At 34.0% G+C, this 57,671-nt stretch carries 54 protein-coding genes, 1 tRNA gene and 9 pseudogenes (1 of these 64 cut by a window edge); 47 read left to right on the top strand and 17 right to left on the bottom strand.

Annotation, left to right across the window (positions count from 1 at the left end; genetic code table 11):
- On the top strand, positions 1-548 hold the 3' portion of the coding sequence (locus tag AAGD29_RS04510) for an HD domain-containing protein (protein ID WP_341758684.1). Its footprint begins 109 nt before the window's first position; 548 of the gene's 657 nt are visible here — the last part of the coding sequence; the start codon falls outside the window, past its left edge; it ends in the stop codon at positions 546-548.
- Between the two features lie 27 nt (positions 549-575).
- On the opposite strand, the pseudogene AAGD29_RS04505 reads toward AAGD29_RS04510, so the two are convergent.
- Positions 576-695, bottom strand: a pseudogene (locus AAGD29_RS04505) (IS5/IS1182 family transposase); the annotation flags it as partial.
- A 265-nt stretch (positions 696-960) separates the two neighbouring features.
- Here AAGD29_RS04505 and AAGD29_RS04500 point away from each other — a divergent pair.
- Positions 961-1,314, top strand: coding sequence for a hypothetical protein (locus AAGD29_RS04500; protein ID WP_341758683.1), 354 nt, complete (start codon positions 961-963; stop codon positions 1,312-1,314).
- Positions 1,315-1,698: 384 nt separating this feature from the next.
- Here the strand turns inward: AAGD29_RS04500 and istB are convergent, their stop codons facing one another.
- Both istB and istA read right to left on the bottom strand, forming a co-directional pair.
- A complete protein-coding gene (istB, locus tag AAGD29_RS04495) occupies positions 1,699-2,409 on the bottom strand; it encodes an IS21-like element helper ATPase IstB (RefSeq protein WP_341758432.1) in 711 nt (236 codons plus the stop codon).
- The gene (gene istA / locus AAGD29_RS04490; protein ID WP_341758682.1) at positions 2,410-3,906 is read right to left on the bottom strand and encodes an IS21 family transposase; all 1,497 of its coding nucleotides are present in this window, start codon (positions 3,904-3,906) and stop codon (positions 2,410-2,412) included.
- 319 nt (positions 3,907-4,225) lie between these two features.
- On the opposite strand from istA, the gene AAGD29_RS04485 reads away from it, so the two are divergent.
- The 4 genes and pseudogenes from AAGD29_RS04485 to AAGD29_RS04470 form a co-directional block, all read left to right on the top strand.
- A complete protein-coding gene (locus tag AAGD29_RS04485) occupies positions 4,226-4,831 on the top strand; it encodes a TraE/TraK family type IV conjugative transfer system protein (RefSeq protein ID WP_341758681.1) in 606 nt (201 codons plus the stop codon).
- Positions 4,832-4,858: 27 nt separating this feature from the next.
- Positions 4,859-5,599: a type-F conjugative transfer system secretin TraK gene (locus AAGD29_RS04480; protein WP_341758680.1), complete on the top strand. Its 741-nt coding sequence runs from the start codon at positions 4,859-4,861 to the stop codon at positions 5,597-5,599.
- Position 5,600: 1 nt separating this feature from the next.
- Positions 5,601-6,944 (top strand): TraB/VirB10 family protein, encoded by a 1,344-nt coding sequence (locus AAGD29_RS04475; RefSeq protein ID WP_341758679.1) that lies wholly within the window; start codon positions 5,601-5,603, stop codon positions 6,942-6,944.
- A gap of 103 nt (positions 6,945-7,047) precedes the next feature.
- Positions 7,048-7,637: pseudogene (locus AAGD29_RS04470) on the top strand (IS5 family transposase); the annotation flags it as partial.
- 5 nt (positions 7,638-7,642) lie between these two features.
- Here AAGD29_RS04470 and AAGD29_RS04465 read toward each other — a convergent pair.
- Positions 7,643-8,683, bottom strand: coding sequence for an IS630 family transposase (locus AAGD29_RS04465; RefSeq protein ID WP_341757979.1), 1,041 nt, complete (start codon positions 8,681-8,683; stop codon positions 7,643-7,645).
- Between the two features lie 66 nt (positions 8,684-8,749).
- Here AAGD29_RS04465 and AAGD29_RS04460 point away from each other — a divergent pair.
- A pseudogene (locus AAGD29_RS04460) lies at positions 8,750-8,854 on the top strand (IS5/IS1182 family transposase); the annotation flags it as partial.
- Positions 8,855-8,864: 10 nt separating this feature from the next.
- Here the strand turns inward: AAGD29_RS04460 and AAGD29_RS04455 are convergent.
- A protein-coding gene (locus tag AAGD29_RS04455) for an IS5 family transposase (protein ID WP_341757859.1) occupies positions 8,865-9,628 on the bottom strand; the annotation gives its coding sequence in 2 pieces (ribosomal slippage) (positions 8,865-9,293 and positions 9,296-9,628; 762 coding nt in all).
- Positions 9,629-9,704: 76 nt separating this feature from the next.
- On the opposite strand from AAGD29_RS04455, the pseudogene AAGD29_RS04450 reads away from it, so the two are divergent.
- The 18 genes and pseudogenes from AAGD29_RS04450 to AAGD29_RS04365 all read left to right on the top strand — a co-directional run.
- Positions 9,705-9,827 (top strand): annotated as a pseudogene (locus tag AAGD29_RS04450) (IS5/IS1182 family transposase); the annotation flags it as partial.
- A gap of 98 nt (positions 9,828-9,925) precedes the next feature.
- The gene (locus AAGD29_RS04445) at positions 9,926-10,135 is read left to right on the top strand and encodes a hypothetical protein (RefSeq protein ID WP_341758678.1); all 210 of its coding nucleotides are present in this window, start codon (positions 9,926-9,928) and stop codon (positions 10,133-10,135) included.
- A 17-nt stretch (positions 10,136-10,152) separates the two neighbouring features.
- Entirely contained in the window at positions 10,153-12,687 is a 2,535-nt protein-coding gene (locus AAGD29_RS04440) for a TraC family protein (RefSeq protein ID WP_341757484.1), read from the top strand.
- Between the two features lie 155 nt (positions 12,688-12,842).
- Positions 12,843-13,052 carry a hypothetical protein gene (locus tag AAGD29_RS04435; protein WP_341757485.1) on the top strand — a complete coding sequence of 70 codons (210 nt, stop codon included), beginning with the start codon at positions 12,843-12,845 and terminating at the stop codon, positions 13,050-13,052.
- Positions 13,053-13,067: 15 nt separating this feature from the next.
- Positions 13,068-13,541 carry a hypothetical protein gene (locus AAGD29_RS04430; protein WP_341758677.1) on the top strand — a complete coding sequence of 158 codons (474 nt, stop codon included), beginning with the start codon at positions 13,068-13,070 and terminating at the stop codon, positions 13,539-13,541.
- A 97-nt stretch (positions 13,542-13,638) separates the two neighbouring features.
- Complete coding sequence (locus tag AAGD29_RS04425; protein ID WP_341758676.1) at positions 13,639-13,857, top strand: conjugal transfer protein TraD; 219 nt, start codon at positions 13,639-13,641, stop codon at positions 13,855-13,857.
- On the top strand, positions 13,858-14,472 hold the full coding sequence (traW, locus tag AAGD29_RS04420) for a type-F conjugative transfer system protein TraW (RefSeq protein WP_341758675.1): 615 nt from the start codon (positions 13,858-13,860) through the stop codon (positions 14,470-14,472).
- Positions 14,473-14,525: 53 nt separating this feature from the next.
- Positions 14,526-14,792, top strand: coding sequence for a type II toxin-antitoxin system prevent-host-death family antitoxin (locus AAGD29_RS04415; RefSeq protein WP_341758674.1), 267 nt, complete (start codon positions 14,526-14,528; stop codon positions 14,790-14,792).
- Positions 14,789-15,205, top strand: a complete 417-nt coding sequence (locus tag AAGD29_RS04410; protein ID WP_341758673.1) for a type II toxin-antitoxin system VapC family toxin — start codon at positions 14,789-14,791, stop codon at positions 15,203-15,205. Before AAGD29_RS04415 ends, AAGD29_RS04410 begins: the two co-directional genes overlap by 4 nt.
- 17 nt (positions 15,206-15,222) lie before the next feature.
- Entirely contained in the window at positions 15,223-16,308 is a 1,086-nt protein-coding gene (gene traU / locus AAGD29_RS04405; protein ID WP_341758672.1) for a conjugal transfer pilus assembly protein TraU, read from the top strand.
- Entirely contained in the window at positions 16,278-16,976 is a 699-nt protein-coding gene (trbC, locus tag AAGD29_RS04400; RefSeq protein WP_341758671.1) for a type-F conjugative transfer system pilin assembly protein TrbC, read from the top strand. Before traU ends, trbC begins: the two co-directional genes overlap by 31 nt.
- A 32-nt stretch (positions 16,977-17,008) precedes the next feature.
- Positions 17,009-17,998: a hypothetical protein gene (locus tag AAGD29_RS04395; RefSeq protein ID WP_341758670.1), complete on the top strand. Its 990-nt coding sequence runs from the start codon at positions 17,009-17,011 to the stop codon at positions 17,996-17,998.
- A gap of 29 nt (positions 17,999-18,027) precedes the next feature.
- Positions 18,028-19,107, top strand: a complete 1,080-nt coding sequence (traN, locus tag AAGD29_RS04390; protein ID WP_341758669.1) for a conjugal transfer protein TraN — start codon at positions 18,028-18,030, stop codon at positions 19,105-19,107.
- 33 nt (positions 19,108-19,140) lie between these two features.
- Complete coding sequence (locus AAGD29_RS04385) at positions 19,141-19,278, top strand: hypothetical protein (protein ID WP_341758668.1); 138 nt, start codon at positions 19,141-19,143, stop codon at positions 19,276-19,278.
- The gene (gene traF / locus AAGD29_RS04380; protein ID WP_341758667.1) at positions 19,278-20,165 is read left to right on the top strand and encodes a conjugal transfer protein TraF; all 888 of its coding nucleotides are present in this window, start codon (positions 19,278-19,280) and stop codon (positions 20,163-20,165) included. The genes AAGD29_RS04385 and traF overlap by 1 nt, the downstream gene beginning before the upstream one ends.
- A 4-nt stretch (positions 20,166-20,169) precedes the next feature.
- A complete protein-coding gene (locus AAGD29_RS04375) occupies positions 20,170-21,123 on the top strand; it encodes a conjugal transfer protein TraH (protein WP_341758666.1) in 954 nt (317 codons plus the stop codon).
- 22 nt (positions 21,124-21,145) lie between these two features.
- Positions 21,146-21,586 carry a hypothetical protein gene (locus tag AAGD29_RS04370; protein ID WP_341758665.1) on the top strand — a complete coding sequence of 147 codons (441 nt, stop codon included), beginning with the start codon at positions 21,146-21,148 and terminating at the stop codon, positions 21,584-21,586.
- A gap of 44 nt (positions 21,587-21,630) precedes the next feature.
- The gene (locus AAGD29_RS04365) at positions 21,631-24,498 is read left to right on the top strand and encodes a conjugal transfer protein TraG N-terminal domain-containing protein (RefSeq protein WP_341758664.1); all 2,868 of its coding nucleotides are present in this window, start codon (positions 21,631-21,633) and stop codon (positions 24,496-24,498) included.
- Positions 24,499-24,502: 4 nt separating this feature from the next.
- On the opposite strand, the gene AAGD29_RS04360 is transcribed toward AAGD29_RS04365, so the two are convergent.
- Positions 24,503-25,081, bottom strand: coding sequence for a hypothetical protein (locus AAGD29_RS04360; protein ID WP_341758663.1), 579 nt, complete (start codon positions 25,079-25,081; stop codon positions 24,503-24,505).
- A 109-nt stretch (positions 25,082-25,190) separates the two neighbouring features.
- Between AAGD29_RS04360 and AAGD29_RS04355 the strand changes: the two genes are divergently transcribed.
- The 4 genes from AAGD29_RS04355 to AAGD29_RS04340 all read left to right on the top strand — a co-directional run bounded on the left by AAGD29_RS04355 (position 25,191) and on the right by AAGD29_RS04340 (position 27,706).
- Complete coding sequence (locus AAGD29_RS04355; protein ID WP_341758662.1) at positions 25,191-25,628, top strand: lytic transglycosylase domain-containing protein; 438 nt, start codon at positions 25,191-25,193, stop codon at positions 25,626-25,628.
- Between the two features lie 176 nt (positions 25,629-25,804).
- The gene (locus tag AAGD29_RS04350) at positions 25,805-26,257 is read left to right on the top strand and encodes a mobile mystery protein A (protein WP_341758661.1); all 453 of its coding nucleotides are present in this window, start codon (positions 25,805-25,807) and stop codon (positions 26,255-26,257) included.
- A complete protein-coding gene (locus AAGD29_RS04345) occupies positions 26,254-26,835 on the top strand; it encodes a mobile mystery protein B (RefSeq protein ID WP_341758660.1) in 582 nt (193 codons plus the stop codon). Before AAGD29_RS04350 ends, AAGD29_RS04345 begins: the two co-directional genes overlap by 4 nt.
- Positions 26,836-26,986: 151 nt before the next feature.
- Positions 26,987-27,706, top strand: coding sequence for a type IV secretion system DNA-binding domain-containing protein (locus AAGD29_RS04340; protein ID WP_341758659.1), 720 nt, complete (start codon positions 26,987-26,989; stop codon positions 27,704-27,706).
- Here the strand turns inward: AAGD29_RS04340 and AAGD29_RS10270 are convergent.
- Positions 27,703-28,695: pseudogene (locus tag AAGD29_RS10270) on the bottom strand (IS5 family transposase). The gene AAGD29_RS04340 and the pseudogene AAGD29_RS10270 sit on opposite strands and share 4 nt — an antisense overlap.
- A gap of 67 nt (positions 28,696-28,762) precedes the next feature.
- On the opposite strand from AAGD29_RS10270, the gene AAGD29_RS04325 reads away from it, so the two are divergent.
- From AAGD29_RS04325 to AAGD29_RS04270, 12 genes and pseudogenes are all read left to right on the top strand, one after another.
- Positions 28,763-28,924: a palindromic element RPE1 domain-containing protein gene (locus tag AAGD29_RS04325; RefSeq protein WP_341758658.1), complete on the top strand. Its 162-nt coding sequence runs from the start codon at positions 28,763-28,765 to the stop codon at positions 28,922-28,924.
- 366 nt (positions 28,925-29,290) lie between these two features.
- Positions 29,291-30,010, top strand: a complete 720-nt coding sequence (gene pyrH / locus AAGD29_RS04320; RefSeq protein WP_341758657.1) for a UMP kinase — start codon at positions 29,291-29,293, stop codon at positions 30,008-30,010.
- 3 nt (positions 30,011-30,013) lie between these two features.
- The gene (frr, locus tag AAGD29_RS04315; RefSeq protein ID WP_341758656.1) at positions 30,014-30,574 is read left to right on the top strand and encodes a ribosome recycling factor; all 561 of its coding nucleotides are present in this window, start codon (positions 30,014-30,016) and stop codon (positions 30,572-30,574) included.
- Positions 30,575-30,709: 135 nt separating this feature from the next.
- On the top strand, positions 30,710-31,012 hold the full coding sequence (gene gatC / locus AAGD29_RS04310; protein ID WP_341758655.1) for an Asp-tRNA(Asn)/Glu-tRNA(Gln) amidotransferase subunit GatC: 303 nt from the start codon (positions 30,710-30,712) through the stop codon (positions 31,010-31,012).
- A gap of 3 nt (positions 31,013-31,015) precedes the next feature.
- Positions 31,016-32,503, top strand: coding sequence for an Asp-tRNA(Asn)/Glu-tRNA(Gln) amidotransferase subunit GatA (gatA, locus tag AAGD29_RS04305; protein ID WP_341758654.1), 1,488 nt, complete (start codon positions 31,016-31,018; stop codon positions 32,501-32,503).
- A 300-nt stretch (positions 32,504-32,803) separates the two neighbouring features.
- Positions 32,804-34,315, top strand: coding sequence for an NADH-quinone oxidoreductase subunit M (locus AAGD29_RS04300; RefSeq protein ID WP_341758653.1), 1,512 nt, complete (start codon positions 32,804-32,806; stop codon positions 34,313-34,315).
- A 109-nt stretch (positions 34,316-34,424) separates the two neighbouring features.
- A protein-coding gene (locus AAGD29_RS04295) for an IS5 family transposase (RefSeq protein ID WP_341757317.1) occupies positions 34,425-35,188 on the top strand; the annotation gives its coding sequence in 2 pieces (ribosomal slippage) (positions 34,425-34,757 and positions 34,760-35,188; 762 coding nt in all).
- Positions 35,189-35,322: 134 nt separating this feature from the next.
- Positions 35,323-35,613 carry a hypothetical protein gene (locus AAGD29_RS04290; protein WP_341753667.1) on the top strand — a complete coding sequence of 97 codons (291 nt, stop codon included), beginning with the start codon at positions 35,323-35,325 and terminating at the stop codon, positions 35,611-35,613.
- 632 nt (positions 35,614-36,245) lie between these two features.
- Positions 36,246-37,593 (top strand): annotated as a pseudogene (locus AAGD29_RS04285) (IS110 family transposase).
- Between the two features lie 210 nt (positions 37,594-37,803).
- A complete protein-coding gene (locus AAGD29_RS04280) occupies positions 37,804-38,127 on the top strand; it encodes a hypothetical protein (protein WP_341758652.1) in 324 nt (107 codons plus the stop codon).
- Between the two features lie 182 nt (positions 38,128-38,309).
- The gene (locus AAGD29_RS04275; protein WP_341758651.1) at positions 38,310-38,555 is read left to right on the top strand and encodes a transposase; all 246 of its coding nucleotides are present in this window, start codon (positions 38,310-38,312) and stop codon (positions 38,553-38,555) included.
- Positions 38,556-38,614: 59 nt separating this feature from the next.
- Positions 38,615-38,728, top strand: a pseudogene (locus tag AAGD29_RS04270) (DDE-type integrase/transposase/recombinase); the annotation flags it as partial.
- Between the two features lie 98 nt (positions 38,729-38,826).
- Here AAGD29_RS04270 and AAGD29_RS04265 read toward each other — a convergent pair.
- The 4 genes and pseudogenes from AAGD29_RS04265 to AAGD29_RS04250 all read right to left on the bottom strand — a co-directional run.
- A pseudogene (locus tag AAGD29_RS04265) lies at positions 38,827-39,240 on the bottom strand (IS982 family transposase); the annotation flags it as partial.
- Between the two features lie 18 nt (positions 39,241-39,258).
- A pseudogene (locus AAGD29_RS04260) lies at positions 39,259-40,003 on the bottom strand (IS110 family transposase); the annotation flags it as partial.
- Positions 40,004-40,798: 795 nt separating this feature from the next.
- Entirely contained in the window at positions 40,799-41,362 is a 564-nt protein-coding gene (locus AAGD29_RS04255) for a NifU family protein (protein ID WP_341758650.1), read from the bottom strand.
- A gap of 43 nt (positions 41,363-41,405) precedes the next feature.
- Positions 41,406-41,491, bottom strand: a tRNA-Leu gene (locus tag AAGD29_RS04250).
- A 504-nt stretch (positions 41,492-41,995) separates the two neighbouring features.
- Between AAGD29_RS04250 and AAGD29_RS04245 the strand changes: the two genes are divergently transcribed.
- The 4 genes from AAGD29_RS04245 (at position 41,996) to AAGD29_RS04230 (ending at position 44,769) form a co-directional block, all read left to right on the top strand.
- Entirely contained in the window at positions 41,996-42,913 is a 918-nt protein-coding gene (locus AAGD29_RS04245) for a hypothetical protein (protein WP_341758649.1), read from the top strand.
- Positions 42,898-43,344 (top strand): hypothetical protein, encoded by a 447-nt coding sequence (locus AAGD29_RS04240; RefSeq protein WP_341758648.1) that lies wholly within the window; start codon positions 42,898-42,900, stop codon positions 43,342-43,344. Before AAGD29_RS04245 ends, AAGD29_RS04240 begins: the two co-directional genes overlap by 16 nt.
- A gap of 252 nt (positions 43,345-43,596) precedes the next feature.
- The gene (locus AAGD29_RS04235) at positions 43,597-43,731 is read left to right on the top strand and encodes a hypothetical protein (RefSeq protein ID WP_341758647.1); all 135 of its coding nucleotides are present in this window, start codon (positions 43,597-43,599) and stop codon (positions 43,729-43,731) included.
- Positions 43,732-43,743: 12 nt separating this feature from the next.
- A complete protein-coding gene (locus tag AAGD29_RS04230; protein ID WP_341758646.1) occupies positions 43,744-44,769 on the top strand; it encodes a glycosyltransferase family 2 protein in 1,026 nt (341 codons plus the stop codon).
- A gap of 236 nt (positions 44,770-45,005) precedes the next feature.
- Here the strand turns inward: AAGD29_RS04230 and nuoH are convergent, their stop codons facing one another.
- The 5 genes from nuoH to AAGD29_RS04205 form a co-directional block, all read right to left on the bottom strand.
- Positions 45,006-46,019, bottom strand: a complete 1,014-nt coding sequence (gene nuoH, locus AAGD29_RS04225; RefSeq protein WP_341758645.1) for an NADH-quinone oxidoreductase subunit NuoH — start codon at positions 46,017-46,019, stop codon at positions 45,006-45,008.
- Positions 46,016-48,076: an NADH-quinone oxidoreductase subunit NuoG gene (nuoG, locus tag AAGD29_RS04220; RefSeq protein ID WP_341758644.1), complete on the bottom strand. Its 2,061-nt coding sequence runs from the start codon at positions 48,074-48,076 to the stop codon at positions 46,016-46,018. Before nuoG ends, nuoH begins: the two co-directional genes overlap by 4 nt.
- Positions 48,077-48,233: 157 nt before the next feature.
- Positions 48,234-48,599: a TrbC/VirB2 family protein gene (locus AAGD29_RS04215; protein ID WP_341758643.1), complete on the bottom strand. Its 366-nt coding sequence runs from the start codon at positions 48,597-48,599 to the stop codon at positions 48,234-48,236.
- A gap of 647 nt (positions 48,600-49,246) precedes the next feature.
- The gene (locus AAGD29_RS04210; protein WP_341758642.1) at positions 49,247-51,313 is read right to left on the bottom strand and encodes a hypothetical protein; all 2,067 of its coding nucleotides are present in this window, start codon (positions 51,311-51,313) and stop codon (positions 49,247-49,249) included.
- Between the two features lie 36 nt (positions 51,314-51,349).
- Positions 51,350-52,072: an alpha/beta hydrolase gene (locus tag AAGD29_RS04205; protein WP_341758641.1), complete on the bottom strand. Its 723-nt coding sequence runs from the start codon at positions 52,070-52,072 to the stop codon at positions 51,350-51,352.
- Positions 52,073-52,319: 247 nt separating this feature from the next.
- Here AAGD29_RS04205 and AAGD29_RS04200 point away from each other — a divergent pair, with 247 nt between their 5' ends.
- Both AAGD29_RS04200 and AAGD29_RS04195 read left to right on the top strand, forming a co-directional pair.
- Positions 52,320-53,909 carry a hypothetical protein gene (locus AAGD29_RS04200; RefSeq protein WP_341758640.1) on the top strand — a complete coding sequence of 530 codons (1,590 nt, stop codon included), beginning with the start codon at positions 52,320-52,322 and terminating at the stop codon, positions 53,907-53,909.
- 319 nt (positions 53,910-54,228) lie between these two features.
- The gene (locus AAGD29_RS04195) at positions 54,229-56,268 is read left to right on the top strand and encodes a hypothetical protein (protein ID WP_341758639.1); all 2,040 of its coding nucleotides are present in this window, start codon (positions 54,229-54,231) and stop codon (positions 56,266-56,268) included.
- 153 nt (positions 56,269-56,421) lie between these two features.
- On the opposite strand, the gene AAGD29_RS04190 is transcribed toward AAGD29_RS04195, so the two are convergent.
- Positions 56,422-57,357 carry an IS110 family transposase gene (locus tag AAGD29_RS04190; protein WP_341757706.1) on the bottom strand — a complete coding sequence of 312 codons (936 nt, stop codon included), beginning with the start codon at positions 57,355-57,357 and terminating at the stop codon, positions 56,422-56,424.
- Between the last annotated feature and the right edge of the window lie 314 nt (positions 57,358-57,671).

The raw sequence follows: 57,671 nt of genomic DNA, 5'->3' as shown, positions 1-57,671 counted from the left end.
GTAAAAGGCACAGTACCATAATAGATGTTCCTGTTGTAAAACTGGCATTAAAATACGTTATCAAACACCAGGCAGATCAGAAACGACACTCTGGCGAGTCATTTTATCATCATCCAATACAGGTTGCATTAATAGCATCCGGAATTTCGTGTAAAACTGAAATAATAGCAGCATCTTTATTACATGATATTGTAAAGGATACAGCACTTACTATTAGTCAGATACGGTTTTCATTTGGCACAAAAATAGCAGAATTAGTTGACAAACTGACGAAGCTTGATGATATTGCAATAAAAAAAGTAAAAATTGAAGGAGAACATGCCTTGCAGAAATTACGTGAGTCAGAAGATATAGATGCATGGTATATCAAGCTTGCTGATAGGTTACATAATATGCAAACTCTTCATTACATTAAGTCAAAAGAAAAACAGAAAAGAATCGCTTTTGATACTTTAAAGAACTTTATACCGTTGGCAAAACTAGCTCGAGTAGAATGGATAGAACAAGAACTATACACATTAGCTATCAAAATATTAGAGGAGAATTAATACAATTTATTTATTTTTTATTAAGAGTTTAGTCAAATTGTCTCTTTGCCTCAAAATATCCACCATCCTTGAGAATGTCACCTTCTTTACTCCTGTTAATCGACGAAACTGTTCATCCTCCAAATCTTTAACCTGATCGAATTTCATTATTACTCCAAATCAGATACTTATAACACCTCTCTTCCTTAAAGTCTAGTTTCGAAAGAGGTCTATTATCTTTAAAAATACGACAACATCAAACACCAATACTTGGCAATTGAAGGGTATTGTTTTCTAAGTATGTAGTCTTCAAAAATAATGGGGGAAAATGCCCCCTATTTATTTTTAAAAGGATCACATAATTTATTACTTAATGTTTAGTTACACCGTTTACTACAGAGAAAGTAACAAAAAATAACAAAAGAGGAAAATTATGGTCGATTCAAAGAAAATACTAGGCACAAGTCAGAAAATAACTAGCAAACAAAATTGTCTAGATGACAACTGGAGTAAGAGTTTCTTATATCTTAGTTATGGAATAATTGGCATTTTACTTACCCTTATTACATCAGAAAGTTTAGCAGTAGATTTAGGTAAATTTGGTAAAGGTGTAACTGAACCACTGGTAAAATTTGCCGCAGATTACTGGGTTTATGGAGCTGGTATTGGTGGTATTACCACAGCCATTATGTCTGAAGGTGATGGTCGTGTTCGGGTATTTCGTGGCGGTACAGTTTTTATAGGTAGCAGTGCTGTTTGTATGGGCATACTTGCTGCTATGGCTTAAATCAAGTGTAAATTGTGACAATATTGTTTTTTACTTGTGAGATTCAATTATGGAAAGAGTACGATTTAATAATTGCTTAAACAAACACGTTAGATTTTGGAACATATCTATTGGGTCAATAGTAGGAGGCATTAGCTTTGGGTTAATCATTTTATGTTTTAAAGGCGTGTTATGGTCTTTTGCTGGTGGTGCTATTGGTTTTGCTGTAAATTGTAACGAACTATTGACCCACTATTGTAATGAACTATTGACCCACCAAACCATACTAAAAAATAAAATGAATTATAGTTTTTTGATCAGATTTTAACCATTATTAAAATTCAGATTCAGATAATATTTAACTATACTCAGTTGATGATTTTTTTATTACAATATTGCTCTTTACTAATTTACATCTTTCCCTCCTCTAAAACTTTTATTACCAGTTTCTATGATTTGACAATGATGTGTTAATCTATCGATAATTACTTTTGTTGCCTTAGCATTACCAAACATATCACCCCATTCTTCAAATCTCAAATGGGTAGTGATGATAAGCGAAGACTGTTCATATAATTTAGCAAACAGCTCAAATAATAAGAATCTAGCCTCGGCTTTTATTGGTACATAGCCCAGTTCATCTATCACAATAACATTGAATCTCTTAACTGAATCGATGAATTTGCTTTCATAATTATGCGTTCTAGCATTGAGTAATTGGCTAGCTAATTCATTTAAAGTGTAGAACCTCACCCTGTAACCCTTTTCAACCGCAGTAAAAGCTAAACCAATTGCTAGATGAGTTTTTGCAGAACCAGAACCACCTATGATCATGATATTCTGATGATTATCAATCACTTTTTGTATATCAATATTCTCAACCAATTTAGCTTGGCATGTATCTGATAGTAACTTTATGGTTGGAAACTTAGCTAACTGCAACCTATAATGCAGAGAACGTGACTTTTTATATTCACACTCTGCTTCAAGCAGTTTCTTTAACACATCATACACACTAGTAGTAGGGGCATCATTTGTTAAATTACTTGACTCAGATAACAGCATCTTCATACCTGCTAAACCTAATTTGTCTAATAACGATATTAAATCTTTCATTTAATTTACCTCCGTTGTTAAATGCAACTTGCTATAGATACTGCAATCAGCATCAGGAGGATTTTTTAGCTGAATAAACTCAGTCTCTTGGATATCTAGTTTCATTGCTGGTTGTAACAAATATTGCTCAACTAATTTAGAGCTACAGCCGCCAGCAACAATTGTTAGGTTACAAGCATTGGTTACCTTTTCTAATCCATACTTATTAACAAGTAGTAGGATATCTATAAATTGTTTATCACCATCCTTGTAAGTCTCTAACTTATTTCGTAATTTGCCAAATATCTCAGGCAACAAACTCATTAACTCTTTGAACGGTCCACCATTACGTAAAGCACCGGGTTTACGTTCTAGAGCTGCTATATAGTGCCATGGATTATAAATCTTCTGATAGCGTTTAAAACTACGTACATGCTCTGCAATAATCTTGCTTTCATGTAAAATTACTATCTGCCAAGCATAGGATTTAATCTGTACACTAAGTCCTACATATTCACATGGGACACTATACATATTGGTGTCGTATTGTATTAAACTCAAAGGTGATACGGTCGTTGGATGTAATCTATAACCCGTAAACTGCCCTCTATATCCTATTAAATATGCCTTCTCTTCCTCATATATTTCTAGAATCGTTCTTTCTGTAAATTCAGGATGTCTTTTAGTTTTAGCCCACTCTATAGACATCTCTCTTAGCTGAATGTTAATAGCTTCATAACTATCTCCTTTCAATATTGGAGTAAAAAAGTTACGTCTAGTGTCTCCTACTTGTTTCTCAACCTGTCCTTTCTCCCATCCCGATGCTGGAGTACAGGCAAGTGGCTCAAATAAATGGTGAAAGGCCATTTGGATAAACTTCTCGTTAAAGATACGATCCTTGCCAATCAATATTTTTTTGACAGCCGTCTTCATATTGTCATAAATACCATTCTTACAACAACCAGCAAAAAACTTGAAAGCTTGATCATGGGCATCCATAACCATTTCCAGCTGCTCATTAGGATAAACCACTACCAAAGAATAACGACTATAGCATAGCTTTATTCTCGCTGCTTTAACTCTAGTAACCTCCCCATTTAAACATATTTCTTCCTCTCCCCAATCAAACTGGAATGCTCCTCCTAGCTCAAAATTTAGTGGTATAAAAACTTGCTTACCTTTTGCTTCATGATCTCTTCGGAATCTTCTAACTATTAGATTCACAGATTCATAACTACCTTGATAACCTGATATCTTCAGCTGCTGATGTAATTTCTTGGCAGTCATTCTACGCCTAACTGGTTCTTTGATATTCTCTGCTAATAGCTGATTTAACATCGCAAGATATTCACCTAAAACTGGCTTAGCTTTACTATATTTAGCTAATTCAAACTTGGTCGCATTACTGCGTATAACCTTTTTAACAGTATTTTTTGATATATTAAGCTCTTTGGCAATTGCTCTAATTGCCTTGCCATCAACATGATACATTTTACGTATCTTTGAAATTGATTCCACGATAAACACTCCCTAAACACTCCTACACATTATTAACAAATTATTAATTTATGTAGCAGCTACTATTTCTTTTTAGGTGGGTCAATTCTCTTTACAATTCTTGCTCTAAATGGGTCAATAGTTCGTTACAATTTACATTTTGCTATAGGTGGTTGGTTTATGCATCAATGGTGGCTTGGAATAATCCAGCGTTGGCTCTATTGGCATCTACCACTGACTAGGCTGATTATATCAGCTAATTTACCAGAGTCTCATGTAAGGTTGCTTATGTAGTAATACTAATTTAAATGTAAATAGATATGAATAAGCAGAGATAAAAATGGAAAAGATAATAGCAATAGGTAACATCGAGCAAGTAGCAAGACAGCGAAATTTGTTTTTAATACTGACGTTGCTGCTTTGCCTAACTGCTTTAGGACTATCAGTTAAATTATTGACAAACAATGAGAAAGTAATATTGATGCCAAGTCTTATCCAAGAAGTATGGATTAGTAATAATGGAGTCTCCAAAGGATATTTGGAAGAAACAAGTTTAATGTACCTACCATTATTACTAGATTTAAATCCTGAAATAATAGATTACAAAGCAGGTATCATATTTAAATATATTTCTCAAAGTGATGCTACCTATATGAGAAATATTCAAAGTTATTTTGCAGATAGCAAAGAGAAGTACAAAAAATTTGCCTTATCAACCTACTTTTCCATCAAAAGCTTGGAAGTTGATAGTAAGAATTTGCAGGTAATAGCCGCTGGCATGCTAACCTCAAGGTTTGGTGATAAGGGCTTTGAGGTTAGTCTTGCTTCTTATCAATTATCTTATGAATGGGCAGGTAGACAGCTAAGACTTAAAGAATTTGTAAGAATCAAAGAAGGTCAAGAAACGGCACAACATAACAAAGAAAATGATAAAGATAAAAAATAAAGGATAAGAAAAATAAGAGAATAAATAATGATCAAAATAATACTAATAATTGCCATGATACTAACGAGTAATGCAGCACTTGCAGCACAAGAATTTGAATATATAGCTGGCAATAAAATCAAGGCTAAAATAAGTGCAAGTAACGTTAATAGAATAGAGTTTGGCAAAATAGGCATAGCACAAATTATTGGTGATGAAAGCAAGTATAAAATAATAGCGGATAGCAAGGCACAAAACATATTTTTATTACCGAAAATTCCAGTTGCTCAGACTTTGGAGCTAGCCTTAGTCAACTTTTCTGGGAATGTTGCTGATTTAATACTTAAAGTGGAAGATATGGAAGGGCAAATTATCAAGATTTCCATGGATAGTTTTTATAATAAGCCATCCAATGGTTTTCTAAATAATTCAGCTGTTAACAATAAATGCTCAGTAAACACCCAAGAACAAGAAATTGCTGGAATGATAAGGAACATGATTGCTGACAAGGAAGGTAAATATTACGTTACTCATATAAAAAGAAAAATTGACCGCTTACATAACATAGGACTTTCCATAGAGCAAGATAGGATTTACCATTTTGGTAAGCTTATTGGAGCAAGACTAGTAGTAATCAACAGGAAAGCTCAAGGCTTAGTTCATCTTAAAGAAGTAGATTTTAGTAATCTATTTGATTTTTGTTTAGCTACCACTATCGACAAAACCATACTTCTTCCTAAAGATAAAGGATTTGTTTGGATAGTAGCAAAGGAGCAAGATAGGGACTGATATGACAATATTTGCAAAGCTTAAAGAAAGACTCTCTTTTTTATTAGGGAAAAGCAAAATAGTAGAGAATATACAGCTCAAGGTTTCAGATAAAGTTCCAGTGGTTAGTTCGTTTATAGCTGATAGTCAAAAACAGTCGTTAGATACAACTAATAATAAGGATATTAGACGTAAACAGTATAATTTCTTGTTACTGCTTTTGGGTGGTAGCATTATTACTGTACTTGTTCTAATCAACATAATGCAAGGAAAAATTAAGCACAAAGCAATTATTAATGATAATACTAAACCTAAATTAGAAGTAGCAAGTGAAGCGTTAGACCCGGAGAAAATGTGGCACAACCACTTTGAAGATTTATTAAACGACAATAGGCGTAAATTTGATGAACGCTTACAGTTAGCAGAAACAAGCTTTAGAGAAAAAGAACAAAAGCTACAAGAAGAGATAAAATTAGAACTAACTAAAATGCAGATTCAACTAAATTTTGCTAAAAATGAGCTGATCAGTAGCACAGAAGAATTAAAAAGAATGCGTCAAATTCACCAAGAAGCAGAGCAAAATACAAAAGGTAAGGATTTTGGCAGTGATGTAAATATTGGTGTTATAGACTTAAATGGTGAAATAGAATTTGATAAACCAAAAGATACTAAGATTTATATCCCTGAAACTTCTTATGTTAGTGGCTATTTACTTGGTGGTCTTGCAGTATCTACTGCATTAAATACCCCAGATGAACATGCTACTCCAATAGTAATTAGACTAACAGAAAGAGGCAACTTACCCAAGAACTTTAATCTTGATATTACTACCTGCCGTATTTTAGGTAGTAGTTATGGTGACTTATCCAGCGAAAGAGTAATTATCCGCTTGGAGAAAATGGTTTGTATTGATCCAATCACAGAGTTAGTAACTGCCAGTAACATAGCTGGAATAGTGCATGGGCCAGATGGTATGAATGGCATTAAGGGGAAAGTAGTAGCTACGAGCAGTAAGCATATAAAAAATGCCCTAATAGGTGGAGTTATTAGCGGGCTTAGCCAAAGTAGTAAAGGTCTAGATAGTATGACTATCACCGGCCTTGGAGCAATTGCTAGCCCAAAGAAAGGTTTTAAGGATATGGTAACAGATGGTATTCTCTCAGGAACATCGAATGCTGCTGAGAAAATAGCTGACTATTACTTAAGAATGGCAGAGAACATGTCGCCTGTTCTTACTATACCTAGTGGAGTAAAGGTAGATGTTGTCTTCATGAAAGGCTTTTTTGTCGGAGAATTAACCACCCATAAAAAGATAGCCAAGGAAAGAACCAAAAAACCAACAAATAAACAATACGGAGAACAGTAATGCAAGGAATATCAAATATTTTACTGATTATTACATTAGGCTTCTTTCGAAACTAGACAATGATGTAGAATGGTGTTATAAATATCTGATTTGAAGTAATAATATGAAATTCGATCAGATTAAAGAGTTAGAGGATGAAAAATTTCGTCGATTAACAGGAGTAAAGAAGGGAACATTCTCAAAGATGGTGGATATTTTGAGGCAAGCTGATGGTCTTAAGAAATCAAAAGGTGGGCGTAAAAATAAGCTCAATTTGGAGGAACAGTTGCTGATGGTCTTAGAATACCTTAGAGAATACCGTACTTATTTCCATATAGGTCAGAACTATGGGATTAGTGAAAGTTCAGCATATAAAGCTGTTAAATGGGTAGAAGACACCCTAGTTAAACACCCAAACTTTGCTCTTCCAGGTCGTAAAGCTCTAATGAAGAGTGATATGAATTATGAAGTAGTCTTGATTGATGCTACTGAGAGTCCTATAGAAAGACCCAAAAAAAACAAAAATTCTATTATTCAGGAAAGAAGAAAAGGCATACACTAAAAACTCAAATAGTGGTAGACAAGAAAACACACCAAGTAATATGTACAGATTTTTCTAACGGTAAAAAACATGACTTTAGATTATTTAAGGAATCCAAAATTCTTATCCATCCTAAGGTTAAAGCGATTACTGATACAGGATATCAAGGTATACTCAATTAACCTGAAGAGTTGCAGAAATGGTTAACGGTAATAGTTTGGAAATTATCGTTTATTAAGGTACGTAACCTATCTTTATAATCACCGATGTTGCTAAAAAATTTGTTTATTGCTTCCGAAAATTGTTCAAAATTATGATAAAATTTATTATTAGTTGTAATACGGTGCATAAACTTCCATAATCTCTCAATTGGGTTCAGATTTGGACTATATGATGGCAAAAATACTAGCTCTATTTTCGTATTTACTAGGTATTCCTTGACTTTCTTGGATTTGTGGTAACTAGCATTGTCACAGATTAAATATATTCTCTCCTTGTCACTATTCTCCTCTTCTAACTTTTGTAAAAAATTAACTATCTGCTCCCCATTTATTTTGGGGTTCTCTGTACTTACTAACTGCAAATCGGCTAGGTTAATAGCACCAATCATGTGCTTTCTTTTCCAGCCACTGAATGTTGGTAAGGTTTTATCTTGGTTCTTTCTTATCCAACCACACCTTGCCCTTGCTTGATACTGAGGATGAACACCATCCATAAAATATATAGCTTCCTTATCTCTGAGATTCCCTTTTAGCAAACTGTAGTTTAACTTAAATAATTCTTGCTTGTCAAAATCCAGCTTAGCCGGTACTATTTTCGGCTTCTTGTAAACAAATCCCAGTTTGTATAGTAATTTTGTTACTCCCGTTATCGTATATGTCACACCATATTTGTTCTCAATGTGATGCATAATATCTTTCGCATAAACATAATTATTTGCTTCTAGGTGAGTCACTAATTCTGTCTTCTCACCATCACTTAATTTGCTTGCACTACCCCCATTGTCGGTATTAAGCTTATTGGCTTTTTGATAATCAACAATATGTTTTCTTATCGCTTCGTGGCTCAAGAGTAGTACCTTAGCAATCTCTACATTACTATACCCATCGTCATACATCAAAACTGCCTTAATACGATCACGTATGCGTCCGTCTCGTTCTGTCTTATGACGTTCCTTCAACTTTTCTCTTTGTTCTTCTGTCAATACATTCTTACTCATAATGTCCTAAACTTTATAATATCTCTCCTATCTTTACAACTCTTCATTTATGAGTAGTATATACAAAAAATTCACAATAATTCTGAATTACCAAAGAAAAAAAGCAAGAAAAATCCTTTAACTAAAAATGATAAAAAGAATAATCGTAGGTTAGCAGGAGAAAGAGTTCTAGGGTGTGTCATCAATTGAGCCAAATTACCATGGAAGCCATATAAACAGCACCCAAAAAGTTCTGAGATGTTTTGTCAAATCGTGTTGCAATAGCTCTATATTGCTTCAATTTTGCAAAAAAGTTCTCAATCAAATGCCTAGCTTTATATAGGTCCTTATCATACTTAGCTGGATTCACACGATTCTTCTTTGGGGGAATCACAGCTATACATCCCTTATCTTTCAGCTTATCTCGCATACGTACATCGGCATCATAAGCCTTATCAGCAAGTACAGCATCCGCTTTCGTCAATTCATTCATCAAAACATCAGATCCTTGCAAATCATGAGCTTGACCCGGGGTAAGATGGAATCCCGTTGGATTCCCTAGAGCGTCACATGTGGCATGGATTTTAGTACTCAGCCCCCCTTTACCTCGTCCAATTGCTTGGTCATCATCTAACTCTTTTTTTTAGCACCGGCACTATGTTGATGAGCCCTAACAATGGTTGAATCAATCATGGCATACTCGTTATCAGCATCTTCAGCCAGCATCTCAAAAACCTTTTTCCACACACCTGTCTTGCTCCACCTTGAATGACGTAGGTGAATCACTCGAAAATCTCCAAAACGTTCAGGTAGGTCTCTCCAAGGTATACCAGCCCTATATCGATACAAGACTGCTTCTACAAATAGGCGATTATCCTTGGCTGTTACACCAACAGACTCTTCCCTTCCAGGTAGCTTATCTTTAATCCGATCCCATTGATCGTCACGTAGAGCATATCGACGCATAGAGAAAATTTATCCTTAATTTTTTCTCTATTACACAACAAATAAACGCTCCTGTCAACTTAATTGATGACACACCCTAAATGAAAACGTTATTGGTATGCTAAAACGGTTCAAAATTATTGCTGACAAATATCGAAATAGACGTAAAAGATTTGGTCTTAGATTTAATTTGATCTCTGGCATTTATAATTTTGAACTACGTCAACCAGTTTCGAAAGAGGTCTATTATTTAGTTTATCTGCCTGTGGTGGATATGGTTCATCTTTTAGCTGCAAAGACGCAAGTGGTTTTAATTGTGTGCCTTTGAGCATAGTTGATCAAAAAATTAATAGCGGAGAAATTGTCGAAGTAGAATTAAAGGAAAGGGCAAAGTGTCAAGGAAAAAATTGCTATGCTAGACACTTGGACAAACCTGACATTAAAGCTAATAAGGTTCATAAAATAAAGTTGCAACAAGAAACTAATCAGAAAGTACTTAAAGATGGCAACTTGTTATATATCAAATAAGACAATGAGATGATCATATGAACATAGTTAATCTATTACAAAATATAGGGAATATTTGCGGTTTAGCTAGTCCTGCCGAGGTAAATTACAGCAGTACACAACTGTTGCAAGAACATATCGAACAAAATACTAAAGGAGCAAAATCTTTAGCAGGATATCTAAGTTATCGATATTTTGATCCTAAATGTAATATCTTCTTTAATGAAAATAATGTAATAGGCTTCATGCTAGAAATAGCTCCGATAGTTGGAACAGATGTTAATTTGGAAAAAAACTTAAGCTTATTTTTTAATAATGAATTACCAGTAAATTGCTATTTACAATTTTTACTGATTGCCAGTCATAATATAGAGCAAAAATTAAAATTATGGAGTAATGCTAGAACCAATTCTAATCAGATGTTGCAGCAATTAACAGAATTCCGTAGAGAATTTATTAGTAAATGTGCTAAAGATTTTACAAGTTCAGATGGAAGGATGGCTAAAGATTTTCGGATATATGTTTCTTTTAGCAAAAAAAGTGAAGGTAATAATAGTATAAAATCTATCGAAGAAGTAGTGGCGTTCCAAAGCAAATTAGTAAAAAAGCTGCAAGCAATAAAATTATCTCCCCATATATGTGATGCACAAAATTTAATGTTTGTAGCAGGCGATATGGCACAAATGCAAATGCAAGAAAGATTAAGCCGTAAATATGATCCAATAAACCCTTTAGCTAATCAAATCTTGACACCACTTTCAAGAACCATTGTTAAAGAAGACTGCCTAATTCATCTAGATAGTATTTATAACGATAATGGATTAAAACCAAACAAATTAACATCTAATAAACTAGCCTCTAACCTAGATTCTAACAAGTTAGTCTCTAAATGTTTTTACCCAAGTATGCTACCAGAGCAGTGGTCATTACTGGAGATGATTAATTTACTTGGTTCAGCCAGTGATCATAGTTTACCAGCAAGGCTAATAATTAGTTACACAGTGGCAAATAATGTAAGTAAAACACAAAGCTCAAAAATTCTAGCAAGAGGACATAGAAGCATACATGCTGCTGAACAATGGTATGCAAGGCATGATACTAATTTGAAGAAAGAAGCTTTAGAGTGGCGGGAGATAATTGCTAAAGCTAAAAATGGCGAGCAGTTTTTGACAGAATCACTGCAAATAATGATTACTGCACCTCAGTCAGAAATAGAAATAGCTGAGGAATCTTTAATTAGCCTATATAATGCACACGACTTCCAATTACAAGTTAACAAGCATCTCCAATTACCAGCAATGTTATCTCAGTTACCAATGCATCAGGCACTTAGCTGGAAGTTTTTACAGCATTTCCAGCTAGTTAAAATTGCTCAGGCTAAAGAAGTGATAGCCAAGTTGCCGATCCATGGTGAGTGGAAAGGAGTAAATCAAAGTGGAGTTCTATTAATAGGACGCAGAGGTGAGTTATTTAATTGGAATCCATTTGTAAGAATTAATAGCGGTAATTACAATGTAGCTGTTATGGCACCATCTGGTTCAGGTAAGTCAGTATTTTTGCAAGAACTAGCTACCTCAATGCTAGCACAAAACGCTTCAGTATTTATCTTAGATATAGGTGGTAGTTACCAAAATATTTGTGAGTTAATTGGCGGAGAAACAATTAGATTTAATCAGCATAGTAATATTTCTTTAAATCCTTTTGCTCAAATAGCAGGTAGTGGAACAAAACACGCTAAGGCTCTTTCTATGCTTGCTAGAAATTGTAATTTAGTGGAAATAGGATCAGTTACTGGTTTGTCCTTAGAACAAATTGAGATGCTTACTGCTAAGGATCAAGACCAAATAAACCTAGATCAAAGAATAGAGATATTACAGATAGGTAATCATTTTGTTACTAAAGATAGTATCATATACGCCAAAAGCATTATTGGTGCTATGTGTGGTATTAGCAAGGATGCTCATAAGGAAGCTATCATTGAACGAGCAATAAATGAGGGTATAGAAAAACATGGTACTACGCTAGATATTACCAAACTTACTAAAGTATTAGAAGAATTAGAGGGGGCAACTACAGCAAAAGCTCTTGCTGAGACTTTATACCCTTATAGTGAAAAAGGAGTACATGGTAAATTTTTTGAGCAAGGTAAAGCTGCATCATTTAAAGAAATACTAACCATTTTTGAGTTTGAGGAGGTCAAGAATGATCCAGTATTACTGGCGGTAATATTACAGGTAGTATTGATGCAAGTAACTATGCAGTTCTTATGTGGTGATAGGTCGAAGCAATTTTTACTTATTGTTGATGAAGCTTGGATGATTTTAGATTATTCAGCCAAGTTCTTAGAAAGTTTTGGTAGAACTGTTAGAAAATATGGGGGTTCATTAGTGATTTGTGTGCAAAATTTTACTGATTTTCAAAAAAGTGATGAGCGTAGGAGCATTTTAGAAAATAGTGCTTGGACGGTAATATTAAAGCAAGATGAGAAAGGACTAAACTCATTTAGTACTTCAGAAGCCTTTAAAGATATTGTACCGTTGATTGAGTCTATTAGTTTGATATACTACTCGTAAATGAAGAGTTGATAGACGAAGATCAAAATTATGAAGTGCTAGGAGTCGAAGGGTCGAGGAGCGGAGCGTACATTTAGTACGTGAGCACCGAAGATCCCTGAAGACGACAACGCAATTCTTGATTTTCATCGAGTATACCAAGTAAATATGCCGAGATGCTGTTGATATCTACTGGCTTAAAAGTTGTTGGACGCCTTAGTCTAGATCCATATTCGCAAGGATTATACTCAACAGAAGCAGCTGATTTTAAATATTTATTAGAAGCAAGACGCAGTGGTCTTAGTAAAGATGAAGCAGTAAAAGCCTTGGCAAAAAAATATGGTGAGCTAGCTATTCTGCCAACTACAGAAAAAATGGATAAGTAATAATACGGTAAGTGTATGGAGATGAATAGGAACATAAATATAAGAAGTGATAACGAATTTAGCAAGAAACAAATTGTTATTTTACTAGTGTCTATCCTACTCGGAGTTGGAATTGGTTGGCTTGGGTTTTTGTTATTTGGTGATATTGGTAATCAATGCAAGATTATGTATGTATCACAAAAAGAAATATTAAAGCTAGAAAAAGAAAGGGTAAGTAAAGAATTAGAAGAAGCAAAAATAAACCAACAACCAAAAGAGAGCAATTTATTTTTTGGTCAAATTAATCAGGCAATAGAACTAATAAACGAGGAAGCCCAAAAATATAAAGATAAAAGAACTAAAGTAATATTTACAGCTGATGAATTTATTACAGGAGAAGGAGTGATATCAATAAGCAGGCAAGTACATCAGAATGTAATAGAGAATTTAGCAAAACTAATCAGCAACCTAAATCAGAATGATCTAGAGCAATTAAATAATAACAAATAATAGATAGAGAATTTAAATGTACAAAAAAATGCAGTATCCGTTTTATAACAAAGCAAACAGAGACAATATGAATACATATAATAATTACAGGTATAGTATGAATAATCAAAGTACTAATTATTTAGAACGCAAACAAGATGCTAGAAAAAAGATTATGCTGGGTGGACTGATAATAAAAGCAGGATTAGATTACTTGCATCCACAAGATGACCAAGCTCTGTATGGCATGTTGCTAGTCAGTAAAATGCTACTCGTTAGCAAACCAGAGGTGCTTGAGCAATGGAGAGAAATTGGTAAAGATTTAAAGAAAATATAAATGAAACGAATACTAACAATGATTTTAGTAATTCTACTACCACAAATAACTATTGCTAAGGATTTTGGCATATATGGAACAATTTTTGAGGTTAAAGAAGAAGGATTTTTAGCAATGATCGAAAGAAAACTAAAATTAGTTGATATAGAACAGGAGAAAAGCAAGATGTTAGAAATCGCTAAAACTCGAATAGAGCAGCCAGTAGCAGTTACCAATATCAAACGTACTCAAAAAGCACAAGATTTTACTTATGATCCAAGCTACATAATAAAAGAGGATATTATTTTGCCAGATGGCAAGCTACTTTACAAGCTAGGCACAAAAGTTAACCCGCTAGATCATATAAACTTGGACAAGAAGTTGATATTTATTGATAGCAAAGATAAAGAGCAGGTTGAGTGGTTTAAGCAGCAACAAAGCAGCTCAACAATAAAGGCAGAAGACAAGTTGATATTAGTAGCTGGTAGACCACTTGATTTACAGAAAGAACTTGATAGAGAAGTATATTTTGATCAAGCAGGAGTTTTAACAACAAAATTTAAAATTAAGCAAGTACCAGCAATAATTCAGCAGGAAGGAAAAGTTTTAAGAATAAAAGAAGTAAAAATTGATTAGTGGTCGTAAAAAAACAGTTATAATATATAAATAAACAAAATTAGAGGTGAATTATGCAAAAATGGCAGTTACAAGAAGCAAAGGAACATTTTGAAGAAATTATTGAACTTGCTGAAAACGGGCAACCTCAATTAGTAAATGATAAGAAGAGACATAAAGCAGTCTATATTATCTCAGTAGAAGATTATATGGGTGATAAAATAAAACCTCCTATGTCATTTAAAGAATTTTTATTATCCATACCAAAAGTTGATAATGATGATGAAGAGGATTTATTTGAAAGAAAACCAAGTAAAGCTAGGGAAGATATTGATATATGAGATATTTACTTGATACTAATATATTGTCAGAGTTTCGTAAGAAAAGTCCAAATAGCCAAGTAATATCTTGGGTATATCAAGTACCTATAGAATCATTATATATAAGCTATTTAACAATTGGTGAGATTCAAAAAGGGATTGCAAAAAAGAGACAGACAGATTTAGTAGCCTCATTAAGTTTAGAAAGGTGGCAAGATATTTTAATTGAAAAATATATCGCTAGAACCATTGGTATAGATAATAATGTATGTAAATGTTGGGGTGAATTACTTGCTATTGATTCTACAAATCAGGTGGATAGCCTAATTGCTGCCCAAGCAATAGTTCATGATATGGTTTTAGTTACTCGTAATACCAAGCATTTTACTAAATTTACAGTAAAATTACTAAATCCTTTTGAGGAATTTGAATAATGTAAGAGGTAAAAACATTGACAAATATCAATAATACGGCCTTGAGCAAAAAGTTTGGCAACCCAGCTCAAGGCACAAAGACACGATTAAGTATCCTACTGTTAGTGGCTATTTTTATGCCATTTTCAGTATCTGCAAGTATTACATGTAAGGGACATTTTGTCAATCCAATTACTGATATTTGTTGGAGTTGCATATTGCCAATAAGCATAGGCAACGTAATTAATATTGGTAGTGGTGTAACGCCTAAAAAAAGAGATACAAAAAACCCATCATCACCTATTTGTTTATGTACAAAAGCCAATGTTCCAGTACCAGGTATCACTATTGGCTTTTGGGAACCAGTAAGACTTATTGATGTTACAAGAACACCTTATTGTATGACTAACCTTGGTGGTATCTCTCTTGGATCTGATAGCAAAAGGATTAGTAGTTTTAATAGAAGCTATGATGGCAGGCATGTTCACGATAGTTTCTATCACGTTCATTATTATATTTATCCACTAATTTATTGGCTTGAACTTATTACTGATTTTATTTGTTTGGAGCAGAGTACTTTTGACGTGGCTTATATGAGTGAGTTTGACGTTACTTGGAATGATGAAAAGTTGCAGAGTTTGCTTAATCCAGAAAGCTATTTGTTTGTAAGTCCCATAGCTCAAGCAGCTTGTGGTCTAGATTGTGCAAGTAGCACAGCTAGGATGCCACTAGATAGTATGTTTTGGTGTGCTGGTTGCTTAGGTAATATGTATCCATTTAGTGGAGCAAATGCTGATCATGTTGGAGGAGTGCAATCAAGTAGTTTATTAGCTATTCGAATAATTGCCAAGATGCACCGAATAGGGCTTGCTCAAGAGACTTCAACTGATGAAAACACTCGGTTGACAGGTGGAGGTAAATTGTGCCGTAAATCACGAGCATTAAAGATTAAGAAGAGCCAGTATAAACTACAGATGGTAAATCCAAAGTCAACATCGGATAGCATTGGTTGCTGGCCATTAGGTTTAAGTGACATGATGTATTCAACATTTAAAGAATATCCATATGATGGACAAGATTGGGGGTATTTAGTATGGCAAAAAATCAACTGCTGCTGCCTTTGAAAATACTGTTATTTAGTGTAGTAACTATAAATAGCAATAACAGTGTTTTAGCAAAATGCTTAAGTGATCGAGGTAATACAACTAATGTTGGTAGTAATGAAAGCAATGAATTGCTAAAGGAATTAGATAATTTAAAACCAACAAATGAGCAGTTAAATTGGGCTAAGAACATGAAGAATCAGGGACATATCTTAACAAGAAATGCTATTTTGCAAAAGCTTGATGAGTTAGATACAGTCAACCAAGCCAATAAATTGGTTTCTGAAGAAATTGTTAACCATAGAGTGCTACTCAAAGTATTGGTAAGTAGTCTAATGCCAAAGAATCTGCTTAAGACTTATCACCAACAGGTAGTAAAGTTTGGTGGATCATTAGTATTTAAAGGATTGCCTAATGGTAGCTTTAAAGAACTAACAAAACTTGTAATGGCAATATCAGAGAATGGTGAAGTTGGTAGTATGCAAATAGATGATGAAACCTTTGAACGCTTTGGTATTAATGCTGTGCCAGCTATTTTATTGGTTAAGGAAGAAGATTGCTTGGAAGCACAATCTTGCAAAGTTACCTACGATAAGATTACTGGCAGTATAGGTATAAAAGCAGCTTTAGAGAAATTTGCGATTAATGGTGATTTATCACAAGAAGCACAAGAGTTGTTACAAAGATAAAAAGCAGGTGTAAGGATATAAAGATGAGAAGGATGAAGCAGATAGTTCTAATAGTTTTAATGGTAACTATTACTTGTGTACGAGCTCAATATTTAGACCCAATCAATAAGACCAATATTAATGAGGTAGATCCATTGTTTGAAAAGAATATAGACAATTATCAAAGCTGGAGTAGACAAATAGAAGATAGTAAAGCAGGTTTTGCTAGAGGAGTAGAAAATAGTCAAGGGTTAGGTGATTTAGTAGGTCATGATAAGGCGGAGTCAGAAGCAGATAGGTTAAGTAGTATAGAAGCAGGAGATTTAAGTAACAAAGGACGGAGGGAAGCAGCTAAAGACCCGTTCTATAACGAGATATTTGTTGATTATAGCAGACCTGGCATGATGGCTCATAAACAAGATGCGGAAATGATAGCAAATGCATCTGGCAAGATGATGGATAATTTGCTAGGAAAACTAAAAGATATAGGAGTGGATTGTAAGACGGTTAAAGGCAATAAGGAGTACGATCCGCAATATTTCATGGAGCTAAGTCGCAGAGATGAGAGAGCCAAGGGAGATACCATATATGACCAGTATTTCTGTGAGCGTTTAAGAAATCGCTACAATTGTAAGGATACATTAACTGTAAAATGTAAGAGGCAGGGAATTAAGTGGGAGAAATCAGAACCACGTACAATGACATTGTCAGCTGGTCAACTTTATAATAATGATTGGGTTTATAATGATAATGTTACTGTTTCGGGGAAGTTAGACCCAGTAAAAGTTAGACATATAAAAAGAAGTCCTGATGTTATGGCAGAAATACGTGCTGATATTGCCAAAACCATTAATGTTGATATTGAGCAAATTGATCCATTGTTAGATATACCTAAACAAGGAACTGGTCAATTTGTTGAATATGTGAATTGGACTAATGTTAAATTTTGGGAAAAATATATTATAGGCTATCGATATCGTGAAGGTACTGTTACTTGGTTTGAATGGCAAGAAGAATGGAGTGAAACATGCGGGTTAGAGTAATAGGAATTTTATTACTGGTGACAACGGTAATGTTAGTAATAAATACCAAATCAGTTTTTGCTGTCGGTAGAACAAACTTTGTTCCCAATTATCCTTGCCAAGAAGGACAAAAGCAGTGTTTAGCTAGTGGTGTAAGAGTAATCGATGGTTTTGAGGTACATAGAGATTGCTGGGAATGGGGGTATAGTAAAATTTGTAATTATCCGAGTAAAAATAACTGTGTGCCATGTGTACATTACTATTTTGTTGCACTTTTAGAGTGTTTGCTCACCGATAGCTTAGGTAATTGTGTTAATAGGAAGGAGGAATATTCTTGTAAGAGATGGATTGCCTCACCTATCGAGAGTCAGAAAGTGCGGGTAGGATTTAAGGAAAAAGAAGGACCGGAAGGTCTTGTATGTAAAGGTATACCTTGTATTGATGGTAACTGCGTGGATAAAAGCTATATGACCAATGGTGAGATGATGGATTCAATTTCCAAGCTTTATGCGGTAAGTCAGATCAAGGCAGGTGATGGATTCAATGTTAAGTTGTTTGAAGGGCTTAGCATGCATTGTAGTAAGAAGGCAATCGGTTACAGTAATTGCTGCTCAGTAGATCAGAAAGGTTGGGGTAAGAATTTTGGAGCGGGCTGCAGTAAGGATGAGCAGTTGCTGATCGATAAGCGTAAAAAAAATCTATGTGTTTATGTTGGCAAAGAGGGAAAGCAGAATCTAGGAGTAACAAAGATAGTCAAGCATTATTATTGTTGTTTTGGTCAGATGCTAGACAAGGTCATACAGGTTGAAGGTCGGAAGCAGCTGGGGATTAACTTTGGCAGTGGCGGCAATCCTAATTGTCGTGGTTTGACATTAGCAGAAATACAGAGAATTAATTTTGATCGCATCGATTTCACTGAGTTTATCGAGGAGTTTAAGGTAAAGTTTTTTGGCAAATATAAAGCCCCAAATAACGAAGATATGAGCATGAGGGTTAAGGGTAGCTTGCCAAATATCAGACAATATGATGACAACCCGAATAATCAGGCAAATAATCAAGCTGGTTGGAATATAGGAGCAGAAGAGGAACGTAAAGCAGAGGCTATAAGGCAAACACAACAAACAGAGTAGAAGAAAGATGAAGCAAAAACTTCGCGAAAGAAAGTGAAAGAACAAGAATTAGCTGAGCTGAAGAAACAGTTAAATACAGGACATAGTTTTTATCAAAATTGTTCTACTAAAGATCAGTTATTAAAAAAGATAGAAATGCTAGAACAAGATTTAAGGAGTGGGAACTATTAGTGGTGATTAAAAAGTTTGGTAGAATAATATTATTTAGAATTTTACATATGGTAAATCAGCAGGCTTATTTTTTATTAATTTTATTAACAGTAATTCCCATTGTTATTGCTAGTAGTTGCTATGCCCAAGGTTTCTTTGAACAGAGATATCGTGGTTGGTTATGGTTTGAGGAGAAGGAGTTGCTAAAAGAATTAGAGAAGCAACAAGAGGCATTAGTCATAGAGCAACAAAGAGAGCAAGAATACGCCAAAGCAAGGCAGGAAGTGGAACAATTTAGTAAAGAGCTAGAGTCCTTAAAATTTATGATGATCAGATATCCTGAAAATATTGAACATGCAAGAAGGTATAAAGAAAAGGAAGCCTCAATGTTAGATAATAGTTTAAAACTTGCTCATACCTTTAGGATGGTGAATTTCCTGTATCCTGAGACTATCAATTTAATTGACAGTCCAATTAATCTATATGGTAGAAGAATAAAAGAAGATATTGATCAACAAGAGCTAGCTAGCAAGCTTAAGCTACTTGCTACTCAGATAGAACTTTTTGTATTCTTTTCGTCAAATTGTCCTTATTGCATAGCTCTAGAGCCAGTACTAAATGACTTTGCTAAAAAATATGGATTTAAAGTAGAAGCAGTTAGTCTAGATGGTAGCATAAGCAAATACTTTAAAACTTATCAAAATCAGGAAATTGCTGAAAAGCTAAACTTGCAAAAAGCTCCAACAATTGTAGCTGTTACAAATGATAGTAAGATTCATTTCGAACTCATTAGAGGTACAGCATCGATGTCAGAGCTTGAGGAAGCTGGGTTATTGGCAAGTGAGTATTTAAGCAACTATCCGAATAATACGGAAAATATACTTAAGGTAACAGAAAATAGTAATTAAGAATTTGGCTCAGATAATAATTATTGTTTGGTTAGTATTGATTAGTATCTTCACAAGCAACAATAGTTATGCAGGTATAGAGAAGTTAATTAAAAGCGTTATGCCAAGTGGTACTATGAGTAATGTAACTAGATCAGCGATCGTACAAGATCAATTAGCAGGTCATATAATTGGCGGATCAGTGCTAATTAAGTCGCCACCTATAGAAGATTTACAGCTTTTTAATTTTCAAGCTCCTAGTTGTAAACTTGGAGGATTGCCTTGTGGAGCACAGTTAGATCTCAGAGGCGGAGCGTTATCGTTCTTGAAAAGTGCTGCTATGGAACGATTCCTTAAAGAAATGGTACAAAATGTTGGCGGCTATGCGGCAATTATGGCAATTAAAACCATCTGTCCGCAATGTGAGAATATTATGACTTACTTAGAGCAAATGCAAAGAAATATCAACCAATTCAATATTAATTCTTGTGACATGGCTACTCAGATCAGTAATGGTCTAGCAAGTAAAATGGATAAAGGAGCAGAACTTACCCGCCAAAGTGACTTGGTAATGACAGGCAGAGGAAGTGATATGGCAGATATTAGAGACAAGGCAAAACTTGATACTGGTGATCCAACCAAAAGCAATAAAGAACTTGAGAGTTTACTTGGTGATAATTTTAATTTGGTATGGAAGGCTCTTGATAAGAAAATAAGTAGCTCAGGAGATGCTACTACTTTCAAAGAATTACTAATGAGCATATCAGGGACTATTATTGGCAAAAAAGATGCTGAAGGACGTCGTTCAATAACTCATAAAAAATCATTGGTTAATAAGGAATTAATAGGGGAGTTTATTGGAGTTCGTAGTGGTAATGTAGATGTAGAATTGTATAAGTGTGATGAAACAAACTTATGCTTACTCCCCCAAAAAGCCAAAACTAGGTTATCAGATAAAGATACACTATATATATGGTAGCATTGATCAGATGCTATTTTCTATGGTTAAGAAAATAAAGAATAATAACGGTAATTTTACTGAGGATGAAGAAAACCTAATTGCTTTATCATCCATTCCACTAACTAACAAGATTCAGAGAGAACTTGCTACTAATACTGATAATGCTTATTTAACAGTACGGATAGCTGAATTTGTTGAAAGCTTATGCTATGACGTAGTAACTAACTACCTTACTAAATTATTACAACAAACTTCTGAAGCAGTATCAGAGCTTTCTTACTTACAGCTTGCAGATATAGGGGTATTTACCAGCTTTGAGCAGGAAGTCAATAACACTATTAGCTTTTTGATAAGCAACAGAGAAAATGCCTTTAGGCGTTATAATATTATTGAGCAAACCAAGATGAGAATGTTGCAAGAGGAAAAATACTTTGAAATGAAATTTCAGGAGTTTATGTCCACTAATCAAATGGATGGATAAAAGTTGGGTAGGAAAAGGATAGTAAGATAAATAGGTAAAGAAATATGGAACTTGATTTAACAATTCATACTTACGGTTATTACGATGCTTTGTATTATATATTAAATGGCCTTGCAATGCTACGCAATAGTGAGTTTTATACAGATATAGTCAATAGTTTATGTATAATTACCGGATGTTATTATGCAGTAAAAATGTCGTATAGTAATAATTCTATGGTGTGGCGGGCATATGTACTTAAAGTACTTGGTATGATTGTACTAATTAACGCATTATTACTGCCTAAAACAGAAATGATTATTAAAGATCATGTAAGTAAAATAATAGGTAAGGTTGATAATATTCCTATAGCTTTTGCCCTGCCAGTTGGCATATTAGAAGAATTTGGTCATTTGGTCACTATTGGTTTTGAACAAGTATATGCACCGATAGAAGCTCTTGTTAGTACGTCACCTATATTTTCTTATTATAATTATGGTATGTTATTTGGTGCAAGACTAAAAAAGGAATTACGTCAGGTTCGTATTAAAGACCCAGAGTTTGTAGAAAATATGCGTTCTTTTATCAAGCAATGTGTTGTACTACCAGCAATGATAGGCTATCAGTTTACTCCTAAACAATTAATAGATACTCCTGATATTTGGAAATTAGTGAGTAGCAAGGCTGGCACATTGACCCGTCTTTACATTAGAGACGGTAAGAATCTGCGTAATGTTACTTGCCAAGATGCAGCAAATCTCTTTGAGAATTATTTTGATGGAGAGATCAAAAGGGTAGTATCAAAAAATGCCAATACAGAATTTGCTAAGGCAAGAGGTGGATCAGATTATGTCCCTTCAGCTAGATCATCAAGCATCCTATCAAACATTCTTGAGAAAAATATTAGCAGCCTTTATGGAGGTGGTCAAAAAGCAGGTGACATACTAAGACAGCAAATGATGATTAACAGCATATCTGATTATACCGCAAGTAACTATGCAGTAGCACGTTCTCGAACCAGCCAAGAAAGCGGTTGGTTATTATCAAGTGATATGGCTAGCTTGTATTTACCAATGTTACTAGTCGTAATAAAATGCATAGTCTATGCCTCGTTTATGTTTTTAGTACCAATGTTAATCTTTAGTGGTGGCATAGCAAAATATACTTCTTATCTAACTTTAGTTGCCTCACTACAATTATGGCCGTCATTAAATGCTATTATTAATATGATTATGGGTACTTATAGTAATTTAAAGACTGGCGGAAGTCTACTGCTAAGCTTTAGCAGTAGTAGTACAATCACCAACCATGTAGATACTATAGTAACAGTAGCGGCAGGTTTACAAATGGTAATACCATTTTTAGCATTTGCCATTATGCAATCGGGCGTTAGCAGTCTTGGTCATTTAGCTGGTTCAATTATTGGTGGACTTCAAGCAACATCGGGCAGTATAGGAGCAGAAATAGCAAGTGGTAACAGAAGTATTGATAATGTTTCAGAAGGGAATAGTCAGCGATATATGAAGTCAGGATATAAGCTTGATTATAATATGCAATATGTTGAAGGTGGCAATAGCTGGCAACAAGCTGATGGTAGTATAGCTCGCAATAATCCTGACAGCAGTGTAATTTACACTAGCGGTCAAGGTATTAACACTTCGGTTGGTATCACCAAATTTAATCTAGAACAAACAGCCCAGAATCATGTGACTCAAGGCATACACATGTCTGAAAGTTTATTGAAGTCAGATCAAAGGGCATTATCAGATGCAAAGAGTAACACCTTGAGCAAAACAGCTGATTTTGTTTCCAACTTAGCACAGCGTGAACATAGTGGGGAAAGCCATAATTATGATATAATGGGAGAGCAAGGCAAGTCACTTCAGCGGGCAGTAAACAACGTCAGAACTCTTAAAGAACAATATGGATATAGTTGGCAACAAGCAACAGATGCAGCGTTAAAAGCATCTATGACTGCGGCTACTCCGCTAAAAGGACTTACTGGTATTGGTATCTCTGGTAGTGTAGAAGGTTCACTCACTGCTAGAAATGTAAGTGATCAGTCTTTTATGGAGGATAGTGATACATCAACACAAAATAATACTCATGAAGATTACCACAATATAGTCAAAGCAGCATCAAGTGAAGTATGGGGAAAAGATAATAGTGCTGAGAAACATTATAGTGATGCAGTAAGGAACAGTTATGAAAAGCAAAAAAGATTAGAAGAACAAGTATCAATGCGTCAAGAAACAGTAGATAATTGGTACAAAACAAAAAGCAGACTTGAATTAGAATCAGCAACAGTTAACAAGGATATGTATCAAGAAGTGTTAGACCGCTGCGTAATAGAGTTTGGTATGGATGCAAACTCTGTGAGGAAGCTAGTAGACAAAAGGCATCCTGACGTGATGAAAGTATGGAATAAAATAGCCTCTGAAGAATTACAAAATTTAATGCCTGAAATAAATAGTGGTAAGCACCAAGTATCGGGTCAGCATGCAGAGAAAGCATTAAATGATTTTAGCACTGAACATGATAAGCGAATTAATAGAAATCCTGAATCACAAGTTAAAGAAATAGCAACAAAAAGCGATATTACTAATAATGAAGAATTTACGGCAAATATTAAAGGCAAAGAGGGAAAACTTAAAAATAAGTTTGAAGAAGTAACAGGTAAAAATACTGAACAATATAATAATATCCGACAAGTTAATGAACTTGAGCGAAAAGATTTACAAGCAGAAGTTGATAAGTATGAGCAAGATAGGATTGGGCAAGGGAAAACTGCAAGAGGAGCGGCATGGTTCTTGAATAAAGTAAATGCTGGTGAAACTATAGGAGGACCAGCTAAAGGAACTCCAAAAGGCTGGCAGTTTAACAAAGGAGCTTATCAAAATGTAAGGCAAGGTACACCAAAAGATTCTAAGTAGAAGATTATTTTCTATGATAATACATATTACCCGGTAGATTACGATGTTCAATGCCTGTGTAATATATGTTATTGGAACTAAAGGTAGAAGAAGAATGAACATTAGCATTATATGTCCCTGCTTTCATACCAATAATTTCTTGTTGCCAAGCATTTTTGTTAAATAAAATAGAAATGGGACAATTTTTACATATGAAATATAAAGTAGGAATCAAAATGAATATAGAAAATAGCAAAGGAAATGCAATAAAATCACTTGCCTTTTCCCAGTATGTATCAAGTATTGAGCCAACCCATACAGTAACAACAAACATCAAAACGATTACCCAAAATAATTGTTTAGGTAACCTATTCATTAAATTTTGCCCTTCACTATTTAGAAATATTTTATCTTCTGTATATTCTACCTTACTATATTTGGCTACCAAATATGGAACTAATAGTATAGTTATCCAAAATAAAGCATTACTAACATATTTATACTCATCTAAAAGCACACTTAAAAACAAACCAAAGCTCATACCCCACCAAAATATAAGATTCCAAAAATTATCTTTATTTAGCCGTGATTTGATCCAGTTCATAAGAGACCTTAGATTTAAGCTATATCAAATGATAATATCATGGTTTGATATTTTAAGTAAAGAAATAATCAAGATTTTGGTTATTATAATAGTTGGTTTTTCATAAAATATGGTGTTTGCACAAGATTTAGCGGGATTAATTAGCACAGTTGAAAAAGAACATAATATTCCAAGTGGTTTATTGAAAGCTATTGCTGAAGTAGAGTCTGAAATGAAAGTTTATGCAGTAAATTTAGGTGGTAAAGCTTTCATTGCCAAGTCTAAGGCGGAAGCATCTAAAAATGTACTTTCTTATCTGAGAAAAGGACATACAAATATTGATATTGGCGTAATGCAGATCAATTGGTACTGGCATAAAAGACATTTTTCTAGTCTTGATGAAATGCTTACTCCTAAAAATAATGTTAAGTATGCAGCCAAACTACTAACTGATTTATATCTGCAACATGGTGATTGGCAAAAAGCCGTAAGACTTTATCATTCTACCAAGCCATATCATCATAAGCAATATTCAAGAAAGGTACTATTGTCTTGGCTTGGGAGCTAAGACGGTACTATAAATTTACATTAGTTTATTTGTAGTAGTATTTTTTGAATTATTATTACTACTAATAATTTGCATTTGTAGATTATTAGTAGTACTGAATCCATATAAAGACAATATGTATATTGTCTTTATATGATGTTATAGTAATATATAAGTTTACTTATGAGTTTACAATTATGAATTGGTCTTTAAGAAAATTAACCTGCAAACAGCTAATGAATCAATTAAGCCCATTACAAAATATGATAATACCAAGTAACGGATGGTTAAAAACCATAAGAACTGCAATCGGTATGACAAGTCAGCAGCTAGCTCGTCGGTGTGGGGTTAGCAAACAAAGAATCTTACGTATAGAAAATGATGAGGTATTGATGAAGACAACCCTTGCAACTTTAGAAAAAGTCGCAAGTCAACTAGGTTGCAAGTTAGTTTATGCTATAGTTCCAGAAAGAAACTTACTAAATATTATAGAAGAGCAAGCAGAAAGAACGGCTATAGATAGGCTAAAGGAAATATCACATTCGATGATATTGGAAGATCAAAAAGTAATTGATAAAAAACAGCAAGAGCAAATTGAAATTATAAAAGAAGAATTAATGAAAAATAATATAAAAACTATTTGGCAATGAGATTTATTTACGCTGAAGGTGCTACTCCTTTAAACCAAGATGAAATTAATAATTTATTACCAAAACATTTAACCACTCAAAGTGAGCTAAATGAATGGGAGCAATATAATATTTTAAAAGCAGAGGAATGGGTATTACAGAGAAAAAGGCAAGATATTTTATCAATAAGTTTTGCACAAAAATTACATAATAAAATGTTTGATAACACTTGGAGTTGGGCGGGTAAGTTTAGAAAAACTCAAACCAATATAGGAGTAAATAGTATTTATATAGGGCAGGAACTCAAATTATTATTTGATGATACTATTTACCAGTTAACACATAAAATTTACCCTTTACGAGAAACTGCAATAAGATTTCACCATAGGCTGGTATTTATCCACCCATTCCCAAACGGTAATGGAAGGTTTTCTAGGCTCTTCGCTGACCTTATATTAGTAAGTCATAATGAGCATAGATTTAGTTGGGGTAGAAGCAATTTAATTTGTGATAATGCTACTAGAAAACAATATTTAGAAGCTCTAAGAGCTGCTGATAATAATGATTATAGTAAATTAATAATATTTGCTGATAGTTAAAAATATTCAAGAAAAGTAGCATCATGGACTTAGTGGTTAATCGAAAATGTATTATAATAGATAATAAATTAAGAGAATATACATACCAATGGTTGGTCTTTAAAATAAGATATATTTTATAAACTTATTACTTTAAATTTAGTCAAATTGTATGCTAAGTAATTTTATAGGTGGTGGTCAGATATTCTTGCATAAGATCAGAATGTTTTTGCAGGTATTTAATCGCTCTATTGCTATTTCGTGTATTGTAAGTGTGATAATTACCATAGTTTTAGCTTACCCTAAGCTAAAACTATATGATTTATCTGCTGCTGTAACTTATCAGAAAGCCTTACTAGCCAGTAACTTTGATAATAGCGTGCGTCCTATTAAGGTAATGATCAATCCTAAAGGCAAAGAATATGTTACCCTAATTAATGCCTATAATCATGTTGGTTTATATAGGAGTAATATTGATCCACAACTGATCTTGACTTCCTCTAAATTCAGTAAGAATTATTATCAGCTAGTTAGTTTTATCAAAGCTAAGTTACTACTCTGCCTTGGTTTGATGTTTGCTATTTTTGTTAGCATCTTTCTGCTGTGGACAAAATTTGGTAAGTCAGTATCACTAGAAAAACAAATTAGCGGTAGTACTATCAAATCAGCCAAAGAAATAACTAACTATTTAAATAAAGCTAATAAAGCAAGTAAATTCATTGTAGGTAGCATGCGACTTGTTAAAGATAGTGAAACTAGGCATATTATAGCTACTGGCACTACTGGTTCTGGTAAGACTAATTTGTTTAATAATTTAATTCCGCAAATCAGGAACTTTCAACAACCAGCATTGGTCGTTGATCAAACAGGGGAAATGATAGAAAGATATTAGACCTCATTCGAAACTGGTTGACGTAGTTCAAAATTATAAATGCCAGAGATCAAATTAAATCTAAGACCAAATCTTTTACGTCTATTTCGATATTTGTCAGCAATAATTTTGAACCGTTTTAGCATACCAATAACGTTTTCATTTAGAACTCTTTCTCCTGCTAACCTACGATTATTCTTTTTATCATTTTTAGTTAAAGGATTTTTCTTGCTTTTTTTCTTTGGTAATTCAGAATTATTGTGAATTTTTTGTATATACTCGATGAAAATCAACAATTGCGTTGTTGTTGTCCAAGACCTGCGGTGCTCACGTACTAATGTACGCTGTGCTCCTCGGCTTGGACACTCCTAGCACTTGTTGATTTTGATCTTCGTCTACCAACTCTTCATTTACGAGCAGTATACCTTGATATCCTGTATCAGTAATCGCTTTAACCTTAGGATGGATAAGAATTTTGGATTCCTTAAATAATCTAAAGTCATGTTTTTTACCGTTAGAAAAATCTGTACATATTACTTGGTGTGTTTTCTTGTCTACCACTATTTGAGTTTTTAGTGTATGCCTTTTCTTCTTTCCTGAATAATAGAATTTTTGTTTTTTTTGGGTCTTTCTATAGGACTCTCAGTAGCATCAATCAAGACTACTTCATAATTCATATCACTCTTCATTAGAGCTTTACGACCTGGAAGAGCAAAGTTTGGGTGTTTAACTAGGGTGTCTTCTACCCATTTAACAGCTTTATATGCTGAACTTTCACTAATCCCATAGTTCTGACCTATATGGAAATAAGTACGGTATTCTCTAAGGTATTCTAAGACCATCAGCAACTGTTCCTCCAAATTGAGCTTATTTTTACGCCCACCTTTTGATTTCTTAAGACCATCAGCTTGCCTCAAAATATCCACCATCTTTGAGAATGTTCCCTTCTTTACTCCTGTTAATCGACGAAATTTTTCATCCTCTAACTCTTTAATCTGATCGAATTTCATATTATTACTTCAAATCAGATATTTATAACACCATTCTACATCATTGTCTAGTTTCGAAAGAAGCCTAATGAGAGTTCTTGCAGAATTCGCTTATGCTGAGGAATTTAAAGGAGTCACAGAACTTCGACCCGCAGCGTACTCAAATGTATGTGAGGAGCAGAGTACCGGGAACACGAATAAATTACCAGCAGAAGTAGAATTATGCAAGAACTCTCTTCATAATTGCTGAATTAAAGGTTATAATACTTGACAAAAATAATACTTCAACTAATTTTAGTAGTCACCAAGTATGCAAGTTTAACTCGATAATCAAGTTTTTATTGAGTTATATAATTCATGGCAGTTTAAAAGTCATGAAAAGAAGTCGAGAAGATGTCATTCTCAGCAACGGTGGGAATCTAAAAATATAAAAACACCTTAGACGTAAAGGTTTTTGAGATCCCAGCCGTAGCTCGGATGACATAAACTACCATGAATTGTATGCCTTAGAAAAAACTTGATTATCGAGTTTAAGTAACCTAAGTTCAACACAACAAAGGTAGTGTCATTTTACAATCCCTGCTTTCGTAGGGATCTAAAAATAGGAGTTTAATTTATGTCCTCTTTGCAATATAAACGAGTCCTGTTAAAAGTTTCTGGCGAAGCCTTAATGGGCAACAAACAATTTGGTCATGAATACTCTATAATCCTAGGAATTGCTGAAGATATAAAGGAAGCAATTGATCTTGGGATAGAAGTATGTGTGGTCGTCGGCGGTGGCAATATTTATCGTGGTACTGATGTCTTATTTGGCATGGAAAGAGCTGCTGGTGATTATATTGGCATGCTTGGCACGGTAATAAACGCACTTACTCTACAAAATATTATGGAAAGTTTGGGTGTTCATACTAGAGTCCTTTCTGCAATCCCTATGATGAGCGTTTGTGAGCCTTATATACGTCGTAAAGCAAAAAAACATATAGAAAAAGGTAGAGTAGTAATTTTTGCCGGCGGTACTGGTAATCCATTTTGTACTACTGATAGTGCAGCTGTTTTAAGAGCAATTGAAATGAGCTGTGATTTATTACTAAAAGGTACTAAGGTTAATGGTGTATATGATGCAGACCCGACAAAGAATCTTAATGCAGTGAAATATTCTACTATAAGTTATACTAATCTTTTAAAAGATAATTTACAAGTTATGGATATTGCTGCTATTGCTGTGGCTAGAGAAAACAACTTGCCAATTAAGGTATTTTCCATTAAAGAGAAAGGTAATTTTGCAAAAGTACTGCAAGGAAAAGGTGAATATACAAAAATTCAAGAAGGTGAGTAAAGTATGGATAAAGCAACTATACGTAAAGAATTACAATCAAAAATGGATAGTTCGATAAGGGTATTAGATCACGAACTTAAGGGACTCAGGACTAGTCGAGCTTCAGTTAACTTACTTGACCCTGTATTGGTTGAAGCATATGGAGATAAAGTACCATTGTCGCAAGTAGCAAGTCTCTCAACTCCAGATGCACGGACTATTACTGTACAGGTATGGGATAAATCTATAGTAAAATTTGTAGAAAAAGCTATTGTGGATACAAATTTGGGTCTAAACCCATCATCAGATGGACAGCTAATAAGAATCACAATACCGCTACTTACTGAAGAACGCCGCAAAGAGCTTGTTAAGTTTGCTCACAAATATGGAGAGAATACTAAAATTGCCTTGCGTAATATAAGAAGGGATGGTAATGAAGATTTAAAAAAGTTAGAAAAAGACAGTATCATAACTGAAGATGAACAACATAACCTATCAGAAGAAATCCAAAAATTAACTGATGAGTATAGTAATAAAGTGGACTTGCATGTTAAACAAAAAGAACAAGAAATATTGACTATTTGAAGTCTAAAAAGAAGTGTCATTCCTCAAAGAGATGCCACCTAAATGACTTAGGTATATTTTTTCATAAAATAGCCATAAATTATTAGTGCAAACATATTTCATGCTATAATGACTATAAATATTTAAGGTATATAAATGATTACGAATGAAGAAGTGCAAAAAATAGCAAAACTTGCTAGGTTTAATTTTACCCAAGAAGAGATAAGCAGTTTTGCCTATCAATTAACTGAGATGATGAATATGATCGACATTTTAAACGATGTAGACTGTAGTAACGTTGAACCACTTACCTCTGTTTGCGATATGCACCAAAGAATGCGAAAAGACCAAGTATTGTATGGTGACATTTCTGATGAATTATTTGCTAATCTGCCTAATGATAAAGCAGAACTTGCCAAAGAAGTAAAATGTTTTGTTGTCCCAAAAGTAGTAGAGTAAAATATGTCGGAAATTATAAAATTAACCATCACACAAGCCCTTAAAGCCTTAAAAAATAGAGAATTTTCGTGTGTTGAGCTGACTAAAGCACATATTAAGGAAATGGATAAACATAAAGAGTTAAATGCTTATATTACTGAAACTACAGATATTGCTTTAGAGCAAGCTAAAATTGCTGATCAAAATTATCATAATGGAATAGCAAGACCATTAGAAGGAATTCCTATTGCTGTAAAAGATCTTTTTTGTACAAAAGGAGTACTAACTACTGCCGCCTCAAAAATACTCAGCAACTTTGTACCAACATATGAATCTACTGTAAGTAAAAATGTTCAAGATCACGGCACAATAATACTTGGTAAGGCTAATATGGATGAGTTTGCCATGGGATCGGCTAATATTACTAGCTATTTTGGTAACGTTATTAGCCCTTGGAAAGCGGTAGATGCACCTACAACTCCGGTAGTCCCTGGTGGATCTTCTGGAGGCTCGTCAGCTGCTGTCAGTAGCTTTTTAGCTATGGCAGCTCTTGGAAGTGATACAGGAGGTTCTGTTCGCCAACCTGCCAGTTATACTGGGATTGTTGGATTCAAACCAACATATGGTCGTTGTTCTAGATATGGTATGATTGCTTTTGCCAGTTCGCTTGACCAAGCTGGAGTACTTACAAGAACTGTTGAAGATACTGCTTTAATGCTACAAGCCATAATTGGTTTTGATGAAAAGGATTCTACTTCTATACACTCTGAGATACTAGAGCTAAGATCGGCATGTAATAGTAGTGTAAAAAACATGAAAATAGGTGTACCATTTGATATTATGAAACAAGATGGTATACAACCGGATATTATTAAGATGTGGCAGCATACTATTGATATTCTAAAAAATGATGGGGCAGAAATTATTGATATTTCATTACCCTATTCTAAATATGCTCTAGCTGCATATTACGTTATAGCACCTGCTGAAACCTCATCTAATTTATCTAGATATGATGGTATAAGATATGGAATCAGGGTAGGAAATGAGGGAATATCCATTGAGGAAATGTATGAAAAAACAAGGACTGCTGGCTTTGGTGCTGAAGTTAAAAGACGTATTATGATTGGTACTTATTTGCTTTCATCTGTTTTTATGGATGCTTATTACTTAAAAGCCCAAAAAATAAGACGCTTGATTTCAGATGATTTCAAGAAAGCTTTTGCACAAGTTGAAGCAATAATTTTGCCATCTGCACCATCCGAAGCTTTTAACTTAGGTGAGAAACAAGATAATCCTGTGACAATGTATTTAAACGATTTATTTACTATTCCAGCTAGTCTTGCCGGTCTTCCTTGTTGCTCTGTACCTGCTGCATTATCTTCTAGGGGTTTACCTCTTGGCATGCAAGTAATAGGAAAAGCCCTTGATGAATATAATACTTTAAAGGTAGCAGCAGCAATTGAGCGTGGTTCAAGAGATATTAGTTTTGTATATTCTAATAAACGGTAAAGTTATCGGTGTTAATTTACCCCAATTCGGGATAAGAATTAGTTAATTCTTATCCCGAATTGGCTCTAATATAAGGAAAAATGCATTCTTAAAGCGGCTAACGCGAATGCATTTTAAACCTTTCTAAAGCTAAAAACATGATTTTAAAAGATTAAAATCATGTTTTTAGCAAAATATTAATTTAACAATCAGATGCAGAGCCGCCTCAAATCTGATTGTTTCGATAATTTCACCGAATTTGGGAGAAGAATTGACAAATTCTTCTCCCAAATTCGCGTAATTTGATTATTAGAGCTTAAAATGTCCGGGTTACCAATCTTATCAATAAGTATTTTTTTGCCTTTAGTAAGTGCATTATATATTCTGCTATTTATCAACCAAAGTAGGTCAGTAAATAAGCAAGCTAAAAATAAGCAAGTTTATGCGATGTATGTCGCAGTTTTAAGCTCTATCCTAACCCTAATATCTACTATTTATTTATTAGTTCAATTTGATAATACATCAAAACTTTATCAGTTTGTAGAATGCTATAGTTGGATTCAATCTATAGGTCTTGAATTCTACATTGGAGTTGACGGAATCTCAATATTTTTTGTTGTTCTGACAAGCTTTTTAACCCTTATCTGTATTATAGCTAGCTTATTTACAGTCAAAAAATATATCAAAGAATTCTTATTTTGTTTTTTATTAATTGAGTCTTTTTGCATTGGGGCTTTTTGCTCAATGAATTTACTATTATTTTACTTATTTTTTGAAGTAATATTGATCCCTATGTATATAATTATAGGAATTTGGGGAGGCGAAAATAAAGTTTATGCTGCCGTAAAATTCTTCCTCTATACTTTTTTGGGGTCGGTATTTTTCTTATTGTCACTCATATATATTTATAGTCAAGTTCATAGTTTTAATATGCTTGATCTAAACGAATTAGTACCTTCATTAACATTACCAGTGCAGAGAGTTTTATGGTGGGCAATCTTTATAGCCTTCGCAGTGAAAGTTCCTATGCTACCGTTCCATACGTGGCTTCCTGATGCACACGTACAAGCTCCAACTGCTGGATCTGTCATTTTGGCTGGTATATTGTTAAAACTTGGGGCATATGGGTTTTTACGTGTATCATTACCAATGTTTCCAAATATATCAAAAGAATTTGCATTTTATGTATTAGTGCTGAGTATTTTTGCTGTAATATATGGTTCACTAGTAGCACTGACTCAAAGAGACATGAAAAAGATGATAGCTTATTCATCGATAGCTCATATGGGCTATGTGACTGGAGGAATTTTTAGCTTAACAGAATCTGGGATTAAGGGAGCCGTATATCAAATGATTAGTCATGGCACTGTGGCATCTGCTTTGTTTTTGATAATTGGTACTTTGTATGATAGATTGCATACTAAGGAGATAAATAAATATGGTGGAGTGGCAAATAAAATGCCAATACTTGCCACCTTTTTCATGATTGCCATGCTTGGCTCTATAGGTTTACCAGGCACTAGCGGTTTTATAGGAGAATTTTTAAGTTTGGTAGGTATTTATCAAGCTAATGCAGTAGCAGCTATTATAAGTAGTGTTGGCATTATTCTTGGAGCTGTTTATATGCTAAAACTTTATAAGGAAGTAATGCTAGGACAAATTACTAATAATCAGGTTGTAAGTTTTAAAGATCTATATCTCTATGAGATACTCGCAATTATGCCGCTTTGTGTAGCAATAATTTATTTAGGTTTGTTGCCAAATACAATTATGAACATACTGGATTTATCAACTCATAAAATCTTATCACAAATACCTTGTGTTGTAAAATAATTACTTAAATTAACTTAATTATTATTATTCTAGGGTGTGTCATCAATTAAGTTGACAGGAGCGTTTATTTGTTGTGTAATAGAGAAAAAATTAAGGATAAATTTTCTCTATGCGTCGATATGCTCTACGTGACGATCAATGGGATCGGATTAAAGATAAGCTACCTGGAAGGGAAGAGTCTGTTGGTGTAACAGCCAAGGATAATCGCCTATTTGTAGAAGCAGTCTTGTATCGATATAGGGCTGGTATACCTTGGAGAGACCTACCTGAACGTTTTGGAGATTTTCGAGTGATTCACCTACGTCATTCAAGGTGGAGCAAGACAGGTGTGTGGAAAAAGGTTTTTGAGATGCTGGCTGAAGATGCTGATAACGAGTATGCCATGATTGATTCAACCATTGTTAGGGCTCATCAACATAGTGCCGGTGCTAAAAAAAAGAGTTAGATGATGACCAAGCAATTGGACGAGGTAAAGGGGGGCTGAGTACTAAAATCCATGCCACATGTGACGCTCTAGGGAATCCAACGGGATTCCATCTTACCCCGGGTCAAGCTCATGATTTGCAAGGATCTGATGTTTTGATGAATGAATTGACGAAAGCGGATGCTGTACTTGCTGATAAGGCTTATGATGCCGATGTACGTATGCGAGATAAGCTGAAAGATAAGGGATGTATAGCTGTGATTCCCCCAAAGAAGAATCGTGTGAATCCAGCTAAGTATGATAAGGACCTATATAAAGCTAGGCATTTGATTGAGAACTTTTTTGCAAAATTGAAGCAATATAGAGCTATTGCAACACGATATGACAAAACATCTCAGAACTTTTTGGGTGCTGTTTATATGGCTTCCATGGTAATTTGGCTCAATTGATGACACACCCTAATGATTTAACGATTTTTTTAGATATTTATAAATTAATTTTATATTATTACTTGTAAGACTCAAACAACTATGCTAGGCTCGATTAAAAATCTTCTTAACTATAGAATTAATAGGTTATACAAATGTTAAAAGACAATTTAGATTCAGAAATTATTGCTAACGAATTAAATGTTGAAACAGAAAAAATTGAAGAAACAGAAGAAGAAAGAGAAAACCGCTTGGATCGTGAAGAATCAGCTAGAAAATTAAAGGCAATTATATTTGTCGTCATCCCACTTTTGGTCGGGTTTCTAACGTTTACTTATTTTTTTCTTAACTCAATAGAGGAGAAAAGTAAGCTTTTGAAACAAGAACAGTCAAATCAACAGTTAGATCGACAGACTGATCAAAATACCCAAACAAAAACCAAGTAAAAGATAATTTCACATGCTCTGTTGAATATAGGGGTATTATATCCTAGTTCAACATTCCATGTAGTGCAGGGGCTGTCCTTGCAAGCAAGGCGTTGTTACGTGTATACTCGAATGATCCTACGAATTGGATTTGAAAATGAGGGGCGAGTGAGCGAAGCGTACATTTAACGCGAATTGGGGTATTTAGTCACACTACTGGACAAAAATGAAAAATGGTTAGAACAACTATATTAGTTTAAGCTCAGTTCGATATAAGCACCAAACAAAATGCTAAGCATTATGTAAAAACATAAACAAACTGTTGGTGGTGAGCTATGGTAAAAATAAAACCTTCTTTCAAACCAGTTTGTTAGGAGCCTACACTTGATACGCTTCGCGGTCAAGTTTATAATGGAATAAACTGACGCAATACCTTAAAATTAGAACCGGATCTGTACAAGAGTTATGGTCGATAAGCTCAATGGTGTTTTCTGTACCCGATTAGGAGCGTGACTTTGGAGGATGGTGTTTTGTACATTGATGGATCAGACATTGATACCTCGTTTGGAAGAGTATAATTTTTTAAATCCCTCTGACTTGTAGCAGGTTCATGTTAAGATTAATGTGCAACTATACTATAAGGAGGATTTATTATGAACAATGATAATAATACCAATACATTACAAATTATCAATCCTGATGCTGCTGGAATTGATATAGGATCAAAATCACATTATGTTTGTGTTCCACAAGATCGGGACAAAGAATATGTAAGAAGATTCGGGAGTTTTACTGATGACTTGCATAAGATTGCTGATTGGCTAAAAAAATGTGGTATTAAAACTATTGCCATGGAATCAACTAGTGTATATTGGATACCAGTATACCAAATACTCGAACAAAGAGGTTTTGAAGTATATCTAGTCAATGCTAAATATGTAAAAAATGTTCCTGGTCGTAAAAGTGATGTACAAGACGCCCAATGGTTACAAAAATTACATAGTTGTGGTTTATTACAGTCATCATTCAGACCTGAAGATAGTGTTTGTGTACTAAGAAGTTATATACGTCAAAGAGAGCGTCTGATCAAAAACTCTACAACGCATGTATTTCGTATGCAGAAAGCTTTAACAGAGATGAATATGCAACTACGTAATGTAATTACCGACATCACAGGTACAACAGGTATGGCAATTATCAGAGCGATTATAGGTGGTGAGCGTGATCCAGTAAAATTGGCAAAATTTAGAGATTACCGAATCAAAAGTAGTGAAGAAACTATAATTAAGTCACTACAAGGTGATTATCGCAAGGAACATCTCTTTGTGTTGAAGCAGGAGTTTGAATTATACATGGGTTATCTAAAAAAAAATTGAAGAGATTGATATTGAAATAGAAGGACATTATAAAGATTTTGAACCCAAAGGGAATGAAGTAATAAAAGATGACTCAAAAAGAGCCGGTAGCAACAGACCTAAATTTAATCTTAAGCAGGAACTCTATAACATGACTGGTCTTGACTTTAGTACAATACCAGGACTTAATGTACTAACTATCCAAACAATTATATCTGAAGTCGGTACAGATATGTCGCAATGGAAGTCAGAAAACCACTTTGCTTCATGGTTGGGTTTAAGCCCTGCTAATAAAATAACTGGTGAAAAAGTCTTTAGTACTAGAACTCGAAAAGTAATCAACAGAGCTTCCACTGCTTTCAGAATTGCAGCTGCCGCAGCAGGTAAAACCAAAACCGCTATTGGATCATTTATGCGTAGAATAAAAATCAGTAAAGGAACTCCAAAAGCTATCACAGCAACTGCCAGGAAAATAGCTTGCTTATTTTATAGGTTGTTGAAATTTGGACAAGTATATGTTGAGCAAGGTATAAGCAATTATGAACAAAAATACAAGAGCAAATTAGTACAGGCTCTTGAAAAACGTGCAAAAGAATTAGGATTTACTTTAACAGCAGAAAATACTGAAAATCAATATGTTATGTAGCAGTTTGTTGGAAGAATTAATAATTCTTATATCGAACTGGCTTTGTTATAAGGAAAAATGCACTCTTGAAGCGGCTGACGCGAGTGCATTTTAACTTTTTTCATCATTCAATATGTGATTTTAATAATTAAAATCACATATTGAATGGAGTGTTATATTTTAACAATCAGGTGGGCAGCCGCTTCAAACCTGATTGTTTCTATATATAACATGAAAGTTCGATGTAACTTGTCACATCGAATTCGGGTTAAATTAAATCTGATATCATGTACTCTTAAGGTATTAATAGGTAGTAGAAGACAGCTAGTAAATAATAAGCAACAAATTATAGGCACGATACGTGGATTATTAAAAATATATGGTATAAAGTTAGGTAGTAAGTCGAAACTGAAAGATTTTGTAAATAAGATACGAGAAGAGATAAAGTTAATAGATGAGATAAGCCGGAATTCAATCGAAGCTTTAATTAGCAGCTTAGAAGCATTGGAATTATCAATAGTAAAGTTAGATAAAATGCCTCAGTACACGACATAAAGGTTAACAAAAAATTAATGTCTTGCAAAACGTAATAATTATAATATAAAAATAGAAAATTACTAAGTAATATTTAACTATTAAGTTGGTGATAGCTCAATTAATGATATATTTTGTACTATTATATACTTTTTCTTGGTTATTAATTTTTTGTTAACCTTTATGTCATGTACTGAGATAAAATGCTAGTTATTGAAGGTAAGAAAGATGCGGATTGTAAATTACTGACAACTGTTCCTAGGGTAGGAATTATAACAGCGATGACTTATAAAGCAACATTGGATGATGCTAGGAGATTTGAGGAATCAAGTGCTGTAGGTGCATATATGGGGTTAACACCAAGACAATATGCTTCAGGAGAAAATAAGGCACAAGCCTATCTTACCTTTCGGAAGCCGGATGCGGTAGCTCTGCATGTCCGGTTCTGAGAAGAAACCTAATTAAGTGATTGGTTAGGTCTACTCACAAGCTAATATATATGCGAGTAAGGAAAGCCAAAAAGCCAGTGGGTAACAGTTGGAGAATGGATGAAACTTATATTAAACTAAACGGTAAATGGGTATATCTTTACAGAGTAGTTGATTCATTAGGAGCTACTATAACCTCAGTTCGACGTAAGGAGCAATTTTTGGGTTTTTAATTTATTAAGCTTTATTGCTGGTTTGCGTGGCTTGAAGCAATAAGCTATAAGTCCTGAGATTATGTTGGACTTCGATGCCTTGAATGCTCAATTTGGCAGCAATTTTTTAACTGATCTATTACAGTCTCTACGATAACCCTTTTACCTAAAAAGAACTCCTGAATCTCTGTCATTATACGTGCTTTCATGTTCTTTCTTACTTTGGTAAATATATATACTGCTTGCTTTTTAAGCTGCTTAATAATAGGCTGTCCTAAATACCCCTTATCAGCAAATAGCCAACCTTGCAATTTTTTCATCAACTTTGCTACAGGAAAACGATCATCAACATTTGCAGCTGTTATTTTACAAGCCATTAACTCGCCTTCATTATTAATTGTCAAGTGAAGTTTTAAGCCAAAAAACCACCCCATTGAGTTTTTACCTTTTGTTGCTATGCCCTTAAAGACCTTGTGCCTTTTTTCTCTTTTTATATGACAAACATCTAGTGTTATTGAATCTGCAAAATATATTCCTGTTTCTTTACCGGTAATACCATGTAAAAAAATAGTAACTTTAATTCTATAAAATAAGCAAGCTATCTTTCTAGCACTTGCCGTAATAGCTTTAGGAACTCCTTTACTGATTTTTATTCTACGCATAAATGATCCAATGGCAGTGTTGGTTTTACCTGCTGCTGCCGCCGCAATCCTGAAAGCAGTAGAAGCTCTGTTTATTACTTTTCTGCTTTTAGTACTAAAAACTTTTTCACCAGTGATTTTATTAGCAGGACTTAAACCCAGCCATGAAGAAAAATGGTTTTCTGACTTCCATTGCGACATATCCGTGCCGACTTCAGATATGATTGTTTGGATAGTCAATACATTAAGACTAGGTATGTAATAAACCACAACTATGTAGTTTTTGTAACCATTGTGAATCTTGCACATCACTTTTGCGTCCAAGAACATTTTTTACATATTTAGCATTCACTAAATACACTTCAAACCCCCTTTGTTCAAGTATTTGAAATACTGGTATCCAATACACACCGGTTGACTCCATAGCTATAGTTTTAATACCGCATTTCTTTAGCCAATCTGCCATTTTATGTAAGTCATCAGTAAAACTGCTAAATTTTCTTACACATTCTTTATCCCGATCTTGAGGAACACAAACATAATGTACCCTTGATCCTATATCAATTCCAGCTGCATTAGGATTGATAACTTGTAATGTATTATCATCATTGTTCATAATAAAACCCTCCTTGTAGTATAGTTGCACATTAATCTTCGTTGTGAACCTGCTACAAGTCAGAGGGGGATAAAAATTATACTCTTCCAAACGAGGTATCAATATCTGATCCATCAATGTACAACGCTCCTAATCGGGTACTAAAGATGCCATTGAGTGTACCGACCATAACTCTTGTAACAGCTTCATCGCTCATTTTAAAGCATCTTGCTTGTTTCTTCCATTATGAACTTGTTCGCTCGGTATCAAGTGTTAGCTCCGAACAAACTGGTTTGAAAGAAGGTTTTATTTTTACCATAGCTCACCACCAACAGTTTGTTTATGTTTTTACATAATGCACAGCATTTTGTTTGGTGCTTATATCGAACTGAGGTTATATAGCAAAAATGGCAAAAGTTTCTAGACAAACTCTTTATAACTGGCAAGCAGAGTTAGCATAACTATATAACGTTTATTAATCGATTTAAGTTACATTATTTGTAAGCACTATCATGGTCTGTATGCAATGTTAATAAGCATAAGTAAGATTCTTCTCTTAATGCTAAAGCTCTATATTTTTGTGAGAATCTAAGTCGCAATTAATCTTAGCCAAAAACTCTCCTTGATTGCTGGAATTTGTGTTTATGATTGCAAGCCTATACAGCTATAGTAACCACTTCACTCAAATCCTTTGACTTCCCTTGGTTTTCTTGTCAATAAAAACTTATGGGTAATAGTAAGCCCTTAATGCTATAGCAATAGCCTTACCTATCCCCCTTGTTCCCCCTGTAACTACTGCTAATTTTGACATAATATCTATAACTCGTCTACAGCTTCAACAGATTCTACCTCGGGTATAAAATGTTTAAGCATTGATTCAATACCATTTTTTAAAGTAATAGCTGAACTAGGACATCCCCTGCAGGCTCCATGAAGCTCTAATTTTACCACTCCATTTTCAAATCCTCGATATATTATATCACCTCCATCCATGGCGACCGAAGGACGTACACGTGTTTCAATAATTTCTACAATCTGTTGTTCGATTTCAGACATCTCATCAGAATTATTTATGGCAGATCGAGCATTTTCCCCATCAAAAACAGTAAAACCAGCAGTAAAATGATCCATAATAACCATCAAAATTTCAGGTTTTAAAATTAGCCAATCACTTTTTTCTTCTTTAGTAATAGTAATAAAATCACTACCAAAAAATACAGATTTTACGTTATTTATACTAAATAATTGCACTACTAGCCTGCTTTTACCTTTTGCCTCATCAAGATTACTAAAATGAATCGGCTCGTTAGGGCTAACAGGTATGTTAGGGAAAAATTTTATCGCATTAGGATTAGGAGTAATTTCAGTTTGAATAAACATATACTTTTTCCTCGATAAAAAGAATGGTCTTGATAAAAATGAATGGTACCCGCGGCCAGACTTGAACTGGCAAGGGTTTGCACCCCACGGATTTTAAGTCCGTTATGTCTACCATTCCATCACGCGGGCAAGGTCAGGTTATTTTAGACTATATGAAGATTGCACAGACTAATAAAAAAAACGTTAAAAAGCAAGTATTTTTACATAAAAATCTCACTTTGTAAGAATAAATATTCTTATACCGAACTTAATACTACATTTGTAGTATTAAGCTTATTATAACCTCAAGTATTGATGTAATAAATTAATAGTAGGCTCAAGTAATCATTGCCATTAGGGCTGATGTCACCCCTGCCGCCATTATATGTCATCCCAGCGAAAGCTGGGATCTAAAACTATATAACATACTTTCTATGCTATTTCTTTAGATCCCTGCCTACGCAGGGGTGACATCCGAAAGAGCAGGGATTGGACACCTAGGCTATTAAACCAATGTCTTACATCAATACTTGAGGTTATTATAGCATATATTTTTTAGGTACTAATAGACTTTTGAAAATTTATTAAAATATCCATTTATTAAATTTATAATAGTTGTATTTTAGTAAATTTAAACTATTAATTGTTATTTGAGTGAAAACAACAACCATATTTATACTCCTGTTTATAATTTCTGTAACAAACAAGATTTATGCATCAGCTTGGTTAATTGACTCAGGCAAGTACAAATATACGGTTACTGCTAGCAATATTGATAAAAATTCTAAAAATATTAAACAAGTAAGAGCCAATCTTTTTCTACAAATTCAGTGTAAATTGGCATATTTAAAAGATCGTATTAAGTTGGTTAATAATTCATCGGCTCTTTATAATAAGTTATTTAGGCAAATTCAATTTTTAGAGCGTAGATCTAAAGAAATATCCTCATACCAAGATGAATTAATGCGAATTTTTGCTATCGAATATGGAATTAATAAAAACCAAAATTTAGGAATTCAATTACTTTATAAAGAAAATAAATTCCAGGGAAGTAATGACATGAACTACCTGTCTAATAATAAAGAAATTGGGATATTTTATAAAATTAAGCTCTTTCAGAACACTAATAGGATAGTCTCAGTTCAGCCAAGAATATACATGACCAAAGATGGTTGCCAGCAGCAATTTTCTTATGAATTATTATTGCTATCAGCATTTTCCAAAAAAATTCGTACAATTTCAGTATTTGCTGAAAGTGTTTTTAGTTTTGGGCAAGCCCTAAATAACCCATATACAAGAAGAAGTCATTATAGTTTTTCAATATCTGAAGGCATTGAATTTCAAAATGGCATTATGTTAGTAGACTTTACCAAATATTATACTAGGAGAAATTACGGTTCTATTTATAATAGAACTTTATACAAGCAACTTTCAATTGCAAAAAAGATTAGATTTGGTAATCTAAAGAAGAATAGCCTAACAACACAAATAGGGTATTTTTGTGATAAAAGCCTAATTAATAAACATTATAAAATATCAGGAGTAATATTTTCCATATGGATGGATGTATAAAAAATATTAATAGAGAATTTTTAGATATTCTACTAAAAGAACAACTACTTACGGATTTACAAATATCTCACGTTAAGTTCAAATTAATTGAGAGTACTGGTGAGAATGATTTTTTTAACGTGATAATTGCAGAAGGAATTATTAATAATGAGATGGTTATAGATATTTTGTATAAAAATAAATTATTGCCTCTATTGAATGTGCAAGAAACACAGGTTAAAATTTGCGATTATGCAAAAATTGATCAATATGTAGAAAATGGTTATTTCATTTATGAAAACGATAAAAGCAATAAAGTGCTTGCTATAAATGATCTAGCTTATTTAAGGAAGTTATCAACAATACATTATAATGTACAGATAATGTACAGATTAATTTGGTCAGAAAGAATGACTTCTATCAGCTACTTGAACAAAATTTTAGCCATTTGAATATAATCAAATCCAAATATTTTCTTGAATTTATCTCAGTATACATGGTAGCAAAAAATATCAATTACACTAAGTCAATCATCATATTTTTTGTGATATATTTTGGAATATTGTTTAATTTTAAACCTCTTTTTCATGTGATTAACATTATTTGCTATTTTGCACAAAATATTTTAAAAATTATGCTATTTAACCAAGCTGTCATTGTACAAAATACAGTGTTTAAAAGTAGTGATATCTCCATTTTAAAAAATGATTCTCTACCTATTTACACTATTTTACTTCCATTATATACTGCTCGTAAATGAAGAGTTGGTAGACGAAGATCAAAATCAACAAGTGCTAGGAGTGTCCAAGCCGAGGAGCACAGCGTACATTAGTACGTGAGCACCGCAGGTCTTGGACAACAACAACGCAATTGTTGATTTTCATCGAGTATATAAAGAATCAAGCAAACTAAAGTCAATTATTAATTATGTCTCTAATATTAATTATCCTAAACATAAATTAGATGTCAAAATCATTATTGAAGCAGATGATTATTTGATGATCAAGGAAAGTATCCTATATGAATTACCTTCTTATATACATTTGCTTAAAGTACCTTTTAGTTTACCTAGGACTAAACCTAAAGCCCTTAATTATGCCATGCAATATTGCAGAGGAAAATATGTAGTAATATATGATGCAGAAGATAGGCCTGATGCTGATCAACTCCTTAAAGCAGTAATAGCCTTTGATGAATTACCGAAAGAATATGTTTGTTTGCAGGCTAAACTTAACTTCTATAATGAGAATGAAAATTTACTCACTAAACTTTTTAGCATAGAATATTGTTTATGGTTTAAATATCTTCTGAAGGGTTTAAGCTTGATGGACTTACCAGTAACTCTTGGAGGAACTAGCAATCATTTTAAGGTTGACGCCTTACAAAAAATAGGTTTTTGGGACGCTTATAATGTTACTGAGGATGCTGATTTAGGAATTAGATTATATTCTTTTGGTGATAAAGTTCATATGATAGATTCTTATACTTTAGAGGAATCGCCTATAGATCTTATAAGTTGGATAAATCAAAGATCTCGTTGGATAAAAGGATTTATCCAAACATTTTTGGTATTTCTTGCCCAAAAAGACAAATATAAAAGGTTTAAATTTTATCAAATAACTACTATTTTCATTTTTATTGGTTTTTCTTCTTATGGTTTTTGTTGTTTACCATTTCTAATGCTAACTATTAAAATTAATACATTCGCTATAATTAATTATTTATGGATAATTAACAGTTTTTTTGCTTTTTCATACCTTTACGGAAGTGCTTTTTTTATTTTACTGACTAAAAAAGGTAAGATAACTAATTTTCGAGTATTAGATATTGCTGCCTTGTTTGTGTGGCCTCTATATTTTCTACTATACTGCTCGTAAATGAAGAGTTGGTAGACGAAGATCAAAATCAACAAGTGCTAGGAGTGTCCAAGCCGAGGAACACAGCGTACATTAGTACGTGAGCACCGCAGGTCTTGGACAACGACAACGCAATTGTTGATTTTCATCGAGTATACATACGATAGCAAGTTATAAGGCGATTTGGGAGATTATTTTCATGCCTTTCAAATGGGATAAAACTCAGCATGGGATTAGTACTCTAGACCTTGAATAAATCAGGGTAAATTACCGGTGAACATCAGAACGCTTGATACTAACACCACCCAAAATAAAGTAAAAGGTAAAAATACTTTCCAACCTAAACGCATTAATTGGTCGTAACGATATCTAGGTAATGTTGCTCTTATCCATAAAAAACAAAATAATAAAAACCCGGTTTTTAGTATAAACCAAATAAAACCTGGCTCAAAATTTAAGACTTTAATGCCAAAAGGTGGCAAATAGCCACCTAAGAAAAATGTGGTGGTCATACCGCTAGCTAGAATCATATTAGCGTACTCACCAAGAAAAAATAATGCAAATCCCATAGAAGAATATTCAACATTATAACCAGCAACTAGCTCAGACTCAGCTTCTGATAAATCAAAAGGCAATCTGTTCGTTTCTACAAGTACTGATATGAAGAATATTACTGCCATAGGTAACAACATCAAATCAACCCACCAAGGAAATAATCTTTGTCTTTCTATGATTTCTGAAAGATTAAGAGTACCCGTTGTTAAAAGTACAGTAACAATCACCAACCCTATAGATACTTCGTATGAAATCATCTGAGCTGACGAGCGAACAGCCCCAAGGAAAGCATATTTCGAATTACTTGCCCAGCCCGCTATGATTATACCATAAACAGCTAACGATGAGATTGCCATAATATATAAAACACCAACATTTATGTCTGCTAGTACAAGTTTCTTATCAAAAGGTATTACCGCCCAACCAATTAAACTAAGTATAAGGGTAATCATAGGTGCTAGGGTGAATAATATTTTATCAGCTTGGTTTGGTATAATTGTTTCTTTAAATAATAGTTTTACTGCATCGGCAATTGGTTGCAATAACCCAAAAAGTCCTACTACATTTGGACCTTTTCGGAGTTGCATTAGCCCTATTACTCTTCGTTCAGCATAGGTAAGGTAAGCTACGCACAGCAAAAGAGGAATAGTGATAGATAAAACTTTCAAAGCTACAATAATTAATGGCAATAGATATTGTTGAAAGAACGATGTCATGCAACTTTGTCCCTTTCTTGCTTTGACTCCACACATTTTGCCATAGTAACAGATGCTCTACTAATCGAGTCTGTCATATAATAATTTATAGGTTTAGTCACTATATCAGATTTAAGTAAATTATCGAGGGAGGTAAATTTTATAAAATCACAGCTCATTATCTCAGAAATATTGGCAAATACCGGGAATTCTGCAGCCAACCTAGTTCTTATTTCATCTAAATTATTCATGCTAAGATTTAGCCCTAAACTATTAGCTAGATTCTTTATAATAACCCAATCTTCTTTCGCTTGTCCTACTGGATGAGTTGCGGCTTTACCATATTGAGGCCTTCCTTCAAAATTTACGTAAGTGGCATCTTTTTCTGTATAGCTACTAGCAGGAAAGATTACATCTGCTACATTTGCTCCATTATCACCGTGATGTCCTTGATATACTACAAAAGATGATTTTATTTTGTTCATATCAATTTCATCACTGCCTAGTAAATATACAAACTTAATCTCACCCCTTTCTGCCTTCTGTAAAATTTCAGAAACTCCATTACCGCCGTTTTGAGGACTAAAGCCTATGTCTAAACTACCGACCATTGACGCATGATTATGCAGTATATTAAAACCATTCCAATCATCTCTAACTATCTTATATTTATCAACCATTTGGTGAATGAGTGCCAAAATAGCATAACCATCATCCCGAGAATATACACCATCACCAATAATTATAACTGGATTTTTTGCATGTTCTAATTCCTTAGCAAACTGATGTTCCTTTGATATTATTGCCTTAATTATGTCAGGGCTAGCCCCTAATTCATTTATATAATAAGTTTGGTTAGTAATATTGCCAATTCGAGCTACTTTTAGCTTTCCCTCTCTTTGCAATATGCCAATACGAGCATTCAGGACAGGTGCTACTTGTCTGATATTTGTACCAATTAACAAAGCTAGATCAGCTTCTTTAAGTCTAGAAATTGTTGTGTTAAATAGATAGTTCCCCCTACTAGATTGGTCTATTTTATAATTAAACTGGTTGCTGTCAAAATTGTTACATCCAAGTTTCTGTAATAATGTTTTCAATAAAAACATTGATTCGGTGCATGCTAGCGTTCCAGCTATTGCTGCAATCTGGTCACCGGCTTGATCGCCAGCAAGAGACTCTAATTTTTGTGCTACTAATGCAATAGCATCATTCCAAGAGGCTGTGACTAATTTACCGTTTTTCCTGATATATGGGGAATCTAACCTTTGATATTTCAAACCATCATAAGCAAATCTTGCTTTATCTGATATCCATTCTTCGTTGATATCGTCATTAACCCTTGGTAATATCCTCATTACTTCAGATCCCCTACTATCAACCCTTATATTGCAACCTTGTGCATCCAATACATCTATTGACTCAGTCTTTGTTAGTTCCCAACTACGAGCTTTAAAAGAATAAGGCTTGGAATTTAATGCTCCGACTGGGCAAATATCTATAATATTGCCTGATAACTCCGATTCAAGACTACGTTCAAGATACGAGGTTACCTCCATATGCTCTCCCCTGTAAAGAGTTCCTATTTCCTCAACTCCAGCAATATCAGTGGCAAACCTTATACATCTAGTACATTGTATGCATCTAGTCATATGGGTCTTAATCAAAGGTCCCATATATTTATCTTTGACCGTTCTTTTATTCTCCGAAAATCTAGAACTTGCTTTACCATATTTAAAGGCTTGATCCTGTAAATCACACTCACCTCCTTGATCACAAATAGGACAATCTAGGGGGTGATTAATCAATAGAAATTCCATCACTCCTTCACGAGCCTTTTTAACACCTATGGTATTAGTATGGATAACCATACCTGAAGAGACAGGCATAGCACAAGAAGCAATGGGTTTGGGAGATTTTTCCATCTCCACCAAGCACATACGGCAATTACCGGCAATCTTCAAACGTTCATGAAAACAAAAATGTGGGATTTCTATACCAAGCTTGTTGCAGGCACGAAATACGGTCGTGCCTTCCTCTACTTCGACTTCAGTACCATCTATAGTAAGTTTTATCATTATATATTGTAGTTTTATATTACGTCGAAATTATACCACATTATATGTTACTCACTAATATAAATTTCCCAATTTTGCAAAATTAACTAACAAAAAAGGTGCTATCCCTACGAAAGTAGAGATAACACCTTTATAACAGGCTAACAACTAAACGAATCTATGACCCACATGTACCAGTAGTAGTAGCTACCATGTTTATAATTTCGGGAGCCTTAAATAATATTACAATACCAGTCACAATAACCAATGCAACTTCCCATTTTAATTGACCTCTAAGAGTTTGAATCCCTAGAACCACTACACCAATAATCGCTATGCCACGAGCCGTATTGCCACGGAATATTTTGATCATGTTACACAACGAATCACCTACTGGATCAGCACCAGTACCACCACCAGTACCAGTACCACCAGCAAAAGCATCCGGTGCTGCAATAATTAGAGCAATGCTACAAAGGATAAACAGCAAACGCCACACAAAATCATTATCAAACTGTTCAGAATAGGACCTACAAATATTCATATTTTACCTCGTTAACGAATTGTTTTAGACATGTGGATGATTCTATACTGTACATTTTTACAGTTCAAGGATTAATATAGGGTGATCGTAATCTAATGAGATAATTGCTGGAAAAGAAAGGTTTACGTGGTGTTTTAGTCACAATTTTTGCAAGTCTAGTTAATAGTCCCGATGCCATCCTTGCCCCTTCGAATGTCATCCCTACGAAGGCAGATATAGTTAAGCCCATAAGATTAGGTGACAAAGAACATAACAATTGTAAATTGTCATTCCCGCGTAGGCGGGAATCTAGATACCTGCTTTCGCAGGTATGACACAAAATTTGTATCACCTAATTCAATAGGTTTGACTATATCTAGATTCCCGCCTTCGCGGGAATGACATGTAAGACATTGGTTTAACAACCCCGATGTCACCCCTGCGTAGGCAGGGGTCTAAAAATGTTTTAATAAGCTTTTGGCTATTTTTTTAGATTCCGCACCGAAGCAGGAATGACATAAACCCTCTACGATGTCACCCCTGCGTAGGCAGATATCTAGATTCCCGCTTTCGCGGGAATGACATCTTCTCAGCTTCTTTTCATGACTTTTAAACTGTCCTGAATTATATAACTCAAAAACTTGATTATCGAGTGCAAGGTCTTTTGTTTATCTTACTTTACCCATGCTAGCTTTTGGTATAGGTTTTACTGCTATAGGTTCTAACAATATTTCTTTAATTTTTAGGCTTTCAGAGACAACCTTTTCTGTTTCATCTATCTTAGCCAATTTTTCAGGAGTAATTTTATTCATCAAATGCTTCGATAAACTAGGGAGTCCTATTTTTTCACAAAAATTTGCTACCTTATAACATATCTTCTCTACATTAGTTAAATTAGGGGTCGTTATTTCCATTAATCGAGCTGTTTCTTCAATATTCTTGTCATAATTTAGATCTTCCTTTATTTTATTAACATCCTCATCAGTAAGGTACTTTTCTTTTTTAAGATGGGTCAATAATTTGTCATAAAAATGCTCTAGTTTTTCTATGGTAATCTCTTTACTTGCTGTTACTGTTTCTTTTATGAAATCCTCAACTTTCTTTCCAAGAGATTCAAGACGTTTTTCTATATCTGCAACATATTCTGTTGGGTTCAAACTTGTTACACTCTTTTGAACCTTCGGCACCGAGACTTCTACCTCGTGCCATTTACCATCTACACTCTTTTGCCATTGTTGTTCTTGAACAGTTGTTGTTACAGGTTGAGCAGGAACTTTAATTTGATAATCATGTTCGCTAGCCCACTGTAAAGCACTTTTTCCTTCAATTTGAATATTATGGTGAGCTGCATAGGCTACTGGGTCTTTAATAGGAGATTTAGCAAAAGTTTCTAACCACTGACCGTTTTTAAATTCAGGAGATACATTGCTAAATTTAGCCACTATGTTTGCTGCTCTTGCTACCTCTTTCATATTATTGAGATTTTCTTTTATGTTTTTTTTATAAATTGTTCTTAGTTCATCAAAATTATTAATATGCTGGTATTGAAATTTATTGCCTTCAAATCTAGTTATTGCACCAAGACCTTTTGGATCAAATTTTACTTTTTGCAATTCATCAATTTTTTGATCAATTATAGCATCTATTTGCTGATCATTTAACTGATTGGTCATTTGTGCTAATGCTTTACTATATTTCTCAATGTTAAACGATAAATTACCTGCCTTAATAGCTTCAGTATAGTTAACTTGATCATGTGAAAACATTTCATGTGTTGCCTCAACCATAGCACCAAAATCTTGGTGAAAAGTTATAAAAGATTTACCATGATCTATTTTAGTTATAGTTTTACCATCCTGTACCATCAAATTACCGGTATGGTAATCTCCATCTCCTAAAATATGACAAGCAGCAATAACCTTTTCAAATCCTTCTAATTTTTTTAATTTTTGATCATTTGCTCCAACGCTAGTAGCATAAGTACCCTTAGCAAATTCTGCAAGTTGTACCACATTATCAAAGAATTTAGAACGCACATAAAGTACATTTTTAATTCCATCAGGTATGACCATCTCCTCTTTAGGGGCACGGTCATACAATAAAAACTGATACATGGAAGAAGCTATTAACTCATTCACACCGTCATTTCTATCTTTTATAGCTTGGTCTCGTTGTCGATGCACTAGAGTTAAACAATCTGCATGTCGTTTATAGAAACGTTTCAATATGAAAGTATTACCCGTTGCAGTTTCCTTAGCAATATATCCATCAGACACACCAGCTTGTTTACGCCCTTCTGCTCGGAAGTTTTCTTGCTGAGCAATGGTTTTATCACGTAGCATAGCTTCAACACGCTTCTTAGCTTCAGATTCTTCTAGCTTTTTTGGACGTGCTGGTTTAGTTTTTTTAACTAATGCATCCATAAGCGGAATATCTATTAGCTCCCTTAGTGATTGGTTTTGATCTCCAGGAAATGCTTTTTTTATTACCTTTAATGCTTCACCTACAATGTATTTAGAATGTGTAAGTTTCCGTATTTTCTTTCTATACAAATCAATATTAGACTCTGATGACTCTTGAGCAAGTGCTATCACGCTACTAGCAAGATTTTCACATTTTCTAAAAATTCTGTCATTTACAATTTGATCTTCACCATATGACTTTGTAAGTTTGATTAAAGTTGTAAATAATTGATTATGTAAAGATTGTTTAATTTCTTCTTGATTTATTGCCATAAAGATCTAATTTTTATAATTTATAATTAATTGCAGTTAATCTAAAAAAACCTTTTGTAACGGTTTGTTTGCTAAATTTTCTTCAGTTAAAAAATCCTTCTTTAAATGCGTAACCTGATTATTCAATAACCTTAATTGTAAGTAATCATTAATTGCTTGGGTAAATTCACCAAGTTTGTTCCGAAAAAAATGATCGGCTCCTTGGATAATCTTATAGTCGACAGTTATATGTTTTTGCTTAGATAATTTATCTACTAGTTCAAGCACTGATTCTTCGGATACAATACTATCATTGTCACCTTGTATTACAAAGCCAGAAATAGGGCATTGAGATAAGAAAGAAAAATCATATTTATTCACTGGCGGAGATATCGTAATAAAATTATTAATCTCTGGTCTTCTCATGATAAGTTGCATGGCTATCCATGCTCCAAAAGAAAACCCCGCTATCAAATTTAGACTGCTAGTAGGGTTGTTAAGCTGCAGCCAATCAAGTGCTGTTGCAGCATCAGTCATTTCGCCAATACCATTATCAAATTCTCCTTGGGAACGCCCAACGCCCCTAAAATTAATTCTGAGTACTGTGAACCCATTAGCTGCTAATGATTTATAGACATTGTAAACTACTTTGCTATTCATAGTGCCACCATAAAGCGGATGTGGATGTAATAATAAAGCAAGTGGAGCTTTAGGATTACTAGATTTAGTATAAAGCCCTTCGATCCGACCAGCAGGACCATTAAAAAAAACGTTAGCCATAATTATAACATATAATATATTAATTTATATCGATCACTAAGACCAAAAAATAAAATTATAACATGCCATTTTATAGATTTCAAGATAACTATATGTTAGTAATGTTACAAGACCGACTTTTAAATTCCCCTAGATATCAATTAGTATTTCCGCTAAGTTCTTATTATTCAAATTTGTACGTTTAAATAACCATGAAGAATATATTAATTATTAAACTATTAATTTATTATTTACGATTAAAACCGCTTTGGCACAACCATTGTCAATTAATAGCATATATCAACATTTATTGATAACATATCCAAGTTACAACAATATTACCTATAATAAACCTTCAACCAATTATTTAATACCAAATAATTGGTTACTGCAAACGCCAAATATTTGGGGTGCTACTTTAGAAGAATATGGAGAAGGGCTTACGCCAGTTGGAGATAACGTGATAGATGCACAATTTTTCGTCCCAATATGCCATACTCAATCAGATTGCCGTGGACTCAGTACTTGTCGAACTGCTGATTTTACTTTAGATAATAGAAAATTATGTTTAACAAATGCATATAATGTGTTAGACACTATGTATAACACAATTATTAATGCTTCTACATCTGTAGATATTACAACTCTTGGTAGAGATTGCTTTAGTTCAGGAGCATTTACTGCTATGTTGAAAAATGCTATCATAACGCTAGGTAAAAAAAGCATTAATTCGCCTCATCTTATAACTATACGCTTATTATATGGTACGTATAAAGAAGTCCCACCTGAATGGGTGAAAAGCTATTTAAATAATATTATTTCTAAATTACCAGCCAATAATAAACTAATTATATCAATTGCTAATATTAGGTCATGTACATTTAAATCCAATTGTGGGAATCAAGAGAAACAACATGATATCTCTCTTGATTTCTCTTGGAATCATGGCAAAATTATTGAGGTGGATGGTAATACATTAATCACTGGTGGAGAAAATTTATTTGGTCAGGATTACACTCAAGCAGAGCCAGTTAATGATGCAAATATTAAAATATTTGGACCTGTTGTAAATGGGGCAACAACTTATGCTAATATATTATGGAAATATGTCCAACATCATCGAGATATCCTCGTGAATCATTGTTATACATATAAGAGAGGTAATATTTCAACAAAATGTGCTAAAGCTATTTCCTTAAATAACGAATTTAATATTAATAGTTCATTACCTGTACAGGCAATGTTTATTAGTAAATTGAACAATGGAGTTGGCATTGGCGATGATGCTGATCAATCAGAAATTGCAAGGGTATTTGCTCTAAAAAATGCTACTCGCTCTATCAAAATTAGCCAACAAGCCCTATTTAATAAAGGTGGGGATGACCCACTGGCAAATAAAGTTCTACAACCAATTAATACTATTAATGGTAATATTATCCAAGCAATAGCACATGCTATACATAATAATGCAGTAGATACATATATAGTGACCAGCAACTTATTCAGATTTAATTACTCAGATCATGTAGATTTACAATATTTATATGATTATATACTTAATATAATAGTTTCTGATTATCATGTTGAGAGTAAAATAGCCGAACAAGAATTAAAACAGCATCTCCATCTTGCTTATATAAGTTATAATCATATTATTAATACCAATGCAAGAAGCCATAATAAGTTTTGGATAGTAGATGATAAAGTTTTTTATTTTGGTAGTCATAATTTTTACCCAACATCATTACAACAATTTGGCATCATTGTAGATAGTATGGAAGCTAGTAAAATATTATTAGAAACCTATTGGAATCCTATGTGGGAATATTCTGCTAAATATAACTTCAATTCGATGTAACAAGTTAATACTAGGCTTAGTATCATTCTCTGTTTATGGTTGATGTTACCCCTGATTCCCCTTCGATGTTACCCCAGCCTTTGCTGGGAGGACATCGAAGGTGTAGGGATGACACCCTAGACTATTAAACCGATGTCTTACATCGAACTCAGGTTCAGGTTACATTAATGCTATACAAACTAAGTTATTTTACAAAAAAGTTGCTAAATATTAAGATATTCTTATTATTCGCTTGACATTGCTTAACAAATATTATTCTAATAGTACCCTATAGTAAATAAATTTTCAATAATCTGTAATATAACTGGAGAGAAAAAATATGGGACGTATTAATAATGGAGATTGGGCTAATCAGCATCGGAAGACTCAGGGACAGTTTCTGAGTAAACAAGATCGTGAAGTACACTTATTCAGTAAAAAGTTGAATAATGGGGGCAAGCAACAAGATGAGACTCCGCTAGACCTGTATAATAATATATTAGAGACTGGTTCTATCCTAAATGGTGATACCAATCCTTTAAAGCAGGAAGAAGGTGTTAGGTTTATTGACGGAAGTAAGCCTCATACTCCTGCTGCAAAAGCCTTATTGCTTTTTGCTAGTGCCTTCTCTATGACTCATCCTAAGACTACCGCTCTGCCTAGGAATGGGGAGAGTATCTCAACAGATAATCAAAATGGCTTATCAAGTACGGTAAAAAATTTCACAGAGATGAGTAAGCCCCCTGTTTTTTTTGATACTATTTCTGCAACTACTCCAACTAGCCAAAACCATGACAAATCAAAAAACCCTACAAAACATAGTGAAATAAAACTGGCTAAAGAACAAAAAGTATCTGATGAGCATGAACAATCACAATTAAATGATGACCAATCTATGGTAAAACGTTCAGCAGGTACTGGTTATATTGTAATAAATAATAATGAGTTAATTTTCGGCCATATTCCTCTAAATACAAAAATTCTCAAACAAAAACTCAAAGAAAATAGTAATATTACTAAATTACATCTATGGAATGTATGGGGTGTTGGGAGTAAAGCACAAGAGATTGGAAAAAATCTCAAAGGTACTAATGTTGAAGAATTAAGTCTAGAATCTAACAGTATAACTGATGAAGGGGCAATAGATCTTATAAAATCACTTAAAGAAGGTGATACTAAGGTTAAGGTATTAAATTTAGCACATAACAATATAAGCAACAAAGGGGCAGAAGATCTTATACCAGAACTTACAGATACTCAGATTATTGAAGTAGACCTAACGGGCAACAAAGATATAGAACCTGAGACATTACAAAAAATCTCCAAGGTACTAGAACACAATAGAGATGAAGACACTTATTCAGACGAAATTGATGACCAAATAGAAATTATTGATATTGACTCCAATACTTATACTACTGAGGAAGAGCCTGCTACTTCTAAAGATATATCCCATACTGGCAAGCGAGAGAAGCGTGATATTCATACTACTAATGAGCCTACTTCTTCCCCTACTGAAGATACTGTTACTGAGAAAGATCTTACTACTTCTATTCCGGCGGGGTCTAGTACTAGTACGGTAAAGTATACTACTGATTCTGTTACAGTAGGGTCTACTCCTCAAGAAACTACTATTCTTAAGGAAGAACCTACTCCTACTACCATGAAGTCTACTGTTCCTACTACGGATGGGTCTAGTACTACTATGACAGAGTCTATTGCTTTCTCCACTGAAGATTCGACTACTACTAAAGAGATTATTACTTCCGCTATCGTAAAGTCTACTGTTCCTACTACGAGGGAGTCTAGTACTACTACAATGAGGGCTACTACTTCCTCCACTGAATATCCGACTACTACTGAGCAAGAGATTAGTAGTCCTATTACCGTAAAGTCTACTGTTCCTACTACGGATGGGTCTAGTACTACTACGACAGAGTCTATTGTTTTCTCCACTGAAGATTCGACTACTACTAAAGAGATTATTATTTCCACTATCGTAAAGTCTACTGTTCCTACTACGGATGGGTCTAGTACTACTACGACAGAGTCTATTGCTTTCTCCACTGAAGATTCAACTACTCCTGAGGAAACTATTTTTAAGGAAGAGGCTACTACTAAGGAATCAAATCCTAATGATCCTGCTAGTAGCACAATGTCAATAGCAGAAATCTCCGGCCTGATAGTTGGTGGTGTAGCTGCTATAGGTGTTGTTGGAACTGCTATAGGTGTTGCTAGAACTGTTATCAAGAAGTTTTGTAGTGGAGTAAGCCATTTGGGCAATGAAGCATTTGCATTAGTAGGAGTAAACTTAGACAGTCATTTAGACAATCATGAAGATACATCTTTAACAGGTAACGTTAACAACATAGATGTCTAAAACTAGGGGTAATTTCTCAATTCGATGTAAGACATCGGTTTAATAGCCTAGGTGTCAATCCCTGCCCCTTCAGATGTCATATACGATGAAACGATGTCATTCCCGCGTAGGCGGGAATCTACCGTCTTGCTAGTCAAGAAAAAAAGTAGATTATTATTCATAAATTTTATTATTTTTTACCATAGAATTTAAACAAATAATTATTTTACGCATAACGGTTACTAAAGCGACCTTTGCTTTTTTACCAGCATTAGTCATACGTTCATATAATGCCTTCATTTTGTCATTATGACGCATCGCTACTAAAGCAGCCATATACAAGCTTTTTCGAACAAAAAACCTGCCCCCTCTAATATGAGCCCCATTAGTTTTTTGACCGCTTTGGCTTGTTTTTGGGGCGAGTCCAACTAAGCTTGCAATTTCCTTATTGCTCAGCACACCAAGCTCTGGCAGTTCTATTAGCAAAACACTAGCTGTTTTTTCACCTATACCTTTATAGCTTATGAGTAAATCATTTTTTGCCTTTAAACTCTTATCTTCCTTTATAGCAGCCTTTATATCTTTTCTAATTTCCTCAAGCTGTTTTTTGCCACACTTTATCATTTTTTCGAGATATTTCTTAGCCTTCTCGGATGCAACTTTTGTTCTGCATTGATTAGCATGTATATCTTCTTCTATATTACGTTCTATGCTCCTTAGAGATTGTAATTCTTCTTGTATAACAGAAATTATTTGGTCTCCTTTCTCATCATTAGCAATAAAAGCTGCATATTTCTCAAGTAATAACGCATCCAATTTATCAGTTTTAGCAAAATGGTTACAGACCTTAGCAAAAGCGTGAACTCTATTAGGATGAGCTCTATGCACAGCAAGCCCGGCTTGTTGCAACATCCTCATAACCAAACGTTCATAACCGCCAGTAGATTCCAAAACAGTAAGCACAATATTTCGAGAAGCTATTTCTGATTTTATAAAATCAGAAATAGCTTTATCTGTATTTTTAATCTTACAATGAATATTGTTCATAGATATATCAAGCGTATTTTTTGAAACATCTATTCCCATAAATATCTTGCTTTTTTCAGTCATTTGCTTTACCTATAATTAGTGGTTGTTTTGCAAAGTTTTGATACATGATTGTAAATTCGATCTCTAAAGGATCATCCTACCGTTCGTATTATACTTTGCGATTCAAGGAAGGAGTGCACCAAGATTCCCTCGGTCTTTAAAGACCAATCTAAATTAAACGGCGTCACTCCTTCCGACCATATTAACTCCATATTGAGCTAATATTCAAGATACAATCTAAAGAAATAAACAGGAAGGGTGCTTTAGATATTCTAGATCCCGCACCAAAGCAGGGACATAATGGCGACAGGGGTGACATTGAAGGGGATCAGGGG

The organism is Candidatus Tisiphia endosymbiont of Ditula angustiorana (assembly GCF_964026425.1).
In the GTDB taxonomy this organism is placed as follows: Bacteria; Pseudomonadota; Alphaproteobacteria; order Rickettsiales; family Rickettsiaceae; genus Tisiphia.
This window is presented reverse-complemented; position numbering and strand designations above follow the sequence as displayed.

Bases quoted from the DNA above. Each gene is read 5' to 3' on its own strand.
- AAGD29_RS04355 (WP_341758662.1), top strand. From the start codon at position 25,191: ATGGTGTTTGCACAAGATTTAGCGGGATTAATTAGCACAGTTGAAAAA.
- AAGD29_RS04195 (WP_341758639.1), top strand. From the start codon at position 54,229: ATGGGACGTATTAATAATGGAGATTGGGCTAATCAGCATCGGAAGACT.
- AAGD29_RS04255 (WP_341758650.1), bottom strand. From the start codon at position 41,362: ATGTTTATTCAAACTGAAATTACTCCTAATCCTAATGCGATAAAATTT.
- gatC (WP_341758655.1), top strand. From the start codon at position 30,710: ATGATTACGAATGAAGAAGTGCAAAAAATAGCAAAACTTGCTAGGTTT.
- nuoG (WP_341758644.1), bottom strand. From the start codon at position 48,076: ATGATAAAACTTACTATAGATGGTACTGAAGTCGAAGTAGAGGAAGGC.
- AAGD29_RS04205 (WP_341758641.1), bottom strand. From the start codon at position 52,072: ATGGCTAACGTTTTTTTTAATGGTCCTGCTGGTCGGATCGAAGGGCTT.
- traN (WP_341758669.1), top strand. From the start codon at position 18,028: ATGTTAGTAATAAATACCAAATCAGTTTTTGCTGTCGGTAGAACAAAC.
- AAGD29_RS04240 (WP_341758648.1), top strand. From the start codon at position 42,898: ATGGATGGATGTATAAAAAATATTAATAGAGAATTTTTAGATATTCTA.
- AAGD29_RS04465 (WP_341757979.1), bottom strand. From the start codon at position 8,683: ATGAGTAAGAATGTATTGACAGAAGAACAAAGAGAAAAGTTGAAGGAA.
- AAGD29_RS04425 (WP_341758676.1), top strand. From the start codon at position 13,639: ATGAATAATCAAAGTACTAATTATTTAGAACGCAAACAAGATGCTAGA.
- AAGD29_RS04410 (WP_341758673.1), top strand. From the start codon at position 14,789: ATGAGATATTTACTTGATACTAATATATTGTCAGAGTTTCGTAAGAAA.
- istB (WP_341758432.1), bottom strand. From the start codon at position 2,409: ATGAAAGATTTAATATCGTTATTAGACAAATTAGGTTTAGCAGGTATG.
- frr (WP_341758656.1), top strand. From the start codon at position 30,014: ATGGATAAAGCAACTATACGTAAAGAATTACAATCAAAAATGGATAGT.
- AAGD29_RS04280 (WP_341758652.1), top strand. From the start codon at position 37,804: ATGAAAGTTCGATGTAACTTGTCACATCGAATTCGGGTTAAATTAAAT.
- AAGD29_RS04290 (WP_341753667.1), top strand. From the start codon at position 35,323: ATGTTAAAAGACAATTTAGATTCAGAAATTATTGCTAACGAATTAAAT.
- AAGD29_RS04435 (WP_341757485.1), top strand. From the start codon at position 12,843: ATGCTGTTGATATCTACTGGCTTAAAAGTTGTTGGACGCCTTAGTCTA.
- AAGD29_RS04440 (WP_341757484.1), top strand. From the start codon at position 10,153: ATGAACATAGTTAATCTATTACAAAATATAGGGAATATTTGCGGTTTA.
- AAGD29_RS04340 (WP_341758659.1), top strand. From the start codon at position 26,987: ATGCTAAGTAATTTTATAGGTGGTGGTCAGATATTCTTGCATAAGATC.
- gatA (WP_341758654.1), top strand. From the start codon at position 31,016: ATGTCGGAAATTATAAAATTAACCATCACACAAGCCCTTAAAGCCTTA.
- AAGD29_RS04370 (WP_341758665.1), top strand. From the start codon at position 21,146: ATGGTTAAGAAAATAAAGAATAATAACGGTAATTTTACTGAGGATGAA.
- AAGD29_RS04215 (WP_341758643.1), bottom strand. From the start codon at position 48,599: ATGAATATTTGTAGGTCCTATTCTGAACAGTTTGATAATGATTTTGTG.
- AAGD29_RS04485 (WP_341758681.1), top strand. From the start codon at position 4,226: ATGGAAAAGATAATAGCAATAGGTAACATCGAGCAAGTAGCAAGACAG.
- AAGD29_RS04395 (WP_341758670.1), top strand. From the start codon at position 17,009: ATGAAGCAGATAGTTCTAATAGTTTTAATGGTAACTATTACTTGTGTA.
- AAGD29_RS04475 (WP_341758679.1), top strand. From the start codon at position 5,601: ATGACAATATTTGCAAAGCTTAAAGAAAGACTCTCTTTTTTATTAGGG.
- trbC (WP_341758671.1), top strand. From the start codon at position 16,278: ATGGCAAAAAATCAACTGCTGCTGCCTTTGAAAATACTGTTATTTAGT.
- nuoH (WP_341758645.1), bottom strand. From the start codon at position 46,019: ATGACATCGTTCTTTCAACAATATCTATTGCCATTAATTATTGTAGCT.
- AAGD29_RS04430 (WP_341758677.1), top strand. From the start codon at position 13,068: ATGGAGATGAATAGGAACATAAATATAAGAAGTGATAACGAATTTAGC.
- pyrH (WP_341758657.1), top strand. From the start codon at position 29,291: ATGTCCTCTTTGCAATATAAACGAGTCCTGTTAAAAGTTTCTGGCGAA.
- AAGD29_RS04500 (WP_341758683.1), top strand. From the start codon at position 961: ATGGTCGATTCAAAGAAAATACTAGGCACAAGTCAGAAAATAACTAGC.
- AAGD29_RS04210 (WP_341758642.1), bottom strand. From the start codon at position 51,313: ATGGCAATAAATCAAGAAGAAATTAAACAATCTTTACATAATCAATTA.
- AAGD29_RS04325 (WP_341758658.1), top strand. From the start codon at position 28,763: ATGAGAGTTCTTGCAGAATTCGCTTATGCTGAGGAATTTAAAGGAGTC.
- traW (WP_341758675.1), top strand. From the start codon at position 13,858: ATGAAACGAATACTAACAATGATTTTAGTAATTCTACTACCACAAATA.
- AAGD29_RS04235 (WP_341758647.1), top strand. From the start codon at position 43,597: ATGATTCTCTACCTATTTACACTATTTTACTTCCATTATATACTGCTC.
- AAGD29_RS04360 (WP_341758663.1), bottom strand. From the start codon at position 25,081: ATGAACTGGATCAAATCACGGCTAAATAAAGATAATTTTTGGAATCTT.
- AAGD29_RS04190 (WP_341757706.1), bottom strand. From the start codon at position 57,357: ATGACTGAAAAAAGCAAGATATTTATGGGAATAGATGTTTCAAAAAAT.
- AAGD29_RS04365 (WP_341758664.1), top strand. From the start codon at position 21,631: ATGGAACTTGATTTAACAATTCATACTTACGGTTATTACGATGCTTTG.
- AAGD29_RS04275 (WP_341758651.1), top strand. From the start codon at position 38,310: ATGCTAGTTATTGAAGGTAAGAAAGATGCGGATTGTAAATTACTGACA.
- AAGD29_RS04345 (WP_341758660.1), top strand. From the start codon at position 26,254: ATGAGATTTATTTACGCTGAAGGTGCTACTCCTTTAAACCAAGATGAA.
- AAGD29_RS04415 (WP_341758674.1), top strand. From the start codon at position 14,526: ATGCAAAAATGGCAGTTACAAGAAGCAAAGGAACATTTTGAAGAAATT.
- AAGD29_RS04350 (WP_341758661.1), top strand. From the start codon at position 25,805: ATGAATTGGTCTTTAAGAAAATTAACCTGCAAACAGCTAATGAATCAA.
- AAGD29_RS04480 (WP_341758680.1), top strand. From the start codon at position 4,859: ATGATCAAAATAATACTAATAATTGCCATGATACTAACGAGTAATGCA.
- AAGD29_RS04300 (WP_341758653.1), top strand. From the start codon at position 32,804: ATGTCCGGGTTACCAATCTTATCAATAAGTATTTTTTTGCCTTTAGTA.